Origin of the sequence: Providencia sp. SP181, from assembly GCF_050446505.1 — a bacterium.
In the GTDB taxonomy this organism is placed as follows: domain Bacteria; phylum Pseudomonadota; class Gammaproteobacteria; order Enterobacterales; family Enterobacteriaceae; genus Providencia; species Providencia vermicola.
Genome location: NZ_JBBPXM010000022.1, coordinates 1 through 41,580, shown reverse-complemented (window position 1 = coordinate 41,580; position 41,580 = coordinate 1). Strand labels below are relative to the sequence as shown.

General features: G+C 41.0%; 42 protein-coding genes, 1 other RNA gene and 2 pseudogenes. 36 read left to right on the top strand and 9 right to left on the bottom strand.

The genetic code is table 11. The annotated features are described in order from the left end of the window. The 14 genes and pseudogenes from AABS66_RS20625 to acnB form a co-directional block, all read left to right on the top strand. A pseudogene (locus AABS66_RS20625) lies at window positions 1-497 on the top strand (hypothetical protein); the annotation flags it as partial. A 16-nt stretch (window positions 498-513) separates the two neighbouring features. Further along, a complete protein-coding gene (locus AABS66_RS20620; RefSeq protein ID WP_036959259.1) occupies window positions 514-837 on the top strand; it encodes a hypothetical protein in 324 nt (107 codons plus the stop codon). 161 nt (window positions 838-998) lie between these two features. Beyond that, entirely contained in the window at window positions 999-1,499 is a 501-nt protein-coding gene (locus AABS66_RS20615) for a hypothetical protein (protein WP_349415776.1), read from the top strand. Further along, complete coding sequence (locus tag AABS66_RS20610) at window positions 1,496-1,732, top strand: hypothetical protein (protein ID WP_430225423.1); 237 nt, start codon at window positions 1,496-1,498, stop codon at window positions 1,730-1,732. Before AABS66_RS20615 ends, AABS66_RS20610 begins: the two co-directional genes overlap by 4 nt. A 100-nt stretch (window positions 1,733-1,832) precedes the next feature. After that, window positions 1,833-1,904 (top strand): annotated as a pseudogene (locus AABS66_RS20605) (dihydrolipoamide dehydrogenase); the annotation flags it as partial. A gap of 422 nt (window positions 1,905-2,326) precedes the next feature. Further along, window positions 2,327-2,542, top strand: coding sequence for a DUF7336 domain-containing protein (locus AABS66_RS20600; RefSeq protein WP_349415777.1), 216 nt, complete (start codon window positions 2,327-2,329; stop codon window positions 2,540-2,542). 111 nt (window positions 2,543-2,653) lie between these two features. Beyond that, complete coding sequence (locus tag AABS66_RS20595; RefSeq protein WP_349415778.1) at window positions 2,654-2,851, top strand: hypothetical protein; 198 nt, start codon at window positions 2,654-2,656, stop codon at window positions 2,849-2,851. Window positions 2,852-3,101: 250 nt separating this feature from the next. Further along, window positions 3,102-3,425: a hypothetical protein gene (locus tag AABS66_RS20590; protein ID WP_349415779.1), complete on the top strand. Its 324-nt coding sequence runs from the start codon at window positions 3,102-3,104 to the stop codon at window positions 3,423-3,425. Window positions 3,426-4,080: 655 nt separating this feature from the next. After that, the gene (locus tag AABS66_RS20585; RefSeq protein ID WP_375084164.1) at window positions 4,081-4,305 is read left to right on the top strand and encodes a hypothetical protein; all 225 of its coding nucleotides are present in this window, start codon (window positions 4,081-4,083) and stop codon (window positions 4,303-4,305) included. Between the two features lie 96 nt (window positions 4,306-4,401). Then, entirely contained in the window at window positions 4,402-4,749 is a 348-nt protein-coding gene (locus tag AABS66_RS20580; protein WP_430225422.1) for a DUF3969 family protein, read from the top strand. 64 nt (window positions 4,750-4,813) lie between these two features. Beyond that, on the top strand, window positions 4,814-5,098 hold the full coding sequence (locus tag AABS66_RS20575) for a hypothetical protein (protein WP_430225421.1): 285 nt from the start codon (window positions 4,814-4,816) through the stop codon (window positions 5,096-5,098). Window positions 5,099-5,153: 55 nt separating this feature from the next. Next, complete coding sequence (locus AABS66_RS20570; protein WP_430225420.1) at window positions 5,154-5,516, top strand: hypothetical protein; 363 nt, start codon at window positions 5,154-5,156, stop codon at window positions 5,514-5,516. 243 nt (window positions 5,517-5,759) lie between these two features. Further along, window positions 5,760-6,113: a VOC family protein gene (locus tag AABS66_RS20565; protein ID WP_430225419.1), complete on the top strand. Its 354-nt coding sequence runs from the start codon at window positions 5,760-5,762 to the stop codon at window positions 6,111-6,113. A gap of 441 nt (window positions 6,114-6,554) precedes the next feature. After that, the gene (gene acnB, locus AABS66_RS20560) at window positions 6,555-9,152 is read left to right on the top strand and encodes a bifunctional aconitate hydratase 2/2-methylisocitrate dehydratase (RefSeq protein ID WP_430225418.1); all 2,598 of its coding nucleotides are present in this window, start codon (window positions 6,555-6,557) and stop codon (window positions 9,150-9,152) included. A 54-nt stretch (window positions 9,153-9,206) separates the two neighbouring features. Here the strand turns inward: acnB and AABS66_RS20555 are convergent, their stop codons facing one another. Next, on the bottom strand, window positions 9,207-9,584 hold the full coding sequence (locus AABS66_RS20555) for a VOC family protein (RefSeq protein ID WP_206082665.1): 378 nt from the start codon (window positions 9,582-9,584) through the stop codon (window positions 9,207-9,209). Between the two features lie 180 nt (window positions 9,585-9,764). On the opposite strand from AABS66_RS20555, the gene AABS66_RS20550 reads away from it, so the two are divergent. From AABS66_RS20550 to AABS66_RS20535, 4 genes are all read left to right on the top strand, one after another. Continuing rightward, entirely contained in the window at window positions 9,765-10,130 is a 366-nt protein-coding gene (locus AABS66_RS20550; protein ID WP_206082664.1) for a YacL family protein, read from the top strand. 142 nt (window positions 10,131-10,272) lie between these two features. Next, complete coding sequence (gene mscS, locus AABS66_RS20545; protein WP_206082663.1) at window positions 10,273-11,139, top strand: small-conductance mechanosensitive channel MscS; 867 nt, start codon at window positions 10,273-10,275, stop codon at window positions 11,137-11,139. Between the two features lie 178 nt (window positions 11,140-11,317). Continuing rightward, complete coding sequence (gene argO, locus AABS66_RS20540) at window positions 11,318-11,950, top strand: arginine exporter ArgO (protein ID WP_371007024.1); 633 nt, start codon at window positions 11,318-11,320, stop codon at window positions 11,948-11,950. A 155-nt stretch (window positions 11,951-12,105) separates the two neighbouring features. Then, window positions 12,106-12,837, top strand: coding sequence for an oxidative stress defense protein (locus AABS66_RS20535; RefSeq protein ID WP_206082661.1), 732 nt, complete (start codon window positions 12,106-12,108; stop codon window positions 12,835-12,837). Here AABS66_RS20535 and AABS66_RS20530 read toward each other — a convergent pair. Beyond that, entirely contained in the window at window positions 12,834-13,748 is a 915-nt protein-coding gene (locus AABS66_RS20530) for a LysR family transcriptional regulator ArgP (RefSeq protein WP_430225417.1), read from the bottom strand. The genes AABS66_RS20535 and AABS66_RS20530 overlap by 4 nt on opposite strands. A gap of 193 nt (window positions 13,749-13,941) precedes the next feature. Between AABS66_RS20530 and rpiA the strand changes: the two genes are divergently transcribed. Then, window positions 13,942-14,604 carry a ribose-5-phosphate isomerase RpiA gene (gene rpiA, locus AABS66_RS20525; protein WP_206082659.1) on the top strand — a complete coding sequence of 221 codons (663 nt, stop codon included), beginning with the start codon at window positions 13,942-13,944 and terminating at the stop codon, window positions 14,602-14,604. Between the two features lie 482 nt (window positions 14,605-15,086). After that, window positions 15,087-16,337 carry a phosphoglycerate dehydrogenase gene (gene serA, locus AABS66_RS20520; RefSeq protein WP_206082658.1) on the top strand — a complete coding sequence of 417 codons (1,251 nt, stop codon included), beginning with the start codon at window positions 15,087-15,089 and terminating at the stop codon, window positions 16,335-16,337. Between the two features lie 46 nt (window positions 16,338-16,383). Here the strand turns inward: serA and AABS66_RS20515 are convergent, their stop codons facing one another. The 3 genes from AABS66_RS20515 to zapA form a co-directional block, all read right to left on the bottom strand. Further along, window positions 16,384-16,974 carry a 5-formyltetrahydrofolate cyclo-ligase gene (locus AABS66_RS20515; protein WP_430225416.1) on the bottom strand — a complete coding sequence of 197 codons (591 nt, stop codon included), beginning with the start codon at window positions 16,972-16,974 and terminating at the stop codon, window positions 16,384-16,386. A 120-nt stretch (window positions 16,975-17,094) separates the two neighbouring features. After that, window positions 17,095-17,276: non-coding RNA, 6S RNA (gene ssrS / locus AABS66_RS20510), on the bottom strand. Window positions 17,277-17,386: 110 nt separating this feature from the next. Beyond that, the gene (zapA, locus tag AABS66_RS20505) at window positions 17,387-17,716 is read right to left on the bottom strand and encodes a cell division protein ZapA (RefSeq protein WP_047756767.1); all 330 of its coding nucleotides are present in this window, start codon (window positions 17,714-17,716) and stop codon (window positions 17,387-17,389) included. 138 nt (window positions 17,717-17,854) lie between these two features. Here zapA and AABS66_RS20500 point away from each other — a divergent pair, with 138 nt between their 5' ends. The 7 genes from AABS66_RS20500 (at window position 17,855) to gcvP (ending at window position 27,760) form a co-directional block, all read left to right on the top strand. Further along, entirely contained in the window at window positions 17,855-18,433 is a 579-nt protein-coding gene (locus AABS66_RS20500; protein ID WP_206082656.1) for a YecA family protein, read from the top strand. A 164-nt stretch (window positions 18,434-18,597) separates the two neighbouring features. Then, a complete protein-coding gene (pepP, locus tag AABS66_RS20495) occupies window positions 18,598-19,920 on the top strand; it encodes a Xaa-Pro aminopeptidase (RefSeq protein ID WP_272539126.1) in 1,323 nt (440 codons plus the stop codon). Between the two features lie 48 nt (window positions 19,921-19,968). Next, window positions 19,969-21,147, top strand: coding sequence for a 2-octaprenyl-6-methoxyphenyl hydroxylase (gene ubiH, locus AABS66_RS20490; RefSeq protein WP_349415784.1), 1,179 nt, complete (start codon window positions 19,969-19,971; stop codon window positions 21,145-21,147). A gap of 24 nt (window positions 21,148-21,171) precedes the next feature. After that, window positions 21,172-22,401, top strand: a complete 1,230-nt coding sequence (gene ubiI, locus AABS66_RS20485) for an FAD-dependent 2-octaprenylphenol hydroxylase (RefSeq protein ID WP_272539128.1) — start codon at window positions 21,172-21,174, stop codon at window positions 22,399-22,401. Window positions 22,402-22,971: 570 nt separating this feature from the next. Then, on the top strand, window positions 22,972-24,066 hold the full coding sequence (gene gcvT / locus AABS66_RS20480; RefSeq protein WP_206082652.1) for a glycine cleavage system aminomethyltransferase GcvT: 1,095 nt from the start codon (window positions 22,972-22,974) through the stop codon (window positions 24,064-24,066). Between the two features lie 43 nt (window positions 24,067-24,109). Next, on the top strand, window positions 24,110-24,502 hold the full coding sequence (gene gcvH, locus AABS66_RS20475; protein WP_047756761.1) for a glycine cleavage system protein GcvH: 393 nt from the start codon (window positions 24,110-24,112) through the stop codon (window positions 24,500-24,502). Window positions 24,503-24,883: 381 nt separating this feature from the next. Beyond that, window positions 24,884-27,760, top strand: coding sequence for an aminomethyl-transferring glycine dehydrogenase (gcvP, locus tag AABS66_RS20470; protein WP_371007022.1), 2,877 nt, complete (start codon window positions 24,884-24,886; stop codon window positions 27,758-27,760). 99 nt (window positions 27,761-27,859) lie between these two features. Here the strand turns inward: gcvP and AABS66_RS20465 are convergent, their stop codons facing one another. From AABS66_RS20465 to ygfZ, 3 genes are all read right to left on the bottom strand, one after another. Beyond that, window positions 27,860-28,756 (bottom strand): YncE family protein, encoded by an 897-nt coding sequence (locus AABS66_RS20465; RefSeq protein WP_430225415.1) that lies wholly within the window; start codon window positions 28,754-28,756, stop codon window positions 27,860-27,862. Between the two features lie 191 nt (window positions 28,757-28,947). Further along, on the bottom strand, window positions 28,948-29,568 hold the full coding sequence (locus AABS66_RS20460; protein ID WP_206082649.1) for an HD domain-containing protein: 621 nt from the start codon (window positions 29,566-29,568) through the stop codon (window positions 28,948-28,950). 11 nt (window positions 29,569-29,579) lie between these two features. Then, window positions 29,580-30,566, bottom strand: coding sequence for a tRNA-modifying protein YgfZ (ygfZ, locus tag AABS66_RS20455; protein WP_430225414.1), 987 nt, complete (start codon window positions 30,564-30,566; stop codon window positions 29,580-29,582). A gap of 250 nt (window positions 30,567-30,816) precedes the next feature. Here ygfZ and sdhE point away from each other — a divergent pair, with 250 nt between their 5' ends. Together sdhE and AABS66_RS20445 are read left to right on the top strand one after the other, a co-directional pair. Further along, window positions 30,817-31,083: an FAD assembly factor SdhE gene (gene sdhE / locus AABS66_RS20450; RefSeq protein WP_206082647.1), complete on the top strand. Its 267-nt coding sequence runs from the start codon at window positions 30,817-30,819 to the stop codon at window positions 31,081-31,083. Further along, window positions 31,013-31,474 (top strand): protein YgfX, encoded by a 462-nt coding sequence (locus AABS66_RS20445; RefSeq protein WP_241016779.1) that lies wholly within the window; start codon window positions 31,013-31,015, stop codon window positions 31,472-31,474. Before sdhE ends, AABS66_RS20445 begins: the two co-directional genes overlap by 71 nt. 55 nt (window positions 31,475-31,529) lie before the next feature. Here the strand turns inward: AABS66_RS20445 and fldB are convergent, their stop codons facing one another. Then, window positions 31,530-32,048, bottom strand: a complete 519-nt coding sequence (fldB, locus tag AABS66_RS20440; RefSeq protein WP_206082645.1) for a flavodoxin FldB — start codon at window positions 32,046-32,048, stop codon at window positions 31,530-31,532. Between the two features lie 117 nt (window positions 32,049-32,165). Between fldB and xerD the strand changes: the two genes are divergently transcribed. The 7 genes from xerD to AABS66_RS20405 form a co-directional block, all read left to right on the top strand. Next, entirely contained in the window at window positions 32,166-33,068 is a 903-nt protein-coding gene (gene xerD, locus AABS66_RS20435; RefSeq protein ID WP_206082644.1) for a site-specific tyrosine recombinase XerD, read from the top strand. Window positions 33,069-33,085: 17 nt separating this feature from the next. Continuing rightward, window positions 33,086-33,790: a bifunctional protein-disulfide isomerase/oxidoreductase DsbC gene (gene dsbC, locus AABS66_RS20430; RefSeq protein ID WP_430225413.1), complete on the top strand. Its 705-nt coding sequence runs from the start codon at window positions 33,086-33,088 to the stop codon at window positions 33,788-33,790. Window positions 33,791-33,799: 9 nt separating this feature from the next. After that, entirely contained in the window at window positions 33,800-35,533 is a 1,734-nt protein-coding gene (recJ, locus tag AABS66_RS20425) for a single-stranded-DNA-specific exonuclease RecJ (protein WP_430225412.1), read from the top strand. 126 nt (window positions 35,534-35,659) lie between these two features. Next, window positions 35,660-36,761 (top strand): peptide chain release factor 2 gene (gene prfB, locus AABS66_RS20420; RefSeq protein WP_206082641.1). Its coding sequence is split into 2 segments (ribosomal slippage): window positions 35,660-35,737 and window positions 35,739-36,761, totalling 1,101 coding nucleotides; the frame shifts between segments, so codons are not numbered across the junction. 7 nt (window positions 36,762-36,768) lie between these two features. Continuing rightward, window positions 36,769-38,283, top strand: a complete 1,515-nt coding sequence (gene lysS, locus AABS66_RS20415; protein ID WP_206082640.1) for a lysine--tRNA ligase — start codon at window positions 36,769-36,771, stop codon at window positions 38,281-38,283. A gap of 838 nt (window positions 38,284-39,121) precedes the next feature. Further along, window positions 39,122-39,670 (top strand): hypothetical protein, encoded by a 549-nt coding sequence (locus AABS66_RS20410; RefSeq protein ID WP_272539132.1) that lies wholly within the window; start codon window positions 39,122-39,124, stop codon window positions 39,668-39,670. A gap of 20 nt (window positions 39,671-39,690) precedes the next feature. After that, window positions 39,691-41,580, top strand: a 1,890-nt coding sequence (locus AABS66_RS20405) for a hypothetical protein (protein WP_430225411.1), incomplete at its 3' end; no start/stop codon positions are given.

Here is a 41,580-nt window from a genome sequence, read left to right as displayed (position 1 = left end):
GGAAACCTCATACTGGTGGCGACCAAATACCTGAGCAAGGTCGGATAGATACAGGTGGAAACCAAATACCCGAACAAGGAAAAATTGATACGGGTGGAAAACAGATACCTGAACAAGGGCGGACGGATACTGGCGGAGATCAAATACCTGAACATATAGATAATACGCATATAACCCCACTGCCTAATCAGATTACAGTAGAAGATATTGCCTATTTATCTGAAAACAAAAATAATATTAAAAATAAATGGCATCAGGGTAGTTTTAACTCTCCTGACGAATCATTACAGAAGCATTATGAAAAACATGGAAAAGAAGTTGGAGCGGGTAGTGTTGAGCAGTATAGAAACAAAGCTGAAGAATTTGTCAAAAACTTAAAAGGTGCTAGAACAGTGAAAGTAAGAGGTGCGACTGATAATGTGACTCGTTATTATAAAAATGGGAAATATTTAGATAGAACATCCGAAGGAAAGATAATATCTTTTGGAAAACAATAATATAGAGGGATATGTTATGTGGCATGATTTAAATATTACAAAAGTGAGCTGTATAGAGAAAACAGTTGCTGAATTCACAGTTACTATGATCCCTATTTTGCCTTACGCCAAAATGAAGATAAAAATTTATGAAGATCAGTCGGGTTTTTTTACAGGTATGACGGATTTAGCAATAAAAAGAAAATTTGATGGTTGCCCCGAGTGCGCTATTGGACGTGGAAGTACCATTGAGAAAGCGTTAGAAGATACTATCCTCTATTTTAAAGAAATGTTGAGTCAAGATGGTTTTACTGAGTTAACCGAAGATGATATTAGCTATGCAGAATGGTCTGATTTTTAAAAGTTAAAAGATCTCTGTAAGTGCAGGGATCTCTGTTAACAGTTTCACTCTCCCTCAGTCAGCCGGATAATCAACTGTCCGGTTTAGCGTGTGAGTGTGTAGTGGCTACCTTAGGCAATATTTGTGATGGCTTAGCGTAACCGTTTGATTGCTCTTTTGGAATGAGTTGCACAAATGATATAGATAAAGCAGCAAAAAATTCGAATGTAGGGAAAGAGTTAACAGCAGAAGAAAAAGAAGCGCTTGGGATCTCAAGTGGAAGAAGCACTAGCGGGACACCGAATGGTTTTGAGCCAGATGATGAAGAATATAGAAATAATCAAAGACAAAATGAGAGTAAATTTGAAAACTTTACTAAACAAGAGCTCATTTTTTCAGCCAATAAAATAATAAATAAGCAAAGGCTTTCTGTTGCTGTACGTGTGTGGGGCAAACATGCCGCTAGACCCAATGGCGTTTTTGAACCCTTAAATGGTAATCCAGCACAAAAAAATGCTGCTGCCGAGAACTTCATCCGAGAAATCTTTAACGATCCTAAAGTCGTTCGAAACGATTTAGGTGGCGGTGCATTTGAATATCGATTGCCTAGTGGAAAAGGCGTTAGATATAATACGGATGGCTCATTTAATACTGTGTTAGATCCAAAGAAGGCAATAAAATGAAAGATAATAAATTAGAACTATTTTTTTCAAGTCCAATGGAATATGAGAATCTAACGTTAGAAGTTCAATTAAATTGGGGGCGGGTTGCAGAAATTAATCAAGATAAAGGTGTAGACAATTTAGAAGTTGAACTATTTGGTTCAGATCTATCCTGCGGTTTTACAGCGAAAATGCCTTTAGATGATCTAATTTCAATATTAATTGAAGCCAGAGATACATTAAAGAAACAATAAACTTTTATTGAATTAATGGTCTTACTCGCTGTCAGCTAATTGGATGATTAACTGTCTAGTTTGGTGCGTGAGTGTGTAATTGCTACCTTAGGCAATATTCGGTATGGCTGCTGAGATTTACGAAGGTAGCATTACTGATTTACCAAACGCAAAAGCGAAAAAGGAAAAATAATTTTCTTTAATCGTATAGATAAACAGTATCTCTAGTATGCTGTTTATCACCAAAGCGTATAGAGGCCAATATGGAAACACATTGACTTTTTTTGTTTTTGTGAATATAAATAATTAGTCGCATGTGTCTGTTCAATTATTTATTAAAATCGATATTAATCATTTTATAAATAATATATTTTTAATTTTAACTAACGAATCTTTATTAGTAATAACGGTTAGTTGACTATAAAAATATTAAATTCTAATTTCTTTGTTCTGTTTTTTATAACTAATAAGGAAGTTGGTTTATGGACAAGATGACGCATGTAGATTCAATAACGGTTATTGGAACACGCTTACCTGTTAAAGAAAACCCATATATGCAATCTGAATGGGGGAACTATGACCATATTACTGACTAGTTTAGAGAGAGTGCTTTAAATGATGGTAACAGTTTATATGCTCTACCATATTCGAGATGAAGATACCAAGGATGAAGATATGAAAATTATTGGAATTTACTCAAGTTTTGAGCTTGCTCAAAAGGCTCAAGACAAGGTATCTAATCAACCTGGATTCATAGATTACCCTGATGGGTTTAGTATTAGTGAAGAAGTTCTAGATAGAGATGGCTGGGTTGATGGTTTTGTAGTTTAAAATAATTAAAGAGAGAGCCCAGTTCTGGGTTGGGATCTCCTTAGCCGCTTTACTCCCCTTCAGTCAGCTGGATAATCAATTGTCCAACTTTACGCCAAGTAGAGAATGGTCTTGGAAGAAACGCAGAGATCAAGTTTAGGTAATAAGATGATATCAAATATTGAATATAAAACTATTGCTGAATACGCTGAAACCCAAGCGCTTGATGGGTTATGGGCGTATATCACCCCAGATATGCTTCCTTCACTCCATGCCATGTATGATAATTTTCCTTTTCAGGAAAGGAAAAAAATATTTTTTTGTTTTTAGACAAATTATTACGTGATGGAAAATTAAAATTAGCTAAGTACGGTAAATTTTTAAGTGGTTCAATAGATGAACAATTACAGTCATTCTATGACTGCATTTCCGGAAACAGAGGAGCAATTAATTGATCAATTTTGGTTTTTTGATGAAGGATGCCCTGATGGGGCCGTTTGGATACTTAAAGATGGGACAATAGAATGGACGTAGAGCTGTAGAGGGTAGGTTCTATCAGATTAATAGAAAGGAATGTCTTATGTGGCATGATTTAAATATTACAAATGTGAGCTGTATAGAGAAAACAGTTGCTGAATTCACGATTACGATGATCCCTATTTTGCCTTATTCAAAGATGAAAGTGAAAATTTATGAAAGTCAATCCGGAAATTTTACTGGTATGACTGACTTGGCAATAAAAAGAAAATTTGATGGTACTCCCGAATGTGCTATTGGCTATGGAGATACTATTGAAGAGGCACTAGAAGACACGATCCTTTATTTTAATAAAATGCTAAGTCAAGATGGTTTTACTGAATTAACCGAGGATGATATTAGCTATGCAGAGTGGTCTGATTTTTAAAAGTAAGGATATCCCAGCCCACACTGGGAGCTAAATTAACGGTCTTACTAGCTGTCAGCCAACCGGATAATCAACCGTCCCGCTGGCTGAGGTGGGAGTGGCTCCCTTAGGCAATATCGTGATTGCTTAGCTGAAACGTTTGATTGCTTTTTTGGAATGAGTTGCTCAAATGATATAGATAAAGCAGCAAAAAATCCAAATGTTGGAAAAGAGTTATCAAATTCAGATAAAGTAGAGGTAGGGGGCTCTAGGGCAGGATGACCGGAGGGGTGGGAACCTGATGAGTTCTCTATAAAAAATAATGGCCTTCCTTCTAAAGAAGAACTAAAGCAAGCAGCATCAAAAATCAATCGCAATGGTTTAACAAATGCTGGCAGATCGCTCCAAAAGCATGGAGGTAGGGAAGGATCTGCATACTTATATTCCAACCAAAAGGCTTCAGTATTGAATCAGGAAGCTAAGCATTAATCGATGAAGTATTAGATAATCCAAATGTAATAATAAGACCTAGAACTATTTATGAAAATAGGAAAAGAATTGAAGTGCTTGATGCTAAATCACCTGATGGTCGGGTATTAAGATTTAGTATAGATGGTAAGAAATTTATTGGTTTTAGAGAGCCATAATGTTTGCAAATGATTGATGGGGGGATTTTATGTTGGAATACAGTGTTGGAAGTTCTTTAAGCCGAGATGATTTATATGCTGAGCTCTCCTTTAATGATGTTCAGTGGGGGGAAATTTCACTGTCTGAAGATAAAAAAGAGGTAAAAATTATTATTTATCCTGACTCGGATTGTTTAGAATTTAATTACAGTGAATTTTTATTATTGATAGAGAAAGCTAAAGATCATCTTTTACGTTTAGAACCTTTAGTTTAATTTCCTCATAAGCAGGTTGGTTCCTCCATTTTTAGCGTGGGGGAACCAAAGTGGTAGAGTAATTAATGTAAAAGTTAAACCGGGCTGGAGTAATATATGATGAGGCTTAATTATAGTATTAGTGGTAAACAGGCTAGCAAATTTATAAGCTTTTTAACTTTAGGTGTATTAACTGCATTAGATAAAAATTTGATATCAATTGATGAAGCGGAAGGATTCATTTTCAAACCGTATTTGGCCAAGTTACTTGAACAAATGGGTTCTGAGGAAAAATTGATAGATATAATAAACCTAGGTTGTGAATTAGATGATGTGGCAAGTTTATATCCAGAAGATCTTCACGTTCAGATAAAAGATCTATTAGACAAAACATTATCAGTAATCTCTCATGGTGAAAATTTAGGACGATTAATTGATAAAGGAATTAATATTATTGATGACTAATTAAATATTTAGAAAAATTAAAATATTTAAAAAATATAAATGAAATTAGGGGCAAGGTAAAAGTATGAAAATAGAACTGAGCTTACTGGAAGAGGCTATAACAACCATTTTCAAAGAAATGAAAGTACAGGGAATGGATAATATAGACCTAGATGCCGATTTTTATTGGCATATTCCTTCTGAATCTATTTATGATATTTACAATGAGCCTGCTCAGTTGGATATTGGGCAGCTAGAGGCTGATTATGAGATGCTTTGTAAAGCTAAAGAAAATGAATTACTCATAACATATAACTTAAAAAATATATCAGCCATTCTTCGTTATTTATCAGAAAAACACGCAATATAATTTGATTTGATGACGCTAAAGGTGTAAGCAATAGCTGGTTTTAAGTGAGTCTATAATGGAAAAAACGTTATATTTTAATGAGATTTTGAATGATTCAAAAGGGTTATGGTTATCAGGGCTCTTTGGTTCTATCGTGGGTTGGAACCCAAATAAATCTTTCTATGAACATCGGAGTATATTTTTTTCTATGATAAAAGATTTATTAGATGAGCAAGTAATTAAATTTTGTTCACCAGATGACCCTTTAGGCAAAGTGGTTCCGTACTGGAGTGCGAATAGCCAAGATATTATGAATTATCTTGAACAACACTGGCCTGAAAATGCGAAAGCAGAAGATGATGATGAGTTGAATTTCTATTTTTATGAAATGCCAGCAATTTTATGGCGAGATGAATCAGGAAAATATGTAGGTTCCTAAATTTTTATCTAAATTGGGTTAGAACAATACATTGACCCTGTAAATAGTTCTGTATATTTACAGGGTCAATGTATTGGCCATTTTTCGTTATTTAGCAGAAAAAATACAATATAATCTAACTTGATGACGTTAAAAGGGTAAGCAATGGCTGGTTTGGCTGTTGCTTACACCCCCTCTGCATCTACTAACTTTCAATCATTCGTGTAGATAAAACAAAATAATACATATCAATAAGAAAGCGCTATGGAACTAAAACCCACTGCAATTTTAATTCATGTGCCTGATGTCCAAGCGGGTTTGGCTTGGTACCAACAAGCCTTTCCACAGGCTAGGGCGGAGTACCTGCCTGATTTTGATTTCACCTTATTACATGTCGGGGACTTCACGATTGAGGTGGTACAAGCGGATGCCAAAGTGAGCGAGGGTAAAAAAGGGACTGTATTGTATTGGCAAGTCGATAATTTTGATTTGGTTTTTGAGCATTTCGCTCAACTAGGGGCAAAATTGTACCGAGGGCCAATGTTAATCGATGGTAATAATCGAATGTGCCAACTAGAAGACCCGTTTGGCAATTTAATTGGCTTAAAAGGGCAGTAAAATCGATAAAAACATTAAAAAAAATTAAAACCAATCGCAATGATTTACCTTATCAATTAGTAATATAAATAAAATTGCTATAAAAAATATAATTTGTGATTGCTGATGAAAAAAGGCACTAATTAGGGTGCTTTAAATTCTAAAATGCATTATAAAAAGTATGGTTTTCTCAGCGTTTTATGATGATAAATAGTTTCTTAAGCTGAAAACTAACCAGTAATTAAGCATTAAGGCGTAAAGTTAGTAGTTAAATGTTGCTTTCTTGTGAATGAATTAACATTACGTTTAAATTCTGCTATGCTGATCGCCCGAAGCTGGGCATAATTTTACCGCCATTGAGATTATGCGAGCAAATTCCTCTGACCTGGCACCGGATGATAATTTTGTCAGAATGGTGCAGACAGCCGGGTATATAAATAACAAAGAAGCGAGGAGAACGTCGTGCTAGAAGAATACCGTAAGCACGTAGCCGAGCGTGCCGCTCAAGGGATTGTCCCTAAGCCATTAGATGCGTCACAAGTAGCTGCACTGGTAGAGTTACTGAAAAACCCACCCAAAGGTGAAGAAGATTTCTTGTTAGACCTGCTAACCAACCGCGTCCCCCCTGGTGTTGATGAAGCAGCGTACGTTAAAGCTGGATTTTTAGCCGCAGTCGCAAAAGGCGAAACATCCTCCCCTCTTATCTCCCCTGAAAAAGCGATTGAATTGTTAGGTACCATGCAGGGCGGATATAACATTCACGCACTAATTGAAGCACTGGATGATGCAAAATTAGCGGCTATCGCAGCAAAAGCCCTTTCCCACACCTTATTAATGTTCGATAACTTCTACGATGTAGAAGAAAAAGCGAAAGCTGGGAATGCACACGCGAAACAAGTTATTGAATCATGGGCAGATGCCGAGTGGTTTAAACAACGCCCTGCGTTAGCCGAAAAAATGACTGTTACAGTGTTTAAAGTGACAGGCGAAACCAATACCGATGATTTATCACCTGCACCAGATGCATGGTCACGCCCAGATATCCCTCTGCACGCGTTAGCGATGCTGAAAAATGCCCGTGAAGGTATTGAACCAGATGACGCAGGTAACGTTGGACCAATCAAACAAATCGAAGCTCTGAGCAAAAAAGGCTTCCCACTGGCGTATGTCGGTGATGTTGTGGGTACGGGCTCTTCACGTAAATCTGCAACTAACTCCGTATTGTGGTTTATGGGCGATGATATTCCATTCGTGCCGAACAAACGCGGTGGCGGTGTGGTATTAGGTGGCAAAATTGCGCCTATCTTCTTTAATACAATGGAAGATGCGGGTGCGCTACCAATAGAAGTGGATGTGTCTAAACTAAATATGGGGGATGTCATTGATATCTATCCATTTAAAGGTGAAGTTCGCAACCACGAAACCAATGAGTTACTCGAAACGTTTGAATTAAAAACTGACGTGCTGATTGATGAAGTGCGTGCAGGTGGTCGTATTCCACTGATTATCGGTCGTGGTTTAACCAGTAAAGCACGTGAATCACTGGGCCTAGAAGCTACCGATGTATTCCGTCATGCGAAATCCGTTGCACAAAGCAACCGTGGTTTCTCATTAGCGCAAAAAATGGTGGGTCGTGCTTGCGGTCGTCCGGGTATTCGCCCTGGTGAATACTGTGAGCCAAAAATGACCTCTGTGGGTTCACAAGATACAACAGGCCCAATGACCCGTGATGAGCTCAAAGACTTAGCTTGCCTTGGTTTCTCAGCGGATCTGGTTATGCAGTCATTCTGTCACACTGCGGCGTATCCAAAACCCGTTGACGTAACAACTCACCACACATTACCTGATTTTATCATGAACCGTGGTGGTGTTTCTCTGCGTCCAGGAGATGGTATTATCCACTCATGGTTAAACCGTATGCTGTTACCAGATACCGTTGGTACAGGTGGTGACTCCCATACACGTTTCCCAATCGGTATTTCGTTCCCAGCGGGTTCTGGTTTGGTGGCGTTTGCAGCAGCAACAGGGGTTATGCCTCTGGATATGCCAGAATCTGTATTGGTGCGCTTTAAAGGTGAAATGCAGCCAGGTATCACGTTACGTGACCTTGTACATGCTATCCCATTATATGCGATTAAAGATGGCCTTCTGACGGTTGAGAAAAAAGGGAAGAAAAACATTTTCTCTGGTCGTATTTTAGAAATCGAAGGTCTGCCAGAACTGAAAGTTGAACAAGCGTTTGAATTGGCGGATGCATCCGCTGAGCGTTCAGCCGCGGGTTGTACGATCAAACTGGATAAAGCGCCAATCACAGAATACCTGCAATCTAACATCGTCCTGTTAAAATGGATGATCGCAGAAGGCTACGGCGACCGTCGTACTATCGAACGTCGTATTAAAGGCATGGAAAGTTGGTTAGCGGACCCGCAACTGCTTGAAGGTGATGCAGATGCGGAATATGCAGCTGTAATTGAAATCGACTTAAATGATATCAAAGAGCCAATTCTGTGTGCACCAAATGACCCTGATGATGCGCGTTTGCTGTCTGATGTTCAGAACGAGAAAATCGATGAAGTGTTTATCGGTTCTTGCATGACTAACATTGGTCACTTCCGTGCCGCAGGTAAGTTATTAGACTCGCATAAAGGCCAATTACCAACACGTTTATGGGTTGCTCCACCAACGAAGATGGACGCCGCACAATTAACGGAAGAAGGTTATTACAGCGTATTTGGTAAGAGTGGGGCACGTATTGAAGTCCCAGGCTGTTCACTGTGTATGGGTAACCAAGCACGTGTGGCAGATGGCGCTACCGTCGTTTCGACCTCAACACGTAACTTCCCTAACCGTTTAGGGACTGGGGCGAATGTGTATCTTGCATCCGCTGAGTTGGCCGCTGTTGCGTCATTGTTAGGTCGTTTACCAACGCCTGCGGAATACCTGCAATATATGGACAAGGTGGATGAAACTGCGGCAGATACCTACCGCTATCTGAACTTTGACCAGTTATCACAATATACGGAAAAAGCTGACGGTGTGATTTTCCAAACCGCAGTGTAATCTGTTATTTTGTTAACGATGAGGCCTCTACTGACTAGAGGCCTTTTTTGTTGTCTAAAGATATTCCGAAATTTCAATCAGATTTAAATCCACATCACGTAAATAAATAGACAGAATGGGGCCCATTGCCCCTGTTCGTCTAACGGGCCCTTCAATAATCTCGATCCCTTGCTGCTGAATATGCGCCTGAACTTCAGTGAGAGGGATGTCACTGATAAAACACAAATCTAACGCACCGGGTACAGGCAAGTGTGCTTTGGGTTCAAACTCTTTACCATACTGATGAATATTGATTTTTTGCTGGCCAAATTGTAGGGCATAACGCTGTTCACCAAAGGTTATTACCTGCATTTTTAAAACGCGCTGGTAAAAATCAAGGCAGGCGTCTAATTGTGTTGTCGTCAGGACGATATGGTCTAAGCGATTGATCATTGCCGCTCCTATTCATTGCATTCATATCATTTGCATTAATTTTAAGCGAATTTTATCGAGGCAGCGTTGAAATTGATGCCTTTCTTTAAATATCGCGCAATAGGCGTTAATACCGCTCAACAAATCGAATTGTCTCGCGTTATACTGAGCCATAATGACGCAAGAGTAGAGGTATTGCATATGGACTACCAATTTTTCCAAGACATAACAGGCGCTATTTCCGCAAAATTCTCGATGGATCATGAGGCGATTGGATATTGGCTAAATGAAGAGGTTAAAAACGACCTTAGTCTGCTCGATACTATCGAAGAAAATTACGAAAAAATAAAAGGCAGCGAAAATCAGTGGGAGCTAATTGGCCATGAATACACGCTGCTACTTGATGATGAAGAAGTGATGATTAAAGCCAATCAGTTGTCGTTTGAAACTGAGGGGCTTGAAGAGGGAATGAGCTACTATGATAATGAAAGCGTTGCCTTTTGTGGTATTGACGACTTCCTCTTAATGTTAAAGGATTATCGTGTTTTTGTTATCGAAAATCGATAAATGCATTTTTTTTAGTGATAAGTTTTGTATTTTAACAAATTATCATTATTATTTGCAGTGTGAAACTAGCGGTTTAACGCTTTAGTTAAGATAAGCTAGCGGAAATTTATTTTTTGATAACAAAAGCGAAAGGAACACACATATGAATACTGATGATGTTACAGGTGCGTTGAATGATGCAACGAACTGGTTTGTCGCAAACCAAGATCTGTTAGTCCAGTATGTGGTGAATATTGTTTCTGCCATTGTCATCCTGATTGTCGGTATGATGATTGCGAAATGGGTTGGTCGCGGTTTACACCGTGTGATGACCCTAAAAGGTATTGATAGCACTGTTAGTGACTTTTTATCGGCAATTGCGCGTTATACCATTGTTGCATTTACCTTAATTGCTGTTTTAGGCAAGATTGGCGTTCAAACGGCTTCTGTTATTGCGGTGATGGGTGCGGCTGGTTTAGCGGTTGGTTTAGCATTACAAAATTCACTGGGTAACTTTGCTGCAGGCGTATTACTGGTGGTGTTTAGACCACTGAAAGCGGGAGAATATGTGTCTATTGGTGCCGTGGAAGGTACAGTGCAAAATGTCCAGATTTTTTCCACTACACTGAAAACAGCCGATGACCGAATTATTGTTATTCCGAACGGTAAGATAATCGCAGATAATATCATCAACACAACTCGAGAGCCTAACCGTCGTCAAGATATTATTATTGGTGTGGCTTATGATTCTGATATTGATGTGGTGAAAAAAGTTTTAGGTGACATTGTTGCTGCTGATGGCCGTATTCAACACGGTAAAGGTGTGACTATTCGTTTGCATGATATGGCTCCATCGTCATTAAATTATTTAGTTCGTTTTTGGACAACAAATGGTGATGCGTGGCCTGTCTATTGGGATTTGTTAGAAGAATTCAAACGTGCATTAGATAAGCACAACATTGGTATTCCATTCCCACAAATGGATGTACATGTACATAAACAAGGTTCTGAAACCCACAAAATTCAATAAAAGAATTTTTAATTAGGCTCAATAAAATAGCGCTATTTATGGCGCTATTTTTGTCTCTGTATTCCCATTCTATTATATAAGCCTAGCTTATGACCTATTAGAGTTAATCATTTCCACTAATAATTTTTTCTCGTTACTATTTGCGTGTACAAACTGAATAATTATTAGGGTTTTTTGCATGTTTACAACTTATATCCAGGGTGCACTTCTTGGTGCAGCGATGATTTTACCGCTAGGGCCACAAAATGCCTTTGTTTTACAACAAGGCAGTCGTAAACAGTTTCATATGATGAGTGCATTTCTATGCGCTTTAAGTGATACCGTGTTAATTATTGGGGGGGTATTTGGTGGCAGCGCTCTATTGAGCCAATCCGAAATATTGATGCAGTTAATTACATGGGCAGGGGTTATTTTTCTGGTGTGGTATGGCTATGGTGCGTTCCGTACTGCACTCAGCCCAGATGATGTTGTTTTACAAGCTGAAAATAAAGTGATTACTCGCTGGAAAGTGATAGTTACGCTATTTGCCGTCACATGGCTAAATCCGCATGTTTACTTGGACACATTCGTGGTGCTTGGTAGCGTGGGAGGGCAATTAGAAAGCCAATTACGGCCTTGGTTTACGGCAGGCGCGCTGACAGCATCATTTGTGTGGTTTTTTGCATTAGCGATTTTGGCTGCTTGGTTCTCGCCTGTATTGAATAAGCCAGCGTCACAGCGAATTATTAATATCTTTGTAGGAAGTGTGATGTGGTTTATTGCATTTCAACTTGCAATACAAGGGCTTAAAGGATTGGGGCTAGTATCCTAATAACAACATAACCTCAACAGAATGATAAATACTATGAATTTCTTATTATTCTGATCTGCACTTTTTTTATGATGTGTTACTGTTAATTTGTACTCGGGATAGTTTATGGTGAACTGTCCCTTTTTTAGCGACAAATTATTGTATTGGGAGGTTCTGTGAAATTAAAATCTTTAGTTCTCGCTGCCATGGTGGCAGGTGCAGCGGTTCCTACCCTGTCTCTGGCCGATGCGCTACCAAATGGCCCGCACATTACCACATCGGGTAATTCTGTTGTGAAAGCAACACCTGATATGGCGACATTGAATATCGTTGTGGAAGTGACAGCAAAAGATGCTGCGGCTGCGAAGGCTGCGGTAGACAAGCGTGTTGCCGAGTATTTCGAATTCTTAAAGAAAAACGGAATCGAGAAACAAGACATTAACGCCGCCAATGTGCGTACGCAGCCAAAATATGATTACAGCAGCGTGAAGCAAAAATCGACGATTGAAGGTTATACCGCAATCCGTTCAGTTGAAGTGAAAGTCACTAAACTTGACCAACTAAACACCCTATTAGACGGTGCGTTAGCCGCAGGTTTAAATGATATTAATTCTGTGCAATTTGGGGTGTTAAAACCTGAGCAATACCGTGATGCCGCTCGTGCGCAAGCTATCAAAAATGCGACAGAGCAAGCGACTGAAGTTGCAAAAGGGTTTAATGCACAGTTGGGCCCAGTGTATAGCATTAGTTACAATGCACCTGCGGCAGTGCCTTATCCAATAGCGGCAAGAGCTTATGGTGGTAAAATGAAAGCCGCTGCTCAAGATCTCAATATTGATGAGACCTATGAACAGCAAAGTATTGATTTTAATGACCAAGTTGATGTTGTATTTGAACTGAAACGTTAACTTTCAGCCTCATTTTCGTCTTCTTGTTTTAGCATCTGACGCCCAGTTTTTAAGAGGGCGTCAGTCACTCTCTTCATGGTACGGCTTTCGGGTGCAAAACGGTGCCAGTACAGCATACGACGTTGGCATAGCCCCGGTGTTAAGTCGACTAACTCACCATTTTTCAATTCTTCGGCAATTTGTAAATGAGGGATCATACAACAGGTAGAACCCTGCTTAGCTAATTGCACAAAGGCTTCTGACGAATTAACAATATGGCAAGGAACGCTGCCCGGCGATAAGCCAAAGTTTTGCTGAACAAAAGCTTGGTGCATATCATCCAAGTGGTCAAATGCGACTGCGGGGGCTTTTAATAGGGATGAGCGAGTGACGCCATCAGGGAAATATTTTGCGGCGAAATCAGGAGAAGCAACAAAGATATAGTCCAAGGCGCCTAGTTTATCTACTAAACAGCCGGGTAACGCTTGTGGCTGGATACTGATTGCACCCACCACTTCACCGCGTCTTAAACGTTCTTGAGTGCGTGTTTCGTCTTCCACTTGGATATTCAACCGAATAGGGCTATTGCCTAGAACTGGGTTGAGCGCAGGGAGAAACCACGTTGCTAAACTGTCGGCGTTAACTGCAAGGGAAAGTAATAGAGGTGTTGACCCTGTATTTTCATCTCCAAGCCACTGTTCTTCCAATAATTCAACTTGATGAAGCAGTGCTAACAGTTTTTGCCCTTGTTCAGTCGGATGTGGCGGAACGGTTCGTACAAGTAAAGGTTGCCCGAACAGGTTCTCTAACTGTTTTATCCGTTGTGAAACAGCAGATTGCGTGATGCAAAGCTTTTGAGCTGCACGCTCAAAGCCGCGTTCACGGATAACAGCATCCAGTGCTTGTAATGCGCGGTAGTCAGGGCGCTTCATCAAAAAGTCTCCTTGTTGTTATTCTGCTAAGCACTATGCCATATTTTTATTGATAACACCTGCAATTATTGCGAGCTTCCGACAAATCGCAAGAAGTAACGCACAAATGCAGCGAACAACACTGCAACTTATTTTCGGTTCGGTATATACTCATTCACAATTACGTCTCAATTAAATAGCAAAAGGCATGAGCATGACGCAGGATGAATTAAAAAAAGCGGTGGGTTGGGCAGCACTAGAATACGTCAAACCAGGCACAATTGTCGGTGTAGGTACAGGGTCTACTGCATCGCACTTTATTGATGCTTTAGCGACAATGAAAGGGCAAATTGAAGGCGCTGTTTCTAGCTCTGAAGCGTCTACTCAAAAACTTAAATCATTAGGTATTCCTGTTTTTGATTGTAATGAAGTGGATTCATTAGATGTTTACGTTGATGGTGCGGATGAAGTCGATCACCATATGAACATGATCAAGGGCGGTGGTGCTGCGTTAACACGTGAAAAAATCGTTTCTGCGATCGCGAAAACCTTTGTGTGTATTGTTGACCAATCAAAACTGGTTGATGTATTAGGTAAGTTCCCTCTGCCTGTTGAAGTTATCCCAATGGCACGTAGTTATGTGGCACGTGAATTGGTTAAACTGGGCGGTACACCAGAATACCGTCAAAATGTGATCACTGATAACGGCAATGTGATCTTAGATGTTCACAATTTAAGCATTGTTGATCCTGTCGCGTTAGAAAATACCATTAATGGTATTGCGGGCGTTGTCACTGTTGGTTTATTTGCTAATCGCGGTGCTGATGTTGTCCTGATGGGAACAACAGATGAAGGTGTTAAAACGATCAAATTATAATCGCTAATTATTTTGGTGAATTAATTGACCTAATTTATAGGCCAGCAAACTGTTTAGTTGCTGGCTTTTTTATAAGGTAAAAAAGGAATTAACGTATTTAGTTAGTGGGTAGATAGGAAAATAATTGACCAGTTTTATAAATATCATTAATTTGAAATTTATTTCATTATTTTTATTATTCCGCGATTTTGGTGATATATCTCACACTAATATGTATTGTGCAGGAAAAATCCTTATTTTGTGTTACTGCTGCTGATTTTCTACCATTTAACTTCTTTTTCTTCGCGCTTTTTAGCACCTCTTAAGCAAACGGTTGTATTGATACTGCGCGGAATTTTGCTATGTTGGTATACTCTTTTCAGATTTCAAGGCAGATGAATGTGCTGGTATGGATATGCCTTGAATTATGTTGAGCAAAACCATGAGTCAAACAAGCAAATTCATCTGTCACAAATTTAAAACGTTCACGATAGGGTAGGGAAATGGTCAAGGTATCTTTGCATAAAGACAAAATAAAATTTTTACTGCTAGAAGGTGTTCACCAGAGCGCTGTTGATAACCTAAAAGCGGCGGGTTATACCAATATTGAATACCATAAAAGCGCATTATCTGATGAAGAATTAAAAGAAGCGATCAAAGATGCGCGCTTTGTCGGTATCCGTTCCCGCACTCATTTATCTGAAGAGATTTTCGCCGCTGCTGAAAAATTAGTGGCGGTGGGTTGTTTCTGTATCGGAACCAACCAAGTGGATTTGGACGCTGCGGCAAAACGCGGTATCCCTGTCTTTAATGCACCATTCTCAAATACCCGTTCCGTTGCTGAGATGGTATTAGGTCAACTATTACTGCTGTTACGTCGTATTCCTGAAGCGAATATGCAAGCACACCGTGGCATTTGGGAAAAACAAGCAAAAGGCTGTTTTGAAGCACGTGGTAAGCGTCTTGGTATCGTTGGATACGGCCATATCGGTACCCAGCTGGGGATCTTGGCTGAAGGTATTGGTATGAATGTTTTCTTCTATGATATTGAAAATAAATTGCCTTTAGGAAATGCAACACAAGTGCGTTCTTTGACTGAGTTACTCAATATGAGTGATGTCGTCAGCCTCCATGTCCCAGAAACAGCTAGCACGAAAAACATGTTTGCTAAAGAACAGTTTGACCGCATGAAACCAGGTTCAATCTTTATTAATGCGTCACGTGGTACTGTGGTGGATATTCCTGCATTGGCAGCTGCGCTGGAAAGTAAGCATTTATCAGGTGCAGCAGTTGACGTATTCCCAAGTGAGCCTGCGGCAAATAATGACCCGAATGATCCATTTATTTCTGAACTGATTAAATTCGATAATGTGATCTTAACCCCTCACATCGGGGGCTCTACAGAAGAAGCGCAAGAAAATATTGGATTAGAAGTCGCAAGTAAGCTTGCGAAATACTCAGATAACGGTTCAACGCTCTCTGCGGTTAACTTCCCAGAAGTTTCTCTGCCAGTGCATACTGAAGATACTAACCGTTTCTTGCATATCCATGAAAACCGCCCTGGTATCTTGAATAGCATTAACCAAGTGTTTACTGAAAGTAACATTAACGTAGTGGGTCAGTATTTGCGGACATCTGGCAATGTTGGTTACGTCGTTATTGACGTATTGATGCAAACACCAAATCAAACAGATGAAGCGTTACAAAAACTGAAAGACTTACCAGGCACTATTCGTGCACGTCTGTTATTCTAATTTCGTATAACCCGTTTTATTTCTAATGCGATGGCGCAGGTATTGATTACCAGCGCCATATTTTTTTCGGGGTAATAATTTCAGGTAATGGAATATCCCAATGAGCAACAGGCAACTGTTCAACATGTTGGCAATCATGAGCCAGACCGATGGGGTAAAAACCACTTTTCTGCCAATTCGATAACGTTCTATCGTAAAAACCGCCACCCATTCCTAAGCGTTGTCCTTGGCTATCAAAGGCCACTAGCGGAATTAACATCACATCAAGTTGCTCGGGTGGTAAAACATCACGCACATCTAATGGCGGCTCCGCAATATTAAAGCGATTTTTCACTAGCTGTGAATCTGGGTGATAGTGAAGAAATAGCAAATGGTGGACACTAAAAGGGTGTAAAACAGGTAAGTAAATCTGTTTATTTTGTTGCCATAAGGCATCAATAAGCGGTTGGGTATTAATTTCACCATCAAAAGAAAGAAATAACGCAATATTATTGGCTTGTGCAATTTTCGGGTGGTGCAATGCGTTATGCATGACTTGCTCAGCGGCACTGTGTTGTTGTTCAGGGCTTAGTTGGCGGCGTGCTTGACGAATAGTTCGGCGTACCTGTTGGCGTTGTGTCGAGAGGGAGTCTTGCATGTGATAACCTGTTATAAATGCAATAAGAAACAGTTAACCCAGTAATTATATTACTTAGAGTATATCGCAAGATGAAAGGTTATGCAGAAAACAAATGAAAAATAAGCAGAAACTAAATTGAGGGTCTCCAAGATGCCGTTGTAGGCTGTAACCCTTGAACCCTTGGTTCAAGGTGAACGCAGTTTAGCAACCTTTAGGCTTCCTGAACGAATCAGGCATGCTCACCAGCGCAATAACCGCATTCTTTTTAGTTGAAATATCGGCTCAGGGGACTCGCCCACTCACGCGCATCTCAGAGAAATTTGGTTTGAGAACTTATCGTTACTCAGTGATTTCATTGTACGAAACTAGATTTAAAATGCAACCCTAATTTTGTATATTTTTTTTACTAGTGTCTGATTAATAAGCAGATTTACTCTAAGGGCAATACTTGCCTCTCAGTGATTTTCACCTGATCGTGCAAGGCTTGTTCTATTGTGTGCTGCAACATTTTTATCTTCTCTTCCATATTATAAGCATAATCACGCGTTTTTGTCTTTTCTTGTGCTAATTCGTGACAGACGTTCAATGCTACGATAAAAATAAGTTGTTCCATATTGGTAACACCGCTTTTATCTTTCAGATTTTGCAAGCGTTGTTCTAATTCTTTAGCCGACTCAAGAAGGGCCTCTTTTTGTTCTGATGGGCAATTAACGCGCATTGAACGCCCAAAAATCTGAATGTCGACAGGTTGTGCGGACATGAAACCTCCATACTGAATAATACTCGCCATAAATACATCATATTTGGCGCAATTAATAGATAAGACAAAAGCATACTGGTTAGCGACTACCCTTGATGGTAGCATATCACGAATCATAAGCTAACATGACGAATTCAGATGTCTATACAAAAATCTTTACCAAACTATGAATCACTGGACAAACTGCTGCAACAGCACTCAATAGCACTTACCGCGGCGGAAATCCATGGTTTAATTACGGGCTTAATCTGTGGTGGAAGCCGTGATCATGGCTGGCAAACACTTGTCCATGACCTTGCTAACGATGGTCTTGCATTCCCGCAAACTGTCGCTCAACCTCTGCGTGAATTGTTCGATACCACATTTGAAGCACTTGATGACAGTGAATTTGCATTTACCATGCTATTCCCTGATGAAGAGGCGTCGATATTTGACCACGCAGACGCATTAGCGGGCTGGGTTAATCACTTTCTATTAGGCGTGGGTGTCGCACAACCGAAATTAGCTGATAAAAAAGAAATCAGTGAAGTCATTACGGATCTGCGTAATATCGGGATGCTTGGTTACGATGAAGATGAAGACCAAGAAGAACTAGAACAGGCACTAGAAGAAGTGGTTGAATACGTGAGAGTGGCTGTGCAGTTATGTTATATCGCGTTAGTTGAGCCGAAAAAAGGCCCAACTGTTGTTGAGAATAACAAGCCGATCCTTCACTAATCCCGACTTGTTTATGACTAAAAACACGCCACTTTGTTTTATCGAAAGGTAGAACGAAGCGGCTTTGGGTCGATTTTAATCAGTGTTAAGTCATTATCGTCGCGCATATTGGCACCAACAATATGTTAGCAACCTAATAATTCAGATAATAAGGCAAAAACGGTATGAATAAACAGGAATTTGTTGCTCGTCGCAATGCATTATTGGCAAAAATGGACGCGGGAAGTGCAGCAGTGGTTTTTTCTGCACCAACTGCGCAGCGTAATGCCGATTGTGAATACCCGTATCGTCAACACAGTGATTTTCTTTATTTGACAGGGTTTAGTGAGCCAGAAGCGGTATTAGTACTGATTAAAAGTGATGAAAAACATAGCCATACTGTTCTTTTTAACCGCGTTCGTGATTTAACGGCTGAAATTTGGTTTGGTCGTCGCCTTGGTCAAGAAGCCGCCCCTCAAAAACTGGGGATTGATAAAGCATTGCCCTTTGATGAAATTGAAGAACAACTTTACCAATTACTGAATGGATTGGATGTGGTTTATCATGCTCAGGGGGAATTTGCGTATGCAGATAAGCTGGTATTTGATGCGCTGGAAACCTTGCGTAAAGGCAGTCGCCGTAATCTACGTGCACCGCAAGCGGTTATCGATTGGCGTCCAATCGTCCATGAAATGCGCTTGTTTAAATCTGAAGCCGAACTGAATACCATGCGTGAGGCCGGGCGAATTTCTGCCTTAGCACATATTCGTGCGATGGAAACCTGCCGACCAAATATGTATGAATATCAACTCTGTGGCGAGTTAGAACACGAGTTCACTCGTCATGGAGCGCGTTTCCCATCGTATAACTCGATTGTGGGTAGCGGCGAAAATGCCTGCATTTTGCATTACACCGAAAATGAATGCCAAATGAAAGATGGCGAGTTAGTGTTGATTGACGCAGGCGCCGAGTTTGACGGCTATGCAGGGGACATCACCCGCACTTTCCCAGTGAACGGTAAGTTTAGTCAAGCACAGCGTGAAATTTATGACATTGTTCTTAAAGCGCTGGATACAGCATTAACGCTGTATCGCCCAGGTACCAGTATCCATGAGGTAACACGTGAAATTGTGCGGATTAAGACTGAAGGGTTAGTTGCACTCGGAATTTTACAGGGCGACGTCGATCAATTGATCGAAAACAAAGCATATCAAGCTTTCTTTATGCATGGTTTAAGTCATTGGTTAGGGTTAGATGTGCACGATGTTGGTTTCTATGGTACAGACCGTGACCGTACACTAGAAGTAGGAATGGTGCTGACGGTTGAACCTGGTTTATATATTGCGCCAGATGCTGACGTACCGCCACAATACCGTGGCATCGGTATTCGTATTGAAGATGATATTGTGATCACTGAAAACGGGAATGAAAACTTAACGGATTTAGTAGTCAAAGACCCTGATGAAATAGAAGCCCTAATGGCGGCTGCAAAGCAGCGTTTAGGGTAGAGGTTATTAACGGTAAAAGGTTAATCATAAAAAGGTAATAAACAACCCATGAATGTGATCATCGTGGGTGGAGGAATGGCTGGGGCGACATTAGCCTTGGCAATTTCTTCACTTAGCCAAGGAAAATTATCGGTTTCATTAATCGAGGCCTCTTTACCAGAAGGTAAACACCCTGGATTCGACGCGCGTGCTATCGCATTAGCCCATGGTACGTGCCAATATTTAGCGAAAATAGGGGTATGGCCAGCGTTTGCCGATTGTGTAACGCCGATTACTCACGTTCATGTTTCTGACCGTGGGCACGCAGGTTTTGTGAATATCAACGCAAAAGACTATCATATTCCTGCTCTTGGCAATGTGATTGAGTTGCACGAAGCGGGTGCTCGTCTTTTTTCGCTATTACGAAAGGCGCCTGGCGTCACGTTATATTGCCCTGCAAAAGTTGACAGTATTCGCCGCGAACAAGATTCAGTCACCGTGACATTAGATACGGGGAAAACGGTGAGTGGTGAACTATTGATTGCTGCAGATGGTAGTCGTTCTTTAGTTGGTCAAGCCTGCAATATGCAGTGGCAGCAGGATGATTATGGCCAAGTCGCCATTATTGCTAATGTGAAAACGGCCATTGACCCGAAAGGCCAAGCTTTTGAACGCTTTACTGAGTTTGGGCCACTGGCTTTATTACCTATGTCAGAGGGGCGCAGCTCGCTAGTTTGGTGTCATCATCAAGAACATGCGGAGGCGATTAATGCATGGGATGATGCAACCTTTATTAACAAATTGCAGACCGCATTTGGTTGGCGTCTAGGGAAAATAGAAATGGCGGGTAAACGCCATTGCTACCCGCTGGCACTTCGCAAAGCACTGAACCCAGTGAGTCACCGTGTCGTTTTAGTCGGTAATGCAGCTCAAACATTACACCCTATCGCGGGGCAAGGGTTTAACCTTGGTATTCGTGATGTGATGCAATTGGCAGAAATTGTGGTTAAGGCTCATGAAAATCAGCAAGATATTGGCAGTTATTCCCTATTAAGTCAGTATCAACAGGCTCGTGCAATTGACCGAGAAAAAACTGTGACCATGACTGATGGTTTGGTTCGCGTATTTGCAAATCGCTGTATCCCATTAATTGTGGGAAGAAATTTAGGTTTAATGGCAATGGAGATGTTGCCGCCTGTCCGCGATGTTTTGGCTCGTCAAACATTGGGCTGGGTTGTTCACCAATAACCACGATATAAAGAGGAAAAAAGTATGCAATCGTTTGATGTGGTTATCGCTGGTGGTGGCATGGTGGGGCTTGCCCTTGCATGTGGCCTTGAAGGAAGCGGCCTGCGCGTTGCTGTGGTGGAAAATCATCCACCGAAAAAGACATTTTCTGCGTCGGAGCCTTATGCATTACGAGTATCCGCGATTAATGCGGCAAGTGAAAAACTGTTAACCCATTTGGGCGTTTGGCCAGCGATTAAAAGCATGAGAGCTGCCGCCTATAACGGTATGGAAGTGTGGGACAACAACAGTTTTGGGCGTATCACATTTTCAGCACAAGAGCGCAATCTGACTCATTTAGGCCATATTGTCGAAAATAATGTGGTACGCGATGCATTGTGGCAAAAGGCTTCTGAACTGCGTGATGTGACATTATTGGCACCTGCAACCATTAAAAAAGTCGTATGGGGTGAGAATGATGTGTTTATCACGTTAGATGATGAAAACATGTTGACTGCAAGGCTGATTGTAGGTGCTGATGGCGCGAATTCGTGGTTACGCAGCCATGCCGATATCCCACTGACGTTTTGGGATTACGAACATACCGCGCTGGTGGCAACTATTCGCACAGAAAAACCGCACGAAGGTGTTGCTCGCCAATCTTTTGATGGCGAAGGCATTTTGGCCTTTCTACCATTAGCTGATCCGCATCTTTGCTCCATTGTTTGGTCACAGCCGGCAACAGAAGCCGCAAGGCGCCAAGCATTGGATAAAGCCGATTTTGATAAAGAACTTGCTGTTGCGTTCGATGTTCAGCTTGGCCTTTGCCAAGTCGAAAGTGACCGTATGACCATTCCGCTCACAGGGCGTTATGCACGGCAGTTTGCGGCGCAGCGATTAGCCTTATTGGGGGATGCAGCCCATACCATCCACCCATTGGCTGGACAAGGGGTTAACCTTGGTTTCATGGATGTGGCGATGTTAATCGGTGAAATTAAGCGTTTACATCGTGAAGGTAAGGATTTTGGCCAGTATTTTTATTTGCGCGATTATGAGCGTAGTCGTAAACACAGCGCTGCATTGATGTTAGCAGGGATGCAAGGTTTCCGTGAGTTGTTCGATGGCAATAACCCAGCGAAAAAACTCTTGCGTGATATAGGCTTAGTATTGGCAGATAGCCTACCAGGTGTAAAACCCCAATTATTGAACCACGCGATGGGGTTGTTTGATATGCCTAAGTGGTTGGAACAGCTACAAGTTGATGAAGTAGTATAAATTCCTTTCTCAGAAGGCATAATATAAATTATGCCTTCTCAAATGATTAAAACCTTCCAATTTTCCACTATCAGTGACCTATTTTTTCATAACATCAATTGCCAATTTAAATAATTGAGTCATTCATCTTTTTATCTTTTGTCGCCATTGATGATCATTTCTGAGTTAATTGTGCTCTGTTATTATTTCCATCAATGACTGAAAAAAACTAATTATATCAAGTTTTCGCATTAGTTTTTCTAATTTAATGGGCTTTTAATTAATTAAATCATTCATGTGTTTTTAGAGCTGCCTGACGATATTTTGAGCTAAATAAGCAGTGTTGGGCTGTTTTTGAGTGATCATTCTCAATTATTTAACAAAAATCACTGGTAAAAGTAGGGGGTAATCAGTAATACAGAGGGAGATATCGCCCTATTTTTTTTTATAGAGTCAGAAGGCAAACAGTGGTAGTTTTTTAACAGAAGTTATCGTTTGCGTTAGGTTAAAAATGCCCATTTAATAATGACCAATTGATATTTTTAACCCGTAAACATTCCAAAATATCTTAATCGAACAAAGAGGGTATTCATGGTAAAGCAGACAACACTGTATGACGAGCATATTGCTTGTGGTGCAAAGATGGTGGATTTTCATGGTTGGATGATGCCATTGCATTATGGTTCGCAAATTAATGAACATAATGTTGTTCGAACGGATGCAGGGATGTTTGATGTTTCCCATATGACCATTGTCGATTTGCATGGCGGTGGCTGCCGTGACTTCCTTCGTTACCTTTTAGCGAATGATATCAATAAACTCACCGAGCAAGGCAAAGCACTGTATACCGGTATGTTGAATGCATCAGGTGGTGTGATTGATGACTTGATTGTGTATTACTTTGCTGATGATTTTTATCGTCTCGTGGTTAACTCGGCAACACGGGAAAAAGACCTTGCATGGATTGAGCAACACGCTGCAGGCTATGCCGTCGATATCCAAGTGCGTGATGATTTAGCTCTTCTTGCTGTTCAAGGCCCTAAAGCGCCAGAGAAAGTCCATTCATTATTGAGCCCAGAGCAAAAGCATGCCATTGAGGGTATGAAGCCATTTTATGGCGTTCAAACTGGCGATTTGTTTATCGCAACAACGGGTTATACTGGCGAAAAAGGCTATGAAATTGCAATGCCAAAAGAACAGGTTGTTGATTTTTGGCATAAATTATTGAAAGCAGGTGTTCATCCTGCAGGCTTAGGTGCCCGTGATACATTACGTTTAGAGGCAGGGATGAACCTATACGGCCAAGATATGGATGAAACAATTTCTCCTCTTGCTGCAAATATGGGTTGGACGATTGCGTGGAAACCTGAAGACCGCCAGTTTATTGGCCGTGAAGCGCTCGAAAAATTACGTGAGCAAGGAACAGAAAAACTTGTCGGTATTGTGATGCGTGATAAGGGTATACTGCGTGCAGGGCAAGTGATTCGCTTCACTGATGATTTGGGTGAATTGAAAGAAGGCGTCATTACCAGTGGTTCTTTCTCACCCACTTTAGGTTTTAGTATTGCGTTGGCACGTGTCCCGAACGGAATTCAAGACAAAGCGATTGTTGAAATTCGACAGCGAGAAATGCCAGTTGAAGTGGTTAAACCGGGCTTTGTCCGCGAAGGTAACCGCTTAGTGTAATTTGGGCTAACCCAATCAATAAATTTAAAATGAGAGGCTAATGATGAGCAATACACCTAAAGAGTTAATGTATACCCGTGAACATGAGTGGCTGCGTGATGAAGGCAATGGTGAATATACCGTTGGTATCACTGAACATGCGCAAGAAACGTTAGGGGACATGGTGTTTGTTGATTTACCAGAGGTGGGAAATGTCGTCAGTGCAGGTGATGATGTTGCTGTGGTCGAGTCCGTTAAAGCGGCATCCGATATCTATGCACCACTGAGCGGCGAAATTGTGGCAGTAAACAGCGAACTGAGCGATTCTCCTGAGCTGGTAAATGAACAACCATACCAAGAAGGTTGGATTTTCCGTATTAAAGCATCGGATACCGCAGAGCTGGCGGATTTGATTGATGCGGCGGGGTATACCTCTATGATTGAAGCTGAAGAATAGTTTATTTGTCATCTTTTGTGTTGTGGCGGTGTTGGCTGCACTCGACAACTTGGGTCACATACTTGTGTATGCTCCCCAAGATTGTCTTCGTTTGCCGCCTAGCCACAACTCAAACTATTTAGAATAAAATCCTCGTCATATTTCATCTTGTGGCGGTGTTGGCTTCGCTCACTCGCCCTAGTCACATACTTGTGTATGCTCCTAGGGGCTCATTTGCTTGCCGCCTAGCCACAAGTTGAACTATTTAGAGGATTGATAAAATATAATTCGTTAGAAACAAGAAACAAATCGCTACATCACTGATTTTGAGTGTTATCTCGCAAGTTCCGTAATAACCGCCCGACAACTTATGCATAGCAGACAAAGGATGGGAACACAGATATGTCGATGTCACTGAGTCAATTAGAAAACCGTTCAGAATTTATCTCGCGCCACATTGGATCTTCAGAACAACAAATAAAAACCATGTTAGATACCGTGGGGGCGTCATCGCTCGATAACTTAATGGATAAAATTGTGCCGAAGGCCATTTTACTTCCAGAGCCGCCAAGAGTAGGCGGCGGAGCCACCGAACAAGAAGCATTGGCTGAGTTAAAAGCCATTGCATCGTTGAATAAACGCTATAAAAGCTACATTGGGATGGGCTATGCACCTGCTGTATTGCCACCTGTTATCTTACGTAACTTACTGGAAAACCCAGGTTGGTATACGGCTTATACCCCATATCAACCCGAAGTATCCCAAGGCCGCTTAGAATCTCTGCTTAATTTCCAGCAACTGACTATTGACCTAACAGGGTTAGACCTTGCTTCTGCATCATTATTGGATGAAGCCACTGCCGCGGCAGAAGCGATGGCGATGGCGAAGCGCATTAGTAAATTAAAAAATGCGGAGCGTTTCTTTGTGGCGGATGACGTTCACCCACAAACGCTTGATGTAGTGCGCACGCGTGCAGGGACTTTCGGCTTTGAAATTATTGTCGATAGCGCTGAAAAAGTTTTAGATCATGAAGGCGTATTTGGTGTGTTGTTACAACAAGTTGGCACAACAGGCAATGTTCATGATTACACTGAGCTGCTCGCCCAATTAAAAGAGCGTCAAATTGTCAGCTGTGTTGCGGCAGAAATGATGGCGCTCGTATTATTAACGGCCCCAGGTAAACAAGGGGCGGACATTGTTTTTGGCTCCGCTCAGCGCTTTGGTGTACCGATGGGCTATGGTGGGCCTCACGCAGCATTCTTTGCATGCCGTGATGAGTTTAAACGGGCTATGCCAGGTCGTATTATTGGTGTTTCACGTGATGCAGCGGGTAATACGGCATTACGCATGGCAATGCAAACCCGTGAACAACATATTCGCCGTGAAAAAGCGAACTCGAATATTTGTACATCCCAAGTATTACTGGCTAATATTGCTGCCATGTACGCGGTGTATCATGGCCCTGAAGGGCTTAAATTGATTGCAGGGCGTATCCACCGCTTTACATCAATTTTGGCGAAAGCGTTAGCAGATGCAGGTTTTGTATCACGTCACAAAACATGGTTTGATACTTTAGCGATTGAGGTGGCAGACAAAACTGCGGTATTAGCGCGTGCAGAAAAAGCAAAAATCAACTTACGTACTGATATTCATGGCGCTGTAGGTGTCACACTAAGTGAAACAACCACTCGCCAAGATATCAATCAATTATTTGCAGTAATCACTGGCTCAGACGAAAAACTAAATTTTGAAAAGCTAGATCAGCAAGTTGCTGAAATTGAACAAGCCATCCCCACTGCATTACAGCGTAAAGACGAAATCTTAGCGCATCCTAATTTCCACCGTTACCACAGCGAAACGGAAATGATGCGTTATATGCATAGCTTAGAGCGCAAAGACTTAGCGCTGAACCAAGCCATGATCCCGCTAGGTTCTTGCACCATGAAGCTCAATGCTGCCGCGGAAATGATCCCAATTACGTGGCCAGAGTTTGGCGAGCTACACCCATTCTGTCCAGCGGATCAAGCTCAAGGCTATCACCAAATGATTGAGCAGCTCTCTCACTGGTTGGTGCAATTAACGGGTTATGATGCGGTTTGTATGCAGCCAAACTCAGGTGCACAAGGGGAATACGCTGGTCTGTTAGCTATTCGCCGTTACCATGAAAGCCGCAATGAAGGTGCGCGTAATATTTGCTTGATCCCTGCTTCTGCGCATGGTACTAACCCTGCATCTGCCCATATGGCAGGAATGGAAGTCGTGGTGGTGCGTTGTGATGATGAAGGTAATATCGACTTAACGGATTTGCGTGAAAAAGCACAGCAGCATAGCGATGATTTATCCTGTGTGATGGTCACTTATCCATCCACCCATGGAGTGTATGAAGAAAGCATTCGCGAAGTGTGTGAAATCATTCACCAGCACGGTGGGCAAGTGTACCTTGATGGTGCCAATATGAATGCGCAGGTTGGGTTGACGACACCTGGCTTCATTGGCGCGGATGTTTCTCATCTTAATTTACATAAAACTTTCTGTATTCCACATGGCGGCGGCGGTCCAGGTATGGGGCCTATTGGTGTGAAAAAGCATCTCGCACCATTTGTGCCAGGGCATAGTGTGGTTGAATTAGATATGGTTACTGACCAAGGCGCGGTTTCCGCTGCTCCGTTTGGTAGTGCGTCAATCTTACCTATCAGCTGGATGTATATTCGCATGATGGGCTCATATGGCTTAAGAAAGGCTAGTCAAGTGGCGATTTTGAATGCGAACTACATCGCTAAGCGCCTTGCGGGTCGTTATGACATTCTGTACACGGGGCAAGAGGGCTATGTGGCTCACGAATGTATCGTCGATTTGCGTCCTATTAAGAAAGATACTGGGATCAGCGAATTAGATATTGCTAAGCGTCTGATTGACTATGGCTTCCATGCGCCAACGATGTCTTTCCCTGTGGCGGGAACATTGATGATTGAGCCAACTGAGTCTGAAAGTATCACAGAAATCAATCGTTTTATCGATGCGATGTTAGCGATACGTGATGAAATTGACCAAGTGGTTGAAGGGAAATGGACATTAGAAGATAACCCGTTAGTGAATTCCCCTCACGTGCAAACTGAACTGGCAAGTGAGTGGCCACACGCTTATAGCCGCGAGCTGGCAGTATTCCCAACGGAACAAACCAGAGCGAACAAATATTGGCCAGCAGTAAAACGTCTTGATGATGTCTATGGCGACCGTCATTTACATTGTTCATGTGTGCCGATTGAAGAATATATGTAATTGATTAATCGGGTAAACTAGATGTATTTAGTTAGATAAATATTAGGCTTGCTTCCTTTTTCATTTTCATTGGGGCAAGCCTTTTTATTCTTCTATCGTTTAACCAGAATATTGGTCAATACCTGTATAACTGTTGCCTTGGTAAATTTTTTCAACCTCACCCGTTGTTATATTAGCTTGATAAACGCCGCCACGGAGATCGGCGACATACATCAGTTGTGCCGATTTATCATAAGTTAGGTCTATTGTTTCTTTGAATCCTCGGCTGATCACGCGGTGATTCGTGAGCCCGTGAAGGGTGACATTGGCACAATTTAGGCTATTACCATCAGGTTCAGCCCCTCTATCAGTCCAATATAAAATATTCGCTTCTTCATCGAGTAACAAATCGATAGGCTCAGGTAAATCAGCCAAGAGTAACTGAATATCACTGCGGCTTTCTGGAGATTGCGGATTTTTGGGTCTTAATGGTGCTCTAAAAATGCGTCCTAAGTTTCCCTTAGGCGTTCCTTTTTGCGTCCAGTAAATCCAATTGTTTTTTAGATCAAGGGCAAAGCCTACACATTGTTCAAGTATGTCAACTTGATCATTTTTATCTCGCGGCCTTGCAATGTGGGTCATTAGATCAGAACCATTAATGCTGCAGGAGCAAACCATTCCACCTTCACGATCGCACCAATATAACCGTTGATTGAGCAGATCGAGTTGTAATTGTTTGGGGGTTCTTATTGCTCCTTCGCCTAATAGCATTTTTCTATTGCTACCATCAAAATGCATAACATTGATTGAGCCATCATTTTCATCAAAATTATCCCCCATGTTGCTCCAATAGATTAAGCGATTATCAGGATCAACTGCAATACCGTCAGGTGTACCCCCGAGTCCTTCAATTAGAGGCATTAGGTGATGAGTTGACTTATTGAACTGAACAATAGAAGGGGAATGAATATCAAGCAATAACAAATAAGGGGAAGCATTTTTATTGTCTTTTGGCATATCTAACCTCATTGACAGCGAATCAAAACTGCATAAAAGATAAATTACTAGGCAATTATTTATCTAAGTATAGTTTAATTTGATTTAATAAATGGCTATTAATTAGGCTAGTTTTATTTAAGGAGGAGGTAAGTGAAGAGATGCTTTCTGGATTAGGCTAAAGCGACAGAAAAGCCGCTTTAGCCGATTAATTAAAGCAACCAACCTTTTTGTTGAGCAAGCTCTAATTGTTGCTTAAGTTGTTGGTAGAACTCAGGAAGTATTTGCTCAATGTAATCACATTTACTGAGTACTTGTTCGAGGCGAATATGATTTTCGACCCAACTTTGACCTTGATTATGCAAGTTCATCAGCATTGGCATGGCTCTATCAATCGCATTCGCATAGAGCGACTCAGGGGTTTCTAATGCGTCGTATTCGTTCCACAGTGCTAACAATGTTGTATTTTGTGGGCTTGGTAAAAGATTAAAAATACGGTTTGCGGCTTTGACTTCTTCTGCATGAATAGCATCACGAGCAGCATTATCGAAAACCAATACATCACCCGCATCAATTTCAACAATATCATGCACGAGAGCCAGTTTAATTGCATGTTCTATATTCACGCCTTGAACATAAGGCGCAAAACTCATTGCGGCAACGGCAAATTGCCAGCTGTGCTCCGCGGTATTTTCATGGCGTTCACGGTTGAGTAGCTTATTTTTACGATAAATACTTTTAAGCTTATCGAGCTCCATTAAAAATTGGACGACTTCAGTAAAAGCCCCAAAATTAACCACCTCAATGGGCTTGTTACTTAATGCAGATGACATAAAAACCTCAATTAATGTTCTTCTTCTAATGAATAAGGTAAAGCTGCAATGGTTAAATGGCTTTGTTCATCAGCCATGACACGAAAAATGCTGTCGGCTTCCATATCGTTATTCATAATGATTTGCACATAAATTTCACCATTACCTAGGCGAACAGCGGCAAGAACAGTTCCTGTGCGGCGCCACTTGTCACCCAATTGCCATTCTACACCTTCGCCAATAGCTGGAAGTGTTGTGGCAGTGCCTTTTAATAAATACATTGCACGTTTATTAGCACCACGGAATTTTGCTCGAGCGACCATTTCTTGGCCAGTATAGCAGCCTTTTTTAAAGCTGATCCCGTGAGGAAGTGCTTGCAGATTAGTTGCTTGCGGCAGGTGCTGTGCGCTATTTTCTTGGTCGATAACTGCGAAACCCGCTTCGAGATCTAACGCGAGCCATTGGTCATCATTGACTTGAGTAGCACCTAATGTTTCAGCCATTTTTTGTGCAACGTCCTCAGTGGCTAACACTAAAAAACGTTCAGCAGGTAATGAAAAATACAACAACGTAGCATCACCATCAGAGACAACTTGGTTTTGCTCATCAGGTAACGTGGTAAATAACGTTGCGAGTGCTTCTCTTGCCCCTTTTCCTGCAACACCGAGTAATTTTATCTCGGTTTTTTTCTCAAAAGTTACCTTGGAGAAAACAGCGTATTTTTTAAGCTCAGCTAATTGCGAGTCTGCAACACTGCGCCTAAGCAAATAAGAAAAACCCTCTAAATGATGAAATAAGCGTAGGTCACTCCACATTTTTCCTTTTGGGTCACAATGTGCTGTTAAGGTATGAGCTTGTCCCAGTGTGGTGATATCTGCAGTTACTTGTCCTTGCAGATATTTTTCTGCATCGAGGCCTGCAAGATGAATAAGTTCCCAGTTTTCCAGTGAAATCAAAACGAGTGGTAAAGACTGAGATTCAAGGGGAAATTGCTGTGTACTATCAATGTGGGTAGTCATGATTTCACCTGTTGTTCTTGGATAGATTAAAGGTGCTTAATGGTAAAATAGCTAGATAACATTGCAAGTAGTTATTATGATGCAGCTTGCATTATCTCGGATTTTTTTATCATCTGTTTGTAGAAAAACGGCATTTTACTACTAAAATTACAACAATGTAGTCTATGACATGTTTTCTTCGCAGATAATCTGTTAGAGTATTGAAAATAATCAATCTTATCAGTTAACTGCAACAAAAGGTCGTAGTGGAATGGATATTGAGAATAAAGCACGAATTCATTGGGCTTGTCGTCGTGGAATGCGTGAGCTAGATATTTCAATCATGCCTTTTTTTGAGTATGAATACGATAGCTTAACGGTACACGACAAACAAATTTTTGTTCGTTTATTAGAGTGTGCGGATCCAGACTTATTCAATTGGTTAATGAATCACGGTCGTCCTGAGGATGACGAGTTGTTCCGTATGGTCAAACTTATTCAGGAAAAAAATAAAAATCGTGGTCCTGTGGAAATCTAATCTCTCCATTTCATGGAAGACACAATTTTTTTCTACCTGTGTTCATGGTGTCGTTGGCATATTTTTGCTATTGGCTCCATGGTCACAAGGTAATTCTGTGTTTTGGCTGCCATTACTCGTTGTTGTGGTGGCTAGTTGGGCTAAAAGCCAAAAAAATATCAGCAAAATAAAAGGTGTTGCTGTACTGGTAAACGGTAATAAAGTTCAATGGAAGAAAAACGAATGGAATATCGTGAAAGCGCCGTGGCTGACCCGCTATGGTATATTACTGACACTGGAAGCTCTGCAAGGAAAGGCGCAGAAGATTCATTTGTGGGTTGCCAGAGATTCAGTTTCAGAAGAAAACTGGCGGAATCTCAATCAGTTATTGCTCCAATACCCAGATATTTAAAAGTGAGTTCAATCCATAGTTAAGTAGGAACAATATTTACCGCCAGAATTGCGTCTTAAAGGGACGCTTCAATTTCTTGTAAAATTTGTACGCACCATTGGGCAATGCGTTCATCAGTTTGTTCAAATTGGTGCACTTCATCAAGCGCAAGCCCCACAAACATATCGCCTGTTTCATTTAAAGGTTTTGGGCTATCAAAAGTATATCCTTCGGTTGGCCAAAAACCGATAAACTGCACGCCCGTCGGTTTAAGTTGATGGTATAGCAACCCTAATGCATCGAGGAACCACTCACTATAATCTATTTGATCGCCTAACCCGTACATAGCAACGATTTTGCCCGTTAAGTTAAGGTTGGGAAGCGCGTCCCAAATTTCTAGCCAGTCTTCCTGTATTTCACCGAAATCCCAGGTGGGTATTCCCAAAATTAGAATATCATACTGTTCCATTTCACTGGGGGGAGTATCATTAACATTATTCAGTGTGACGAAATCATCACCGAGAATATCACGTATTTTTTCAGCAACCATTTCGGTATAACAGGTGCTAGAACCGTAAAAAAGGCCTATTTTCATATATATTATTACTACGTCCAGCTATGGTTTTGATGACAAGAGGGGTATTGTAACAGAAGCCCCCCCTTTCAGGCATAATAGAATCGTGTGGTATTATTCAAAGGAAACGAATTAGCTGTGGAAACAAAACACCTTAATCCATTAATTGAGCAATTTCTTGATACAATCTGGCTTGAACAGGATTTAGCGGAGAACACATTAGCATCGTATCGTAATGACCTTCAATCACTAGATAGATGGCTTGATGCGCATCATTTACATTTAGAGAGTGTTCAATCAATTGATTTGCAATCTTTTCTCGCTGAACGTATTGATGGTGGTTATAAGGCCGCTAGCTCTGCTCGTTTATTAAGCGCGATGCGTCGTCTATTTCAATACTTATATCGAGAAAAGTTGCGTAGCGATGATCCTTCAGCTGTCATTGCAGCACCTAAAATACCGCAGCGATTACCAAAAGACCTCAGTGAACAACAAGTCGATGATTTATTAAATGCGCCTGCAACAGAAGACTCCCTAGAATTGCGGGATAAAGCCATGCTAGAGGTTTTATATGCCTGCGGTTTACGTGTTTCTGAACTGATTGGTTTAACGTTTTCTGACATTAGTTTGCGCCAAGGCGTCATTCGTGTTGTCGGTAAAGGCGATAAAGAAAGATTGATTCCTTTGGGGGAAGAGGCAATATATTGGCTGGAAAAATATATTGATGAAGGTCGCCCTGATTTATTAAAGGGTAAAACTAGTGATATTTTGTTTCCGAGTAAACGTGGAACAAAAATGACCCGGCAGACATTTTGGCATCGAATAAAGTACTACGCGGTGCTGGCACAAATTGATGCAGAATCACTCTCGCCTCACGTCCTTAGACATGCCTTTGCAACACATTTATTGAACCATGGGGCAGATTTACGTGTCGTACAGATGTTATTAGGCCACAGCGATTTATCAACAACGCAAATTTATACCCATGTTGCGACTGAACGATTACGCGCGCTACATGAACAACATCATCCAAGAGGATGACAATTAAAGGATTATTAATGAAACGCAAATTGCTATTACTGGCGGTGGCTTGTTTTGCTGCGATTACCGCGAACGCATACAGTGCAACGGAAGAGATAGTCATTCGTGATACATTGGCAAAATACGATATGACAGTGGAGTCAATTAAACCTTCACCTATCGTTGGGTTGAATGTGGTCGAAACGACGACGGGTATCGTCTACATTACGGATGATGGTAAGTATTTACTTCAAGGGCCAATTTACGATATGAGTGGAAAAAAACCCGTGAATATTAGTAACCAGCCGCTAATGAAAAAGGTTGAAGCCCTTAAAAATGAAATGATTTATTTTAAAGCGCCACAAGAAAAATACGTGGTCACTGTCTTCACTGATATTAGTTGCGGATATTGCAAAAAGCTCCATGAAACTGTCGGCGAACTTAATAGTAAAGGTGTGACGGTGCGTTACCTTGCTTACCCTCGTCAAGGTGCCCAAAGTGATGTAGGTAAAAAGATGGCGTCTATTTGGTGTAATGGCTTACCACAAAATGCGTTAACACAAGCGTTTAAGGGTGAAGAAATCGCTATGATAGACAACTGTAAAATTGATCTAAGTAAGCATATGAATGTAGCTAATTTATTTAAAGTGACTGGCACCCCCGCGATTATTTTACCTAATGGTCAAATGTTACCTGGCTTCCTAAAACCTGATGCACTTATTCAATTACTCGACGAAAAATAGTTAATTATTGTGAATGTAGAAACTTTTTTACGACAACGGCACATTGATGGTGAGTCTGCTCAACTTCCAGGGCTCCCTGAATTATTGCAGCGTATTTACTTGCATCGTGGTATTACGGATATGGCTCAGCTGGAGCGTAAAGCCACAAATTTGCTGGATTATCGTTCGCTATCAGGCATTGAGAATGCACTTGCTTTACTTTACCGAGCACTGACTGAGCACGAATCCATTACCATTGTAGGGGATTTTGATGCGGACGGTGCAACAAGTACAGCACTGGCTATTCGTGCATTAAAATCGATGGGTTATGCCAATTTAAATTATATCGTACCGAATCGTTTTGAAAATGGTTATGGTTTAACACCGCTGGTGGTTGAAGAAGCACACAAGCGGGGGGCAAATTTAATTATCACCGTGGATAATGGTATTTCATCTCATGAAGGTGTAGTCGTTGCAAAGCAATATGGGATTAATGTCATCATTACCGATCACCATTTGCCAGGAGAAACGCTGCCTGAAGCCGACGCTATTATTAATCCAAACCTCAATGAGTGTCACTTTGGCTCAAAATCATTAGCAGGCGTCGGGGTGACATTTTATTTAATGTCAGCACTGCGCGCACATTTACGTCAAAAAGAATGGTTTATCCAACAAGGGTTAAGCGAACCTAATTTAGCCGAATATCTTGATTTGGTGGCATTAGGCACGGTGGCGGACGTGGTACCTCTTGATACCAACAATCGGATACTGGTTCACCAAGGATTAAACCGTGTTAGAGCAGGGCGTTGCTGCGCAGGTATTAAGGCACTCGTTGAGGTGTCAAAGCGTGATTTACCAAGGCTAGTTGCCAATGATTTTGGTTTTGCCCTTGGCCCACGGTTGAATGCGGCGGGTCGGTTGGATGATATGTCTGTGAGTATTGAATTACTGCTGACTGATGATATGGCTTATGCGAGGGAGCTTGCTAACGAATTAGATGGGTTAAATCAAACTCGTCGTGAAATTGAACAGGGAATGCAGCACGAAGCGTCGGTGCTTTTTAACAAATTTGAGTACAGTGATAATCAACTACCCAATGGCCTTGCCATTTATCACCCTGAGTGGCATCAAGGGGTTGTTGGGATTTTAGCATCTCGAATTAAAGAGCAATATCATCGGCCTGTGATTGCATTTGCTCCCGCAGGGGATGGCGTACTCAAAGGTTCTGGGCGTTCAGTTCAAGGTGTGCATATGCGTGATGCCCTTGAACGTTTAAATACCTTGCAACCTGGATTAATGCAAAAGTTTGGTGGCCACGCGATGGCTGCGGGTTTGACTTTAGACGAAAGTAAATTTGAGGATTTTAAGCATCATTTTGAGCGTTTAATGGGGGAGCTCATTAAACCAGAACAATTAGCGGGTGTTGTTTGGAGCGATGGTGAGCTGTCTCTCAACGAGTTTTGCCTAGAAACCGCAGAATTAATTCGTGAAAGCGGGCCATGGGGGCAATCATTCCCCGAACCCGTGTTTGACGGACACTTTTTATTATTACAGCAACGGTTAGTGGGAGAGCGCCACCTTAAACTGATGGTAGAACCTGCCAATGGTGGTCCAATGCTGGATGCAATTATGTTTAACATTGATGTGCGCAGATGGCCAGATAACAGCATTAAGAAAGCTAAAATTGCGTTTAAACTCGATGTAAATGAATACCGAGGGCAACGAAGCGTACAATTAATGGTTGAGCATATTTGGCCTGATTAAACACAAATATTATCGATGAGTATGGGATGAAATAGCGTTTTAGGGTGCTATAAACCTGAGATAAATTCCGTTATACTAATTGGTTTGTAAATAAAAATTATTTTGACCAACCATAAGATATTGAAAATGACGTTTGAAATAAACCCAGTAAAAAGTAAGATTCAGGACCTGTCTGATCGGACATCGGTTCTGAGGGGGTATCTTTGACTATGATGCCAAGAAAGAACGCTTAGAAGAAGTCAACGCAGAGCTAGAGCAACCCGATGTCTGGAATGAGCCAGAAAGAGCGCAAGCTCTTGGTAAAGAACGCTCATCTCTTGAGGCGATAGTTGAAACAATCGATCAACTAACACAAGGTCTTGAGGATGTTGAAGGTTTATTGGAGTTGGCCGTTGAGGCTGACGATGAAGATACCTTCAATGAAGCGGGGGCGGAGCTTGAATTACTACAAGGCAAATTAGAGCAATTGGAATTTCGCCGCATGTTTTCGGGTGAATACGACAGCGCTGATTGCTATATCGACTTACAAGCGGGTTCTGGTGGTACTGAAGCTCAGGATTGGGCAAGTATGTTATTACGTATGTACTTGCGTTGGGCGGAGTCGAAGGGCTTTAAAACCGAGATTATTGAAGAATCTGATGGTGATGTCGCGGGTCTAAAATCAGCGACAGTGAAAATTATTGGCGACTACGCTTACGGCTGGTTAAGAACAGAGACTGGGGTTCACCGTTTAGTTCGTAAGAGTCCATTTGACTCGGGCGGGCGTCGTCATACTTCGTTTAGCTCAGCCTTTATTTACCCTGAAGTTGATGACGATATTGATATCGAAATTAACCCAGCGGACTTACGTATTGATGTGTACCGCGCTTCAGGTGCGGGTGGTCAGCACGTAAACAAAACGGAGTCAGCGGTACGTATTACTCATATTCCAACGAATATTGTGACGCAGTGCCAGAACGACCGTTCGCAGCATAAAAATAAAGACCAAGCAATGCGCCAGTTAAAAGCGAAGCTATATGAACTGGAAATGCAAAAGAAAAATGCGGACAAGCAAGCGATGGAAGAGAACAAATCAGATATTGGCTGGGGAAGCCAAATTCGTTCTTATGTCCTTGATGATGCAAGAATAAAAGATTTACGTACTGGTGTGGAAACGCGTAACACGCAAGCCGTACTGGATGGTGATTTGGATAAATTCATTGAAGCTAGTTTAAAAGCTGGCCTGTGAGGGAAAAATGTCTCAAGAGCAACAGGGTGCAGAACAGGCTCCCGATTTGAATAACGAACTTAAAACCCGTAAAGAAAAACTTGCGGCGTTGCGTGAAAAAGGAATTCCATTCCCAAATGATTTTCGTCGTGAAGATCTTTCAGACAAAATCCATGCTCAGTATGGTGAAAAGTCATCGGAAGAGCTGGAAGACTTGAATATTGAAGTCTCTATCGCGGGTCGTATGATGACGCGCCGTATCATGGGTAAAGCTTCATTTGCAACATTGCAAGATGTTGGTGGCCGTATTCAAATCTACGTATCACGTGATGACTTAGCGGAAGGCGTTTATAACGAACAGTTCAAAAAATGGGACTTGGGTGACATTTTAGGTGCGAAAGGGCGTTTATTTAAAACGAAAACGGGTGAACTCACTGTTCATTGTCATGAAGTACGTTTGTTAACCAAAGCTTTGCGTCCATTGCCAGATAAATTTCACGGTTTATCAGACCAAGAAACACGTTATCGTCAGCGTTATTTGGATTTGATTGCAAATGATGAATCACGTAACACCTTCATTGTGCGCTCTAAAATCTTAGCTGAAGTCCGTAACTTCATGGTTGGTCGTGATTTTATGGAAGTGGAAACCCCAATGATGCAAGTTATTCCAGGTGGCGCATCAGCACGTCCATTTATCACGCACCATAACGCGTTAGATATCGATATGTATTTGCGTATCGCACCAGAACTGTACTTAAAACGGTTAGTGGTCGGTGGTTTCGAACGCGTTTTTGAAATTAACCGTAATTTCCGTAATGAAGGTTTATCGCCTCGTCATAACCCTGAGTTCACTATGATGGAACTCTATATGGCGTATGCAGATTACCGTGATTTGATTGAATTAACGGAAGATTTATTCCGTACACTGACACAAAAAGTGTTAGGCAACACAGTCGTTCAGTATGGCGACCAACAGTTTGATTTTGGTCAGCCGTTCACTAAATTGACCATGAAGCAAGCTATCTGTAAATATCGTCCAGAAACCAATGTGGCTGATTTAGACGATATGGATAAGGCCGTTGAGATTGCAAAATCATTAGGTATTAAGATTGAGAAAAGTTGGGGCTTAGGTCGTGTCCAGTGTGAAATCTTTGAGGAAGTCGCTGAAAGCCACTTAATTCAACCAACATTTATCACTGAATACCCTGCTGAAGTTTCACCTTTAGCACGTCGTAATGATGACAATCCATTTATTACTGACCGTTTTGAGTTCTTTATTGGTGGTCGTGAAATTGGTAATGGTTTCTCGGAATTAAATGATGCAGAAGACCAAGCAGAACGTTTTGCTGAGCAAGTTCGTCAAAAAGACGAAGGTGATGATGAAGCAATGTTCTATGACGAAGACTATGTTACTGCTTTAGAACATGGTTTACCGCCAACTGCAGGTCTTGGTATTGGTATCGACCGTATGGTGATGTTATTCACTAACAGTCATACCATTCGTGATGTTATTTTATTCCCAGCATTACGTCCGACAAAATAGCCGATGTTGTTTTTGTGCCCAGATAATACTGGGCACATCATTTTACTCTTAATATGTTCAAACTTTCCTTGTTTTTTATTCTACGTATCTTGCGACTCCCCAAGCCTCTCAATCTAATATCAACATAATATGTGCCAGTCTTTTTTTTGTTCGTATTCGCTAATTAGCAGAAAGTAGTCTATATAATAATGTTAAAAATAAATTTGAGTTACGAATAGTATCAATTTAGTATAAGTAATTATTCCAAAGAGTTGGTATAATTACACGAGTGCTACGTATGGTATATGTTGGTTTTTTGAAATATAACCTATTGAGAATGCATGAAATTTATTGTTCGCTGTCTTTTTTATAAATGAATTCCAAGTAAGTTACTTGTTTTTGAGTTTTTAAGTAAAGTGGTTGCACTGAAATGTTTTTAAAGCAGTACAGATACTGTGAGAGTGCTTAAAACACTCTTCTTGTGTAACAAAAAACTATTTTATTTGTTAGTAAGTGTTACAACAGGAAGATAAAAAAGAACGCGGGTTTTGTGTTATTGAGCTGTTATGTTTATGGTTACATAAACTAGTAAAATAATGTTTGGATAACATAATATAATTAAATAGCACCTTAAATGTGTTAATTTATGACTGTCTTGGTGTATTAATAAGAATAAGCTCATAAAAGTCACGAAAGGGTAGCGATTAAATAAGTTTAAAACTAAAATTATTTTAATCTAAATTTATGAGATGACTCTATTTCTACATTCGGACTTATAGAAAATAGCTAACTTTTAGCTTACACTAGGTTTCTTGGACATCATTATAATAGCGAAGAAAAGTACTGGTAAGGTAACCATATGTTTTTAAAAAATAAATTTCATGTTGCATCTTTGCTTATAGCAGGTACGGCTCTTCTTTCTGGCTGTACATTTGGCTCAGACACATACAATACAGCAACACCGAATACCCCAAGTAAACAAACCGTAACAGCAAATACCGCCCCTGCTGCTGAGCAACCATCAGCAAGTGCGACCCAAGCTGATGATTCTTATCCAGAATCACAAAAAGTTTTAAATAGCGCTATTAATCGTACACCAATAGCGTCAACAACTTATGGACAAAGTGGCGCTGATCAACAAACATTTGCTCACCTAAATACGTGTGTTAAGGAATTAAACGCACTAAAAACACTTTCGCCAAAGGATTACAACCGTTTAGTTGGTTCATTCAAAGAGGTTAGTGAAATCAATCGTCTCTACAGAGAAGTTGAAGGCACTGCTAGCCCTGACACAATTGAATTACTGCAAATGGCGATTGAATCTAAAACGAAAGTACTCTGTGCAAAAGTTCGCTATAACTCAGTATTGTCTACCGAATCAACATTGAAGAAAATTAGTGGATTATGAGAATAAACCTTAGGCTTTGTGTGTCGCTGGCACTTGTTACGACATTTTTTAGTCATGCTCCAAAAGCAGACAAATTTAATAGCGTTATTGATGATTTTGACACTTACCTCCAATTGGAAAGCGAAGGCAAAGTAAAAGAGCAAAAACAACAACAACAGCCAGTTAATACACAAGCTCAAGGTTACGATATTTTCTCTTCACTCTCGACAGTGCCTGCGCCGAAGGAAAAACAAAAGTCTGCGGCAGCGAATAAAGGAACCAAAGGGAAAACTACGGGTAAAAGAAAGTCTGGCGTAGCATCGGCAAGTCAAGTTGATTCGGCTAAAGTGACGCCAACAGAACCAGAAAAAACGATTTTTTCTGATGTCTGTGCGGTGACAACAGATAACGCGTCTGCGCCAATTTTACTCTCCTCCTATCCATACTTTTTTCAAAGTAACCAATGGAGCCCTGAATATTTAGCAAGGGACTTTGCTAAATATCAGTTAGTTCTCGATCCTCTTGGGTTGTATTCTTCTAAATTTGCCAGACCCTCAGGAATAGATACCTCAGCCTATCTTGAACAACTTGCAAAATTAATTGAACGCCAGCAGCTAACCAATTTGTATAAATTTGGTATTGCACAAGGTGTAGGACAACTTATTTCGTATAACAATTTGTTAAATGATGAACAACTTGTCGCTGAGCTAATTAACCACAATAAGAGTATCGCGCAATTAACACAGACAATTGCAGAAAAAGAATTTGAAATTAATCAGCTTAATGACGATGTTAAACAAAATAAAAATCAAATTGCGCAATTACAAGCACTATTAAATTCATCTTCAGATGATCAATCGTTAATTGATACGCTAAATCGTAAACTGGCAGAAGCGGAAAAAACGATTGAACAGAAACAGAATAATTTAACGCAGCTTAGCCAAGAGAATCAGCAAACCCAAGAAACGATTGCTCAACTTGAAAAACAATTAAATGAAAGTGCAATTGAACAATCTAAAATCAAACAACAACTTGCTGAGAAAGAGGAGCTGTATGCCTCAGCAAATTTAAAAATTGAGCAGTTAACGGCAGATATTGCAAAATTAGAGCTGGATGCTAAAAACCAATTACAGCTTGCAGGAAATTCAGATGAGCAAGTGAAATTAGTGACCAATGAACTTTTGCAGCAAAAAGAATTACTCAAACAAAAAGAAATTGAACTAAATACTGCAAAAAATGAAAAAGATGTTGCCCAGTCGGCTTTGAGTGCTCAGCAAGCAGACGCCAAACAATTAGAGCAGCAAAATCAACAATTGTTAGCTCAGTTAGCAGAGAAAGAACAGCTAGCGGAAAAAATCCAGGCTTCTTTAACTGAAAAAACAGCACAAGCAGAGCAAAAAGTTGTATTAGAGAAAGCGTTAAAAGAGTCACAAACAGCACAAAATGCGCTGATGGCCCAGTTAGCTTCAAGTGAAAAACAGCAGGCTGAGCTGCAAGCGAAACTAAGCCTAAATGAACAAAATTATGCCACTGCACAGGCTCAGTTGAAGCAAGCCGATGCGGATTTACAGCAGTTACGTAAAGATGTTGAAAAGCAAACGGCATTGCTAAATCAAGCCAGTGATGCACAAGTGAAAGCAATAACGGCTGATTTAAATAAACAGATAGCGTTGCTGAAACAAAAAGAAGATGGGTTGAAAAAAGCGCAAGCAGATAGCGAATCAACCCGTGATGCGCTGGCCAAACAGCAAGCTGCAGCCAAAGAGCTTGAGCAGAAAAATCAGCAATTAGCCGCGCAACTAACAGAAAAATCGCAACAGGCCGATAAAATTCAAGCTGCATTAGCTGAACAAACGGCGAAGGTTGCGGATAAAGCCGCGTTAGAAACTGAATTAGCGGCAGCGAAGAAACAGTTAGCTGAACATGAATCA

Coding starts and splice junctions, on each gene's coding strand:
- AABS66_RS20620 (WP_036959259.1), top strand. CDS start 514: ATGTGGCATGATTTAAATATTACAAAAGTGAGCTGTATAGAGAAAACA.
- AABS66_RS20615 (WP_349415776.1), top strand. CDS start 999: ATGAGTTGCACAAATGATATAGATAAAGCAGCAAAAAATTCGAATGTA.
- AABS66_RS20610 (WP_430225423.1), top strand. CDS start 1,496: ATGAAAGATAATAAATTAGAACTATTTTTTTCAAGTCCAATGGAATAT.
- AABS66_RS20600 (WP_349415777.1), top strand. CDS start 2,327: ATGATGGTAACAGTTTATATGCTCTACCATATTCGAGATGAAGATACC.
- AABS66_RS20590 (WP_349415779.1), top strand. CDS start 3,102: ATGTGGCATGATTTAAATATTACAAATGTGAGCTGTATAGAGAAAACA.
- AABS66_RS20585 (WP_375084164.1), top strand. CDS start 4,081: ATGTTGGAATACAGTGTTGGAAGTTCTTTAAGCCGAGATGATTTATAT.
- AABS66_RS20580 (WP_430225422.1), top strand. CDS start 4,402: ATGATGAGGCTTAATTATAGTATTAGTGGTAAACAGGCTAGCAAATTT.
- AABS66_RS20575 (WP_430225421.1), top strand. CDS start 4,814: ATGAAAATAGAACTGAGCTTACTGGAAGAGGCTATAACAACCATTTTC.
- AABS66_RS20570 (WP_430225420.1), top strand. CDS start 5,154: ATGGAAAAAACGTTATATTTTAATGAGATTTTGAATGATTCAAAAGGG.
- AABS66_RS20565 (WP_430225419.1), top strand. CDS start 5,760: ATGGAACTAAAACCCACTGCAATTTTAATTCATGTGCCTGATGTCCAA.
- AABS66_RS20555 (WP_206082665.1), bottom strand. CDS start 9,584: ATGATCAATCGCTTAGACCATATCGTCCTGACGACAACACAATTAGAC.
- AABS66_RS20550 (WP_206082664.1), top strand. CDS start 9,765: ATGGACTACCAATTTTTCCAAGACATAACAGGCGCTATTTCCGCAAAA.
- mscS (WP_206082663.1), top strand. CDS start 10,273: ATGAATACTGATGATGTTACAGGTGCGTTGAATGATGCAACGAACTGG.
- argO (WP_371007024.1), top strand. CDS start 11,318: ATGTTTACAACTTATATCCAGGGTGCACTTCTTGGTGCAGCGATGATT.
- AABS66_RS20530 (WP_430225417.1), bottom strand. CDS start 13,748: ATGAAGCGCCCTGACTACCGCGCATTACAAGCACTGGATGCTGTTATC.
- rpiA (WP_206082659.1), top strand. CDS start 13,942: ATGACGCAGGATGAATTAAAAAAAGCGGTGGGTTGGGCAGCACTAGAA.
- serA (WP_206082658.1), top strand. CDS start 15,087: ATGGTCAAGGTATCTTTGCATAAAGACAAAATAAAATTTTTACTGCTA.
- AABS66_RS20515 (WP_430225416.1), bottom strand. CDS start 16,974: ATGCAAGACTCCCTCTCGACACAACGCCAACAGGTACGCCGAACTATT.
- zapA (WP_047756767.1), bottom strand. CDS start 17,716: ATGTCCGCACAACCTGTCGACATTCAGATTTTTGGGCGTTCAATGCGC.
- AABS66_RS20500 (WP_206082656.1), top strand. CDS start 17,855: ATGTCTATACAAAAATCTTTACCAAACTATGAATCACTGGACAAACTG.
- pepP (WP_272539126.1), top strand. CDS start 18,598: ATGAATAAACAGGAATTTGTTGCTCGTCGCAATGCATTATTGGCAAAA.
- ubiH (WP_349415784.1), top strand. CDS start 19,969: ATGAATGTGATCATCGTGGGTGGAGGAATGGCTGGGGCGACATTAGCC.
- ubiI (WP_272539128.1), top strand. CDS start 21,172: ATGCAATCGTTTGATGTGGTTATCGCTGGTGGTGGCATGGTGGGGCTT.
- gcvT (WP_206082652.1), top strand. CDS start 22,972: ATGGTAAAGCAGACAACACTGTATGACGAGCATATTGCTTGTGGTGCA.
- gcvH (WP_047756761.1), top strand. CDS start 24,110: ATGAGCAATACACCTAAAGAGTTAATGTATACCCGTGAACATGAGTGG.
- gcvP (WP_371007022.1), top strand. CDS start 24,884: ATGTCGATGTCACTGAGTCAATTAGAAAACCGTTCAGAATTTATCTCG.
- AABS66_RS20465 (WP_430225415.1), bottom strand. CDS start 28,756: ATGCCAAAAGACAATAAAAATGCTTCCCCTTATTTGTTATTGCTTGAT.
- AABS66_RS20460 (WP_206082649.1), bottom strand. CDS start 29,568: ATGTCATCTGCATTAAGTAACAAGCCCATTGAGGTGGTTAATTTTGGG.
- ygfZ (WP_430225414.1), bottom strand. CDS start 30,566: ATGACTACCCACATTGATAGTACACAGCAATTTCCCCTTGAATCTCAG.
- sdhE (WP_206082647.1), top strand. CDS start 30,817: ATGGATATTGAGAATAAAGCACGAATTCATTGGGCTTGTCGTCGTGGA.
- AABS66_RS20445 (WP_241016779.1), top strand. CDS start 31,013: ATGACGAGTTGTTCCGTATGGTCAAACTTATTCAGGAAAAAAATAAAA.
- fldB (WP_206082645.1), bottom strand. CDS start 32,048: ATGAAAATAGGCCTTTTTTACGGTTCTAGCACCTGTTATACCGAAATG.
- dsbC (WP_430225413.1), top strand. CDS start 33,086: ATGAAACGCAAATTGCTATTACTGGCGGTGGCTTGTTTTGCTGCGATT.
- lysS (WP_206082640.1), top strand. CDS start 36,769: ATGTCTCAAGAGCAACAGGGTGCAGAACAGGCTCCCGATTTGAATAAC.
- AABS66_RS20410 (WP_272539132.1), top strand. CDS start 39,122: ATGTTTTTAAAAAATAAATTTCATGTTGCATCTTTGCTTATAGCAGGT.